Below are 55,370 nucleotides of genomic sequence, written 5' to 3'. Positions count from 1 at the left end.
ACCGACATCAAGTCGGCCAAGGGCAAGAAGCTCGGCTACGCCGACCCGGATTCGACCTCGGGCTACCTGATCCCGCTGACCCAGATCCCGAAGGATACAGGCGCGTCGAACGAAACCTTCTTCGCCTCGACCCAGTTCAATGGCGGCCATGAGAACAACATCCTGGCCGTGCGTGACGGCAAGGTCGACGTCGCGGTCGACGATTCCTCGGGCATCGGCGATTTCAAGAACGGCTTCACCTCCGGCACCTTCCACAAGGTCGTCGCCAAGGGTGCCGTCGACCCGAACGACTTCGTCGAAGTCTGGCGCTCGGGCCTGATCCCGAACGGCCCGCTGGTCGTGCGCACCGCGCTCGGCGACGACATGACCGCCAAGCTCACCGCTTTCTTCACCGACCTGCCCAACAAGGACAAGGCTTGCTTCGAAGGCGTCGAAGGCGGCGATTTTACCGGCTACGTTCCGGTGAAGCCGGACTTCTACAACGTCATCGTCGAAGCCCGTAAGGCTGCCATCGGCGGCTAACGGCGAAATCGAAAAGGGCGGCACCTCGGTTGCCGCCCTTTTTGCATCTCCGATCATGACCCTTTCCGTGACAGCCCCTTCCGGCGCCACCCACCAGATGGCCGATGCCTGGCGACGCCAGACCTCGCTGCGCCGGTTCTATACCGTGCTCGGCGTCGGTCTGCTGATCGCCGCCATGCTGGCCAGCATGTGGTTCGCCGACGAAGCCAATGCCGGGCATTTCTTCGACCGGCTGCCGCATATTCTGGATTTCCTGAGCTGGCTCATTCCCAAGGACTGGAACGACGTCTGGCGCGCGCTCTTCGACATCGCCTCGCCGCACGACATCGGCACCCAGGAATTCAACTTCCCGCTCGGACGTGTCTATGTCTGGGGCAGTTTCTACATCCCCGAATATTTCGAGCTGATGATCACCACGGTGAACATGGCGCTGGTCTCGACCTTCATCGGTTTCATGTTCGCGGTGCCCTTTTCCTTCATCGCGGCGCGCAATCTGACACCGCATCCGGTGCTGCGACTGGTCGTCAAGCGCTTCATGGAACTGCTGCGCGCTTTCCCCGAAATCGTCATCGCCGGCCTGTTCGCGGCAATCGTCTCGGCCGGCCCGATCGCCGCCATCATCGCCATCGGCCTGCATTCGATCGGCGCTCTCGGCAAGCTGTTCTACGAAATCAATGAGAACATCGACATGCGGGCCGAGGAAGGCCTGCGCGCGGTCGGCGCCAACTGGTTCGAGCGCGTTCGTTTTGCCGGCCTGCCGCAGGTGCTGCCCAATTTCATGTCGTACACGCTGCTGCGCGTCGAGATCAACGTCCGCGTCTCGACCATCATTGGCGCCGTCGGCGGCGGCGGCATCGGCGAAGAGCTGAAGCTGTCCATCTCGCGCGGCTTCGGCGCCAAGACGCTGGCGCTGGTGCTGCTGCTGTTCACGACAATCTTCATCATCGACCAGTTCTCCGCCTGGCTCCGTCGCAAGCTTGTCGGCGAACAAGCCTTCATGATGGGGGCCTAGACCATGGCGACCATGACCGCCGAGCAGATGCTGTCGATCGAGCAGCGCCATCCGCAGATATTTCGGCGGCCGCTGTACAAACGCTTCACGCCGCTGCTCCTGTTCGCCGGCATTCTGCTCTACCTCGTCTATGTCCTGTGGTTCTTCAGCCTGCCGCAGGTGCTGCGCGAATCGCACTGGGAACGCCTGCCGCTCTTCCTGACGCAATGGGTCAGCTACGACCTGCAGCCGGAATTCCGCCTCGACCAACCGGAGATCACACCCAAATATCCGCGCTTCTCGGCTCTTGGCGAGAATCCGAATCCGGACTGGGTGATCAAGAACGCGAACGGCACCTACACCATCCTGATCGATGGACCGGCCAAGTCGGTCACCTTCGACAAGACCCAGGCGACCATCGTCGCCAACGGCCAGACGGTCCCTGTGTCTCTGACTGGCGGCAAGCCGGTGGTATCAGGCCCGGTGCCGGACTGGGTCACCGTGCATGACGACGAGATCGTCGCCAAGATGGGTTTCGTCGGCGAGGTGCGCGTCACGGTCGACCGCGTCAAGGTGCGCAAGCGCTTTCTGGGCTGGGCGAATTTCGTCTTCGACACGCGCTCGCCCTTCTTCGGCAAACCGGCCGGCGAAGTCGTCTCGCTGATCATGTCCGGGCCGGAGCTGAAGCCCGGCACATCGAACCTCGCGCTCGCCGGCGACAATATCTGGAACAACGCCCAGTGGCAGCACGGCGACGTCTGGACGAAGTTGTTGCAGACCATCGTCATGGCGTTCCTTGGCACGCTGCTTGGCGGCATCGTCGCCTTCCCGCTGGCCTTCTTCGCGGCGCGCAACATCACGCCGAGCGGTGTGCTGAGCCAGGTGCTCAAGCGCTTCTTCGACTTCATGCGATCGGTCGACATGCTGATCTGGGCGCTGTTCTTCACCCGTGCCTTCGGCCCCGGGCCGCTGGCCGGAAGTGCCGCGATCTTCTTCACCGAGATCGGCACGCTCGGCAAAACCTATTCCGAGGCGCTGGAAAACATCGACGACAAGCCACGCGAGGGCGTGCTCTCGACCGGCGCCAACGGCCTCCTGGTCCAGCGCTATGGCGTCATGCCCGAGGTGATCCCGGTCTTCATCAGCCAGACGCTCTATCAGTGGGAATCCAACACCCGCGGCGCCACCATCATCGGCGCTGTCGGCGCCGGCGGCATCGGCCTGAAACTGTGGGAAGCCATGCGCACCAACTCCAACTGGGCCAACGTCTTCTACATGGTGCTGCTGATCCTCATGGTCGTCTTCATCTTCGACAACATCTCGAACTTCCTGCGCCGCCGGCTGAGCCGGACGATCCATGACTACAACCGGATCCAGGCTGAGCAGGGGTGATCAACGGTCGCTATGAGTGGCAGCGACCACCGCGCCTTCGTCATCCACATGCGAAGCAAGGAGCGACGCGACGCGGCGCAGAACGATCGCTCAGGTGCCCGCCGGGTCCGCTCCGCCCATGGATGACGAAGAGAAGGGCTCAAGCCGCCTTCTTCCACCCATTCCTGATATGCTTGTACCCGTCCCGGTACACAGCTTCCGGTGTCTCGGAAAAATCGCGCCACACTTTCGTCGCCGCCGCCAGATCCTTCAGCGAGCGGCCGAACGCTTCGATGGTCAGCCAGTCGTCATAGCCGCTCTTGCGGATGGCCGCGAATGTCTCCGGCCAAGGGATGTTGCCGCGTCCCGGCACGCCGCGATCGTTCTCCGATATGTGGATATGCACGACATTGCCCCGATGCTTCGTGTAAGCGCCGATCGGATCGGGCTCCTCGATATTGGCGTGGAACGTATCGTACATCGCCTTAATGTGCGGGCGGTCGATGGCGTCGATATGCTCCGACAGGTCGGCCATGGTGTTGAGAAGATAGCATTCGAAGCGGTTCAGTGCCTCGAGCCCGATGGTGACGTTACGCTTGCCGGCATGGTCACCGATGGCGCGCTGCGAGGCGACCGAGCGTTTCTTTTCGGCTGATGTCGGCCCGGAGCCTGAAAAGGCGCCGAGTGTCGAGTGCAGCGGTCCGCTCAGCGTCCTCGCGCCAAGCGCGTCGGCACAGTCGATGGCCCATTTCATGTAGTCGACTCCGGCCTTGCGCGTCGCCGCGTCGGCCGAGATCAGGTTCATCGCCGGATCGCCCATGGCTGAAACGGCCGTTCTCTCAAGGCCGATGCGGTCGAGCAGGTCGCCGAGCTTGCTGTAATCGTCCGGCGCGCCGGCGAAGATCGGGATCTCGACGCCGTCGAAGCCGGTTGCCTTGATGTCGCGTAGCAGCGGCTCGTGCTTCCTCGACACCGTCGTCGTCCACAAGAACATGCACATGCCAATTTTCATCGACACCCCTCCCCCTCTAGAAATGCGCCCAGGTTCAGGCGGGGCCCCACCCTCACATGACGACCGTGCCCTAGAGCTTTGTCCACGCCCCATTCTTTTTTGAAGATTTCACGCAGGCTTCGATAAAGGCCATGCCTTCGACGCCGTCCTGGATGGTTGGGAAGACGACATCCCTGGCCGGCTTGCCGCCCTTGCGACGCGCCGCGCGGATGGCGCGCGCCGCTTCCTGATAGATGTTTGCGAAGCCTTCGAGATAACCCTCGGGATGGCCCGACGGAACGCGGCTGACGCGGCCAGCCACCGGCAGCGCACCGGCACCGTTGCGGGTGATCAATTGTTTCGGCTGGCCGAACGGCGTGTACCAGAGGTAGTTGGGATCGGCCTGCACCCATTCCAGCCCGCCCTTGGAGCCGTAGATGCGCAGCTTCAAGCCGTTCTCGTGGCCGGGCGCCACCTGGCTGGCCCAGATCATGCCCTTGGCCGGATGCGTTTTTCCCGCCGGTTTGAAACGCAGCATGACGTTGACATTGTCGTCGAGCAGCCGCCCCGGGACGAAAGCATCGAGATCGGCCGAGAGCGAATCGAGCTCGAGTCCGGAAACGAAGCGGGCAAGATTATAGGCATGGGTTCCGATGTCGCCGAGCGCGCCACCCGCACCGGCCTGCTTGGGATCGCCGCGCCACGAGGCCTGCTTCTGGCCGGTAGCGGCGAGGTCCTCGGTCAGCCAGTCCTGCGGATATTCCGACTGCACGATGCGGATATCGCCCAGCGCCCCCTTGGCCACCATCTCGCGCGCCTGCCGAACCATCGGATAGGCGGTGTAATTGTGGGTGAGCACGAAGACCTTGCCGGTCCTCTCAACCACCGCCGCGAGCTTTTTTGCTTCGGCCAGCGTCGTTGCCAGGGGCTTGTCGCAGACCACGTGGATGCCTGCTTCGAGGAATGCCTTGGCCGCCGGCACATGCACATTGTTGGGGGTGACGATGGCCACGGCCTCGATGCCGTCCGGGCGCTTCGCTTCGGCCTTGGCCATTTCGGCATAGGACGCATAGCTGCGGTCGGGATCAAGCCCGAGTTCTGCGGCCGAGGCTTTCGCCCGCGCCGGGTCGGACGACAGCGCACCGGCGACCAGCACGAAATCATTGTCCAGCCGCGCCGCGATCCGGTGCACCGCGCCGATGAAGGCGCCTTGCCCGCCGCCGACCATGCCGTAGCGGATCGGGCCGCCCCCCGCTTCCGACTTCGATGCGCCAACCATGTCTTTACTCCCTCGTGCGAAATGCCCCTCCCCGAAGGGAGCCTTGTCAGATTCCCATCATGGCGCGCAGCAGCTTCTTGTCCGTGGTGCCGGCGGCGAAATCGTCGAATGCCTTCTCCGTCACCCGGATGATGTGGTGCTGGATGAAGGGCGCGCCCTCGGCGGCGCCATCCTCCGGATGCTTCAGGCAGCACTCCCATTCCAGCACCGCCCAGGAATCGTAGTTGTACTGGGTCAGCTTGGAGAAGATGCCGCCGAAATCCACTTGCCCGTCACCGAGCGAGCGGAAGCGGCCGGCGCGGTTGGTCCAGCTCTGGTAGCCGGAGTAGACGCCTTGCCGCCCGGTCGGATTGAACTCGGCGTCCTTGACGTGGAAAGCCTTGATCCGCTCGTGATAGATGTCGATGAATTCGAGATAGTCGAGCTGCTGCAGCAGGAAGTGCGACGGGTCGTAGTTGATGTTGCAGCGCTTGTGGCCGCCAAGCGCATCGAGGAACATCTCGAAGGTCGCGCCATCGAAGACGTCTTCCGAGGGATGGATTTCGTAGCCGATATCGACGCCATTGTCCTCGTAGACGTCCAGGATCGGCTTCCACCGCTTGGCCAGTTCGCCGAAGGCTTCCTCGATCAGCCCGGCCGGCCGCTGCGGGAAGGGATAGAGATAGGGGAACGCCAGCGAGCCGGTGAACGAGACCGAGACATCGAGCCCGAGATTGCGCGAAGCCTTGGCGCCGAATTTCATCTGCTCGACAGCCCATTTCTGCCGTGCCTTCGGGTTGTTGTGCACCGAGGGCGGCGCGAAGCCATCCATCTGCGCGTCATAGGCCGGATGCACCGCCACCAACTGCCCCTGAAGATGCGTCGACAGTTCGGTGATCTCGACGCCGGCGTCAGCGCAGATGCCCTTCACCTCGTCGCAATAGGCCTTGGACGACGCCGCCTTCTTGAGGTCGAACAGGCGCGCGTCCCAGGTTGGTATCTGCACGCCTTTGTAGCCGAGACCGGCCGCCCATTTGGTGATCGACGCCAGTGAATTGAACGGTGCGGCATCGCCCGCGAACTGCGCCAGGAACAATCCAGGGCCCTTCATTGTCGTCGGCATCGGCATCCTCCCTCATTTGTCTGGACCAAGCATAGCGCCTGATGAACGCAGGGCCAGCCACTTTGGTCTTTTCGCGTCGGGCGCTTTGCCCGCTCTGCTATTCTGGTATTACCAAATAAGGCAATTCGGTCAAGCCTCGGATTGCGCGCACAAGGCCAATCATCCCGACAAACCGGCGACACATATCGCAATATAATCAACAAACTAATGCAGCGCAGTGGCCGCAGCACCACGGTTCTTGCCGTCTCGAAGAATTTACTGTAGACCTCATTTCAGGCCCAATTGGTCGAACCAGTTTGCAAGAAAAGGCTGGGGATGCCTTGGGGAGGAACCCTTGCGTCGCCTTTTGGCGACGCATGTCGCAGGCAAACCATTCGGACGGATTTGGGAAGGACAGACCATGCATCTTTCGACGCACAACTGGATGCGCGCGGAACCCCTGGAGACGACGCTCAGGCGTATCAAGAAATTCGGCTACGAGTCGATCGAGATTTCCGGCGAGCCCGAGCAGTACAAGACCAAGGAGACGCGCGCGCTGCTGAAGGAGCATGGCATACGCTGCTGGGGCTCGGTGACGTTGATGCTGGGCGAACGCAACCTCGCCGCCAAGAACCAGGGCCAGCGCGAGCGCTCCGTGCAATATGTCAAGGATGTGCTGACCATGGTCAGCGAACTCGACGGCGAGATCATCACGCTGGTTCCGGCGACCGTCGGCAAGGTGGTGCCCGACGGCACCGAGGAAGAGGAGTGGAAGTGGGTCGTCGACGCCACCCGCGAATGCTTCACCCATGCCAAGAAGGTCGGCGTCAAGATCGCCGTCGAGCCGTTGAACCGCTTCGAGACCTATCTGTTCAATCGCGGCGCCCAGGCGCTGGCGCTGGCCGACGCTGTCAGCCCCGAATGCGGCGTCTGCCTGGATGCCTACCACATCCATATGGAGGAATTTAACGTCCATGACGCCATCCGGCAGGTCGGCAAGCGCCTCTTCGACTTCCACGTCGCCGACAACAACCGCTTTGCCGCCGGTCTCGGCCAGATCGATTGGCCTGCGATCGTCGCGACCTTGCGGGAAGTCGGCTACGACGGCGCGCTGACCAATGAGTTCGTCGCCCCCGTCGATCGCACGCCGGCCGCACCCTATCCCGAAATGGTCGAGCGCCACCCGGTCGATATCTCGCCCGAACAGCTGAAGTTCATCCAGGATCATGGCTCCAGCGTGCTCACCGAAAAATTCTACACCGACCAGATGCGCATCACCGCCGAAACGCTGCTGCCGCTGATCAAGTAGTCGACGTCTGTTGGGAGTTTGCCCTTCCGCCCTGACCGGCGGCGGGGCTGGGGAAAAATATGCGCATCAAGACAGTCCAGGCCTGGTGGGTCCGCGTCCCGATCGAAGCCGCGAAGCAGCACCGCAGCGACTTCGGCCAGGTGACGACTTTCGACGCCGCCATCCTGCGCATCGAAACCGATGACGGGCTGGTAGGCTGGGGCGAAGGCAAGAATGCCGCCGGCAGCGCCGGCAGCTACGGTGCACTCGTCCATATGCTGAACCACGAGGTCGGGCCGCAACTGATCGGCCGCGACCCCGCCGATATCGGCATCATCTGGGAGATGCTCTACAACGGCGTGCGCCACGAGAGTGCCGCCCGCGCCGGTCACGCCATGCCGCAGCTGGCGCGGCGCGGCATGAGCATTGCCGCCATCAGCGCCGTCGACATCGCGCTCTGGGATATATTGGGCAAGTCGCTCGGCCAGCCGGTCTGGCGGCTTCTCGGCGGTCGCAAGGTCGATCGCATGCAGGCCTATGCCTCGGGAGGCTGGGCATCGGCCGACGCCATAGGCGAGCAATTGAGATCCTATATCGCCAAAGGCGGCTTCAAGGCGCTGAAGATGCGGGTCGGCGCCATGGATGGTGCAGCCCATATTTCCGCCGCACGCGTGCGCGCCGCGCGCCAGGCACTCGGCCCCGACGTCGAATTGATGGTCGATGCCCACGGCACCTATGCGGTGGCGGAAGCCAAGCGCTTCATCCGTCTCGTCGGCGATCTCGATCTCGCCTGGTTCGAGGAGCCCGTCATCGCCGACGACAAGTCCGGCATGGCCGAGGTGCGCGCCTCGGGCGCGGTTCCGATCGCCACAGGCGAGAGCGAAGCCACGCGCTATGCCTTCCGCGACCTCGCCGTGCTCAAGGCGGCCGACATCTTCCAGCCCGATCCCGCCTTCTGCGGCGGCATCAGCGAGGCGATGAAGATCGGCACCATTGCCAGTGCCTTCAATCTGCGCTTTGCGCCGCATCTGTGGGCCGGCGCGCCCTGCTTCTTCGCCGGCCTGCATGTCTGCGCCGCCTCGCCGTCGAGTTTCACGGTCGAATATTCGCTCGGCGCCAACCCGATGATCCACGATTTGGTCGAAGAGACTGTCGAAGCCAAGGACGGTATGATAGCGATCCCGGAAAAGCCCGGATTGGGATTCACCATTTCGGAGCGGTTCCTGGAGGCGCACGCGCAACGAAGTTGACGATGAAAGAAAAGAACCTTCTTGCCGAACTCGCCGCCTATCTGTTCTCCCATTCGGACAAGGAGAGCGGGCGCACGCCTTCGGAACGCGAACTGGCGGAGCATTTCTCCGTCAGCCGCGGCCAGATCCGCGAGGCGCTCGCCATCCTCGAGGCGATGCGCATCGTCGAGCGCCGGGCCAAATCGGGCATCTACATCGACACCAAACAGGCGAGCGTGGAAGCGCTGGCGCTTTTCGCCCGCGCGGGCCTGCCACTCGATCCCCTGCAGATCTATGAGACGGTCGAGCTGCGCAAGATCCACGAGATCAAAGCGGCCGAGCTCGCCTGTTCGCGCGCCACCGAGGAGAATTTCGAACGGCTGCGCGAAATCCTGAAAGCCTCCGAGGAACGCATCGCCGCTGGCGAAGGCCTCGCCAAGGAGGACCGCGAATTCCATCTCGAAATCGTGCGCGCCACGAAGAACGGCGTTTTTCACAACATCTGCAGCGTCTACTATCTGATGGGCGAGCAGCGCCTGCCGATCTACTTCAACGATCCCGAACGCAGCGTGCGCTCGCATGCCGAGCATGTGCAGATCTATGAGGCGCTGCTGCGCCGCGACGGCAATCTCGCCCAGGCGCTGATGAGCGCTCATCTGCAGGGCGCGGAAAGCTATTGGAAAGGGCTGATCGAGGGCGGCAAGGCGGCTGCGCCCGCGAGCCCTGCGCTCGAAAAGGCCTGACCGTGGCCCAGAGCGTGCCGAAGATCCTGTCCACCCATGCGTTGCACCCGCGCGCATCGGCGAAACTTGCCGGCGTCGGTCAACTCGTCATTGCTTCGGCACTCGATGCCGCCACCTTGGCCAGGGAAGCGAAGGACGTCGACATCGTCATCGTGCGCGCGCCCTTGCCGCCGGCGCTGTTCGAAGGTGCCTGGAAGCTGAGGGCTGCGATCCGCCATGGCGCCGGGCTCGACATGATCCCGATGGAAGCAGCGACCGCGGCCGGTGTCCTGGTCGCCAACGTGCCGGCGGTCAATGCCCGTTCAGTGGCCGAACATGTCATGTTCGCCGCGCTTGCACTGCTGCGCCAGTTCCGCAGGGTCGACCGCGACCTGCGCGCGAAAGGCTGGCTGGCCGGGCGCGAGCACGCCAATGCCAACATCGAACTCGCCGGCAAGACCATCGGCATCGTCGGCCTTGGCGCCGTCGGGCAGGCGGTCGGCCATATCGCCGCGCACGGCTTCGACCTGAAAGTGGTGGCGACGACGCGCAGCATGCAACCGGCGCCCGACAAGGTTGGCTTCCTGTCGATCGACGCGCTGGTCGAGCAGAGCGACATCATCGTTCTGTGCTGCCCGCTGACGCCGGAGACACGCGGCCTGATCAGCCGCGAACGCATTGCCCGCATGAGGCCCAACGCGCTGCTGATCAACGTGTCGCGCGGGCCAGTAATCGACGACGACGCGCTGATCGACGCCTTGCGGGAGCGCCGCATCGGCGGAGCAGCGCTCGACGTTTTCTCGACGCAGCCGCTGCCGTCAAACCATCCCTATTTCGGCTTCGACAATGTCATCATCACCCCTCACATGGCCGGCATTACCGAGGAATCGATGATGCGCATGGGCGTCGGCGCGGCCGGCGAAGCCTTGCTGGTCCTAGCAGACAAGCTGCCTGTCAATCTGCGCAACCCCGAAGTGGTCGACCACTACAGGCGGCGGTTTCCAGGCCTGACATAGCAATCGCGTTTTTGCCCCATTTTTTCGCGACGTTGTGACCATGTCTGGTCTTCGCCTTGCATTTCTGGCTGCGGCTTGCTCGACCTGCGCCTTGCCATCTCTGGCGTTGGCCGAGAGCAGCTATGTCTATTGCGACAACGGACTGCGCTGCTTCAAGGCGCCCTGCCCGTCGAACAGCGCGCTCGATCTCGCCACCGACAGGATCATCAAGGGTGTGTCGATCGACACCAGCCGGTTGCCGCCGAAGGACAAGGCGATGACCGATGCGTCCGACGCGCTTTATGCCGGCAGGATCGTCGTCAGGGGATCGATCGAACATCGGACCCAGACCTTCACCGGCAAGGACTACAGCCTGCCCTGGCTGGTCGCGACGAGCATCGTGCGCGCTGCCCGGGACAGTGAGCGCAAGCACTGCTTCTCGTTCAAGCAATAATAGCCGGGAGCATGCTCCCGGCCTGAAGCGGTACAGCGCGTCAGGAAGCGAGCAAGGCCTCCACCGATGCGGCGATCCGCAACAGGTGGTGATCATGGCCGTTGCGTGCGACCAGCATCAGGCCCGCCGGCAGCGACGTCCCTGGCATAGGCAGCGAAATCGCGCAGAGGTCGAACTGATTGGCGACCTGAGTGTTGCGCAGCAGCAATCCCTCGGTGCGGTCACGCAGCTCGGCGTCTTCAGCCATGGAAACAATGGTCGGCGCCGCCACCGGCGTGGTTGGCAGGGCCAGGACATCCACCGACGAAAGCCGCTCGTCCATGGCGGCGACCAGTGCGGCGCGCCGGCGTAGCGCCCGGATATAGACCGGCGTCGGCAGCAGCGCCGCCCGTGACAAGGGTCCGCTGACATGCGGGTCGACAGCCACCGGCGCTCCTGTAGCCAGCCAGTCGGCATGCACCTCCGCGCCTTCCATGGCCGCGATCGAGCCGCGTTTGGTGGCGGCGCGCAAATCCGCGATCAGGTCGTCGACCGACAGCTCCGCAAGTCCTGCCCCGGCCTGGCCCATCGTGCCGAGGCACCGCTCGAATGCCGCGGCAATCTCGCTTTCGGTCTCCGTGAAAAGGACGCCGCGCGGAACGCCGACGCGAAGTCCCGAAAGGGAGAATGGCATCAGCTCGGCCGGTATCTCGCCTGCCATCACCGCGTCGGCGGCAGCACAGTGGGCGACGGTCCGGGCAAGAGGGCCAACCGAATCCAGCGTGCCCGAAAGCGGAAAGGCACCGAAGAGCGGGACGCGCCGCGCCGTCGGCTTGAAACCGACGACGCCGTTGAGCGCCGCCGGAATGCGGATCGAGCCCCCGGTATCGGACCCGATGGAGATTTCGCTGGTCCCCTCGCCCACGGATACGCCCGCGCCGGACGACGAACCGCCTGGAATGCGGCCGGGGTCGACGGCGTTGCCCGGTGTCCCGTAATGCATGTTGTCGCCGATCGCGGTGAAGGCGAATTCGGTCATGCCCGTTTTGCCGATGATGACCGCGCCGGCCTGGCGCAACCGGCCGACGATGGCGGCGTCGCGCGAAGCGGGCGCGGCGGTCTTGCGCATCAGCGAGCCCGCCGTCGTCGCTTCGCCGGCGACATCGAACAGATCCTTGATCGAGACGATGGTGCCGTCGAGCGGTCCGAGCATCACGCCGGTCCGTTTGCGGGCGTCGCTGGCATCGGCCGCCGCGCGCGCGGCTTCGTCATAGAGCTTCACGTAGACCTTCTCGTCGGCCGCGCGATTGGCAAGACGTGACAGGATGATTTCGAGATGGTCGCGGATTGATTGCATGTCGATGTCGGACTCCGCCAAGATGGAGCGTCTTTAAAGCAATTCCAGGAAAAGTGTGTCGCGGTTTTCTGTTCGGAATTGCGAAAACAAAGGCGCAAGCAGCCGGTTGGGCATGCCGAAGGGATAACCCGGACAGCGTGCCTTTGCACCTGCCAGCAATGGGAAGATACTGATGCTGTACAAGGGCAGCTGCCACTGCGGCAAGGTTGTGTTCGAAGTGGCAGGCGAACTGAGCGGCGTCGTGCGCTGCAATTGTTCGATCTGCGCCCGCAAGGGTGCGCTGCTGTGGGCCGTGCCGCACGACAAGCTCACAGTCGTCGCCTGGGGCGATGATCTCGGCCGCTACACATTCGGCAATGGGACGATCGCGCACCGCTTCTGCCGCAGTTGCGGCATCCATCCCTTCGCCGAGGATACGAGCGAAGGCACGGGGCGTAGCGCGTACATCAACATCAACTGTATCGATGATGTCGATCCGTCCACTTTGTCGATCTTCGATTTCGACGGGCGTTCGGCATGAAGCCTGCCGCCTTACCGGTAGCCTGTCGCATCGGCCGGCTTGCCGGCGTCCTGGACTTCCGGAACATAGCGCCAGGCATCGGGGCGCGACCCGTCTAGATCGGTAAAGCCGTAGATCTGCGCCAGTCCGCCGCTGGACAGCGACTGCCCGTTCCAGCGCGAACGATCGGGATCCGCAGCCAGGGCAGCCACGGCACGGCCGACAAAGCGCGGCGTTTCGGAAATGACGAAATGCGGCACTTTCTGCGTGGCATCGCGCCAGTTCTCTTCGGCGACGCCATAAATCTCCAGCATCATTTCCGAACGCATCCAGCCGGGCGTCAGCGAGACCGACGTGGCGCCGTGCCTTGCAAGGTCCTTGGCATGAGCCCAGGCCATGCGGTTCACCGCCACCTTGGCAAGGTCGTAGAAGGGCGACAGGCGATAATGCTCGGCATTGTATTCGGCGGTGCCGTCGGTGATCTCGACCAGCAGCCCGCCCGGCCGCTCGATCATCAGCGGCAGGGCATGGTGCGCTGTGATCAGATGCGTGTCGATGGCGAGCCGAAGCATGCGCAAGCCGTTCTCCAGATTGTGCTCCCAGACCGGCTTGTCCCATTCGAACAGCTTTTCGCCGCCCCAGATGTCGTTGACCAGAATGTCGAGACGACCCTGTTCCGCGCGGATGCGCCCGACCAGTCCGCGTACGTCATCTGCAATGAGATGATCGACCTTCACGGCGATGCCCTTGCCGCCATTCGCGCCGACCAATTCCGCCGTCTCCTCGATGGTCTCTGGCCGGGCATATTCGGATGGATGGCCGCGCATGCTCCGCCCGGTGACATAGACGGTGGCGCCGGCGGCGCCGAGTTCGACCGCTATGCCGCGCCCGGCGCCTCGTGTGCCGCCGGCAACCAGGGCAACTTTCCCTTGCAACGTCATTGAGCTCTCCCAAGACAGCACCATCGATGAAATACGGGCTGGCTCGCGCCGCTCCCATCATATATAAATGATCATTCGGTTATATTGGAATGTCAAGATGACCCGTCCCAAGACCCGGTCCAATGAGCAGGTGCTGGAAGCCGCATTGCGGCTGATCCACGAGTACGGCCCGGAGGCGCTCACCTTCGAGCGCCTGGCAAAAGCCTGCGGCCTGTCCGGCGCAACCTTGGTGCAGCGCTTCAGAAACAAGGCGCAATTGAAGCAGCGCACATTGCTGCATGCCTGGGATGGTCTCGACGACAGGACCGGGGCCTTGGCCGCCAGCATGCCCAAGACCCCGGTCGGCGCGGTGAAGTTGCTGGTGGCGCTGTCGCAAGGCTATGGCGGCATCCAAGCCTATGCCGAGGGCCTGCTCGTCTTGCGCGAGGATCTGCGCGATCCAGTGCTGAGGGCACGCGGCGCGGCCTGGAAGGCATTCCTGTGCGCCGCTCTTGCGGCTTGCTTCGCTGAAATCGACGACCCGCCGCAAGACGTCGGCCTGCTGATGGCGTCGCATTGGCAAGGCTCGCTCTTGTGGTGGAGCTTTGATCCGACCATCGAAGTGGCCGTCTATGTCGAGGACAGTCTCAACCGATTCATTGCCACCGTCACAACGCAAACGGCCCGAGAGCCATGATGGTTCTCGGGCCGTTGCCAGGGATCGCTACTGGCAGGGATTATCCGGCCTGCTTCGGGCCGCGCAGGAACACCACGATAGCCGCCAGCAGCGTGGCGAAGCCGCAATAGGCAAAGGCGCTGGCGACGCCGGCATGGTCGACCAGCAGGCCGCCAAAGACGGCGCCCATCGCAATCGCCACCTGGAAGGTTGCCACCATCAGGCCGCCGGCGCTTTCGGCTTGGTCGGGCGCTGCCCGCACCAGCCAGCTCTGCAGCCCGACCGGCACCGCACCGAACGCAAAACCCCACCCCGCGACGGCAACGGCGGCGATCGTCGGCGAGGCGCCAAGGATCAGCATCGAGGCGGCCGCCAGCGCAATCAGCAGGGGCGCCAGCGCCACCGCGGCCTTGAGGTTTCGTTCGGCCAGGAAGCCGCCGGCGATGTTGCCGAAGAATCCGCCAATGCCGTAGGCCAGCAGCACCAGCGAGATCGTCTCGATCTTGAGCACCGGCACCTTCTCGAGGAAGGGACGCACATAGGTGAAGCCGGCAAAGTGCCCGGACGCGACCAGCAACACGACCAGCAAGGCGACCCTGATCGACGGCCGCTCCAGCACTTCGAGCAAAGTGCGGAAGCTCGCGACACCCACCGGCGGCAGCTTCGGAATGGTGGCCAGTTGCACCAGCAACGCCAACGCCCCGACGATGGTCGCGATCATGAAGGCCGTGCGCCATCCCCAGACGTCGCCGACATAGGCGCCGACCGGAGCCGCGGTGACGGTAGCCAGCGACACGCCGGTGAGGATGATCGACATGGCGCGCGGCATCAGCCGCATCGGCACCAGCCGCAGCGCCATGGCCGCCGACATCGCCCAGAAGCCGCCAAGGGCCACGCCGAGCACGACGCGGGCGAGCATAAGCGTGGTGAGCGACGAGGCAAAGGTGGCCAGGAGGTTGGACAGGATCAGGAACACCGTCAGCATCCACATCACCAGCCTGCGGTCCATGCGCCTCGTGATGATCGCCATGGTGGGCGCGGCGATGGCGCCGACGATGGCGGTTGCCGTCACCGCCTGCCCGGCGACGCCTTCGCTGACGCCGAGATCGCGCGCCATCGGCGTCAGAAGGCTGGCGGGCAGGAATTCGGCGGTGACCAACCCGAAAACGCCAAGCGCCAGCGAGACCACGGCACCCCAGGCCGGCTCGGTTCGTTCATCGGATTCTGCGGGATTCAATAGGGCGGCATCGATGACGCCTGTCGCGGGTTCGGCCATGGTCAGTCTCCGGTCTGTTTGCAGCGCCACATAGAAAATGACCGGCTCGGGCTCCACCCGTTACATGCCTCCCCGTCGTGGTTTGGCTATTCGGCCGGCCTTCGGTTTGTTTGCAGTGCAGCATTTGGCTGCAATGCAACATGGGAGTGACGGATTGGAGTTTCCATGCTAAAAACACCGAAATGAATTACAATTCGTCCAAAATGACGTTGCCGACATCAGGCGATCCGCTGACCGACATGTTGCGTGGGTTGCGGCTCGATGGCGTCGACTACGGCCGCTGCGTGTTGGGCGAGCCCTGGGCCGTTTCCTTTCCCGCACAGAAGGCGGCGCGGTTTCATTTCATCGGCCAGCAGGGTTGCTGGCTGTTCTCACCGGCCAGGGAATGGGTCGAACTTTCGGTGGGCGACGCGCTCCTGATCCCGCGCGGTGATGAGCATGTCCTGGCCAGTGCGCCTGGTGTGCCACCGGTGTCGATCGGCCGCTACACGATCGAGCCGGTGTGCGAGAACATATACGACGTCTCCAACGAGTGCGCCGGTCCCAAGACCTTGCTGTTTTGCGGCAGCATGCATTTCAATCTCGACGGCTCGCATCCGCTGCTCGAGATGATGCCCAACCTGATGCAGGCGCATAAGCTGATGGCGAACGCGCCGGGCATCCAGCATCTGCTCGACGCGATGGCCGGCGAGGTGACGATGGACCGGGTCGGCTCCGGCGGGATCCTTGCCCGCCTTGCCGACGTGCTCGCCGCCACGATAATCCGCTCCTGGGTCGAGAATGGCTGCGGCGATGCCACCGGCTGGATCGCCGCCGTCCGCAATCCCGACATCGGCAAGGTGCTGGCAACCATCCATTTGCAACCAGATCGCGATTGGAGCGTCGAGGCGCTGGCGCGGATGATGGGAGCCTCGCGCTCCGCCTTTGCCCAGCGCTTCGCCACCGTCGTCGGTGAGACTCCGGCCAAATATGTGCTGCGCGTGCGCATGCACCAGGCCCGGCAATGGCTGGCCCGGGATGGCATGCGGGTATCGGTCGCCGCGGCGCGGCTGGGCTATGATTCGGAAGCCTCCTTCAGCCGCGCCTTCAAGCGGGTGATGGGTGTCGCGCCAAGCCATCTGCGCCACATGGGTGGTGGCGACGGTCCGGCCTGACGTCAGGCGGCCAGATTGCTTGCGAGCCTTGCCCTGGAGGAATTGCCAGGTCTTTTGGACGCAATGTCATTGCCGGCCGGGCTGCTGCGGATAATCTCGACCGCAGAGGAGGAAATCCATGGCCAGTCGTTTCGCACTGCTCGCGCTCGCCGTCCTGTCCGTCATTCCCATGAAGGCATTCGCTCTCGAGGACAGCTATCTTCCGGCAGGCAAGATCCCTTACGTTGCCGAGGCGCCGGACCAGCCGCAGCGCCTGGGACCGCTGTGGGGCGAAAGGGCCAGCGGTCCTGCCGGAACATTGCTGAAAGTCCCGGGCAATTGGCGCGCCCCTGTTCACGCGCACACCGCCGATTATCGCGCGGTGGTCATCCAGGGCCTATGGGCGCACTGGCAGATGGAAGGCGGCGAGGCGACCAAGGTCGAACTGCCGCCTGGATCCTACTGGACCCAGAAAGCCAACGAGATGCATGACGACGCCTGCCTCTCGCAGACGGAATGCGTGATCCTGCTGATCAACGACACGCCTTATCAGACCTACCTGCCGAAATAACTGCCCTATGAGGCGTGGCGCAGATTGACGCCACTGCCCTTGTCGAACATGACGACCTTGTCCGGATTCCAGGCAAAGCGCACCGGCTGCTCGATCGCGACATCCGTCCTTGCCGGCACGGTGGCACGCAAGGTGATGTCGCCGACCCGCAAGGTCAGGATCTTCTCCACGCCATGGTTCTCGACATCATGGACGCGTGCCTCGACCGGTGCGCCGCTCTCCAGATAGACGTCCTCGGGACGGATGCCGAAGACGAGCGGGCGCCCTTCCGTCGCCGCGCCCGTCTTGGCTCCCCCATAAGTCTTGGTTCCCCCTGAAAAGGGCAACTCGAAATTCAGCGGCGTCATCACCGCGCGGCCATTCACCAGCTTTCCGTCGATAAGGTTCATCGGCGGCGAGCCGACGAAGCTCGCCACATAGGTGTCGCGCGGATTGTTGTAGATCTCGTGCGGTGTGCCAGTCTGGATGATGCGGCCATGGTTGAGCACGCCCACCTTGTCGCCCATTGACATCGCCTCGATCTGGTCATGGGTGACGAACAGGAAGGTGGCGCCGAGCTGCATCTGAAGATTCTTCAACTCGGTACGCAACGCCTCGCGCAACTTGGCGTCGAGCGCCGACAGAGGCTCGTCCATCAGGAAGACGCGCGGCTTGCGCACGATGGCGCGGCCGATCGAGACGCGCTGCATCTCGCCGCCTGACAGCCGGTCGGTCTTGCGGTCGAGCAGGTGCTCGATCCTGAGTGTGCGGGCGGCGCGGTCGACACGGTCCTTGATCTCGGCGTCGGGCAACCGGCGGATCTTCGGCTTCAGCGGAAATTCGAGATTTTCGCGCACCGTATAGCGCGGATAGAGCGAGTATTGCTGCAACACCAGCGCCACGTCGCGCTCGGCCGCGCCCCAGTCGGCGACATCGACGCCGTCGATCAGGACCTGCCCCTCGCTCGGCTTCTCCAGTCCGGCGATCAGCCGCAGCGTTGTCGTCTTGCCGGCACCGGTCTCGCCGAGCAGGACGAAGAACTCGCCATCGGCAATGTCGAGATCGAGCCCGGTCAACGCGGTATGGTTGCCGAAGGTCTTCGAGATGTTCTTGAGCTGGATATGAGCCATCAGAGCCTGACCTCGAGCGACCTGCCGCTTGCCTTGTCGAAGAAATGCGCCTGGGTCGGATCGATCCTGGCGAAAACCTTCTCGCCCGGTCCCGAGACGAAGCCGCTCTTGGTGCGCGCCCGCAGCATCTTGGTGCCGACTTTCAGATCGACGATGTCGAAGGAGCCGAGCGGCTCGACGATCTGCGTCTCGACCGGTAGGAAGCCGTCGGCCGCGTCACGGCGGATGAGCACGCCTTCCGGCCGGATGCCCAGCGCCAGTTCGCTGCCGGCGTGTCCGTTGAGTTTCGACAGCAGCGCGCGCGGAAACTCGAAGCCCGACGCCGCTCCACCGACCGAGACGGACGCCGACGAAGTCGTCTCTGCCACCGCCGCGTCGGCGACATTCATCACGGGGCTGCCGACGAATTGCGCCACGAAAAGGTTGGCCGGGCGCGAATAGACCTCGTCGGGCGTGCCCACCTGCTGCAGCACGCCCTCATGCATGATGACGATGCGGTCGGCGAGGCTCATCGCCTCGATCTGGTCGTGCGTGACATAGATGGTGGTCGAGCCCTGCTTGATGTGCAGCCGCTTGATCTCGGCCCGCATCTCCTCGCGCAGCTTGGCGTCGAGTGCGCCGATCGGCTCGTCCATCAGCATCGCCTTCGGCCGCCGCACCAGCGCCCGCCCGATGGCCACGCGCTGCATGTCACCGCCCGACAGCGCCGACGGCTTCTTGGCCAAGAGGTCTGAAATCTGCAGCGTCTTGGCGACCGAGCGGACTTCCGCATCGATCTCGCTTTTGCTCTTGCGCGTGGCGCGGAGCGGAAAGGCGATGTTCTCATAGACGCTCATATGCGGGTAGAGCGAGAACGACTGGAACACCATGGCGATGTCGCGGTCGGCCGCCTTCAGATGCTGGACAGGCTTGCCGTCGATGAGGATGTCGCCCTCGTCGATCGTTTCCAGACCAGCGACCGCGCGCAGCGTCGTCGTCTTGCCGCAGCCCGACTGGCCGAGCAGCACGATGAACTCGTTGTCCGCGATCTTGAGGTTGAGGTCCTTGATAACCTGGACGGCGCCGAAGAATTTCTGGACGCCGCGAAGCTCGATCTGGGTCAATGCCGTGCTCCCGGATTTCGGCCGTCGATGGCATGACCGGTGCCGGCCTCCTGCTCGGGCGCGATCTTCGAAGTGATGTTGAAGCCGATCAGCCCGATCAGGATGATAGTCAGGCCGTAAGTGTGCAGCAGCATGTTCCAGGGCTGGCACAGTGCCACGATGCCGAGCACCATCAACACCTGGCTGCCCGGTTCAAGATATTTCTGGTTGATGGCGCGAAAGCTCATTTGCGGATCGCTCCGAAGGACATGCCGCGCAACAGATGGTTGCGGAGCAGGAAGGTGAAGATCGCGACCGGCAGCAGGAACAGGAAGGTTCCGGCGGCGATCACCGTCCAGTCCGGCAGGCCGGAGCCGACCTGGCTCGGGATGAAGGGCGGCGCGGTCTGGGCGCGGCGGTTGGTCATGATCAGCGCGAAGGCATATTCGTTCCACGCGGTTATGAAGCAGAACACCGCGGTGGCGGCGATGCCGGTGGCGGCCTCCGGCAGCACGATCTTGAAGAAGGCTTCCATGCGGGTATAGCCGTCGACCAGCGCCGCCTCCTCATACTCCTTCGGGATTTCGTCCATGAAACCCTTCATCAGCCAGACCGAGAAGGACAGGTTGAAGGCCGTGTAGAGGATGATCAGGCCGATATGGGAATCGTTGAGGCCGACGGCGCGATACATCAGGAACATCGGGATCGCCACCACCACGGGCGGCAGCATGCGTGTCGACAGGATGAAGAAGAGCAGGTCCGCCTCCCCCTTCACCTTAAAGCGCGAAAAGCCATAAGCCGTGAACGTGCCCATGCCGACCGCCAGCACCGTCGAGGTGATGGCGATGATGAGCGAGTTCATGAAGCGGTTCGGATAGCCGGACCACTGCACCTCGCCCTTACCATCGCGCACGATCTTTTCGCCGCCGTCGAAGACGACGCGTTCCCACCACGGCGCGGCCGCGTATTCCTCCGGCGTCGGCGGCGTGCGCAATTGCGAGCGCTTGGTGAACAGCTTCACGAACGGCGATATCTCCGGCTGGAAGACGATCGTCGGCGGGATGGTCGTCGCCAGATTGCGGGGCTTGAACGCCGTCGAGGCGATCCAGTAGATCGGCGCCAGGAAGATGATCGTCACCACCAGCACGGCAACGACGGCCGCGCGGTTGAAGCCGATTTCGGTGGAAGTGCGGACGGCGGCCATCTCAGCGCTCCTTCACCTTGTTGAGGTATTTGACGTAGATGTTGGTGATTGCCAGCACCATGATCAGCACGATGTAGGCAAGCGCACAGGAGCGTCCCGTCTGCCATTCCTGGAAGGCCATCTTGTAAAGCCGGATCGAGATCAGTTCCGTCGTCGGCTGACTGGTCAGGATGTAGGCAAGGTCGAAGGTCTTGAACGCCTCCATCGTGCGGAAGATGACGGCGATCATCAGGATCGGCGCAACCAGCGGCAGCGTGATGCGGAAGAACGTGTAGAACGGCCCGGCGCGGTCGATCGCGGCGGCTTCATAAAGATGCTTCGGCACCGCCGAGAGGCCGGCCAGCGACAACAGCATGACAAAGGGCGACCACATCCAGATATCGGTCAGCGCGACCGCATAAAGCGCCATCTTGGGATCGGCCAGCCATTCGAAAGTGCCGAGGCCGAGCGCGTAGTTGATGATGCCGAAGGACGGATCGTAGAGCAGCTTCCAGAACAGGCCGACGACGGCCATCGAGAGCATCATCGGCAACAGCAGCAGCGTGGTCAGCAGCCCCTTCAGGGGGATGTCGCGATTGAGCAGCATGGCGACGCCGAAGCCGACCAGCAATTGCCCGGCGACCGAGATGATCACGTATTTCGCCGTGATGGCGAAATTCGACCAGACATAGGGATCGTTGAGCAGGTCGCGATAGTTCTGCAGTCCGACAAAGTTCGCCGGCGCGTTGGTCGAGGCCCGGAAATCCGTGAAGGAATAGCCGAGCGAATAGATCAACGGAAAGATATTGAAGACGATCAGGAACAGAACCGTCGGAATGATGAAGAGATTGCGAATGGAAATATCGCTCAAGCCACGCGCGGCGGCGCGCGAGGACCTGTCGAGGGTGGTGATCATCGTGGTCGCCAAGACCCTGCTCCCGTTTAAAAAAAGAACGGAGGAGGCAGTCCTGCCCCCTCCGCGGGACATAAAGGATTATTGCACGCGGCCGTATTTCTTGAACGTCGCGTTCCAATCCGCGGCCAGTGCGTCCAGCGTCTCCTTGGCGGTGCCTTCGCCGCCGATCATGTAGGGATAGATACGCTGGTTAAGCTGCTGCAGCAGTTCGGCATATTCCGGCACCGCCCAGAAATCCTTGACCTTGAACATGGTCTCATAGAAGGCCTTGTTGTACGGCGTGGCGTTCTGGAACTCTTCCGACTTCAGCACTGCCTGGCTGCAGGTGTAGCCGCCAAGAGCCGCCCACTTCTTCTGGGTCTCGTCCTTGATGAACCATTCCAGGAACTTCATCGCCTCGTCCTGCTTTTGCGAGTAGGAAACGACGGAGATGCCCTGGCCGCCGAGGGCCGCGAACTGATCGCCATTGGGACCCGCCGGATTGGCGAAGAATCCAGTGTTCTTGGCGTTCGGGTTCGATGCCTCGTTGATCAGCGAGGGGAAGAAGGCGAAGTAGTTCATGCTCATCGCCGCCAGGTTCTCGGTGATCGCCTGGTTGTCTTCGACGAAGAACGTCTTGGCCCAGCCCGGAGGCGTGAACTTGTAGAGTTCCTTGTAGGCGTCGAGCGCCGCGACCGCCTTGTCGGAGTTGATGTGCCCATCGACCTTGTAGGTCGAATAGTCGCCAAGCTCGCCACCGTAGGAGAACAGCGCGTTCTCGAAGCCCATCGCCATCGCGTCATAGGAATTGTCGGTGTAGATGGCGATGCCGTACTTCTTCTGGTCCGGCCGGTAGAAGAATTCGGCGATGTCGCGCAGCGCCTTGAAATCCTTCGGCACGTCGAGGTCATAGCCATATTTGGCCTTGAAGGCTTCCTTCTCCTTCGGATCCTCGAACCAGTCCTTGCGGTAGGCCCAGCCGACGGCGTCGCCCTCGAGCGGGATCGCCCAGTACTTGCCGCTGTTGCCGGGATATTCGGCGTAGTATTTCACTGTCGCCGGCGCCATCACGTCGCTGAGCTTGTGCTTGTTGAAGAAGTCGGTGAGGTCGACATAGTGACCGCCGGTCGAGCCGGCGCCGAGCCACTGGGAGTCGCCCACGACCAGGTCATAGGCGTCGCCATGCGCGTTGAACTCGGTAAAGGCCTTGGTCTGGAAGTCGGCCCACGGCGTGGTTTCCACCGTGATCTTGACGCCGGTTTCCTTCTCGTACTCGTTGCCGAGTTCCTGCAGATAGTTGGCCGGATCCCACTCCGCCCAGAAGATGGTAAGCGACTTTTCCTGCGCGTAGACCGATGTGCCGCAGGCAAGCGTTAAGCCGATACCAGCAAGCATGCTGGTCACTAACTTGCGCATTTGATTTCCTCCCTTGTGCGCATTCTACCCTGTCATGCGAGCCGGCAACGGGGCCGGCTCCGGTAGTTCCTCCCGTGGTCGCACCTTTCCGGCTTCGGGCCTCCTCGCCCTGCCGGAAAATGGATCCGAACCTCTCTTCCGATCCACTTTTCTTTTCTGATCTGGTATTACCAATCTTGCATCGGCGTCAAGCCCTTTCTTGGGAGCCAGATCATGCCATTACTGTCGAATTTCTGCTTTATCTGCCTGTTTTTTCATGATTTTCCTACTCAATGATATAAACAGGCCTTGTCCGGCCTGTGAAACGACCGTTAGGATCGGCGATCGCTTCACAAATCTGGTCGAACCAGATTCAGCCTATTTCGTCACGATTGCCCGACTGGGCTCCATCTCCGTTACCGATCGATTCCGCCACCGCGGCACGTACCAGCGCGCCGGCCGCCCATTGCGCCACCGACCTCGTCCTGCGGCTGTCCAGTCCCCAGATGTCCTTGAGAACGATCAGCACCTCGACGCCGAACATGAGCGACAGCGCTTGCGCCAGCCGCGTGAAATCGCGCGGCGGCAGTTTGCCCTTGAGCGGCGCGATCGCCTGCTTCAGCAAATCGACACGGTGGCCGCGCGTGAAGGCCGGCTCGGCGCCCAGCGTACCCGCCTGTCGCCGCGCCCATTGATCGAGCGACAGCTTCAGCGCCGCCTTGAATGTCGCCTCGAACGCCTCGATGCGCGGCATGGCCGTATCGAACAGTTCGGCCACGCGGCGCTCGGCATCGGCGGTGGTGGACTTCCAGGTGAGGATCGGCCCGAGGCCCTCATCGACGACCGCCTGCACCAGTGCGGCCTGGCTTGGGAAATAGCGATAGGCGGTCGCGCGCGAGACTTGCGCGGCTTCCGCGACCTCGCTGACCGACGGCGTGACGCCCTCCTGCATCAGCCTTGTCGCCGTCTCCAGCATCAGCCGTTTGGTGCGCGCGCGGGCTCCGCGCTCGGGTCTTTCGCCGGCATCTTCGTTCGACGCGTCTTGTTGACGTGAGATATCCATATCAATATGATACGCGCGTCTCAAAAATTTGCAATGGCGCCGCAACGTGGCCCTGGCGTTGAGGCACACGCATCGCAGCCGCCGGGATCGGGGACCCCTCAATGAAGCGCGTCTATGTGGTGGGCACCGCGGATACGAAAGGTGAGGAACTCGGTTTCCTTGCCGATATGATCGCGGCGACGGGCGCCGCGGTTTGCCGCGTCGATGTCGGGACGCGAGAGGCAACAACATTTGTCGACATCGGCGCCGGCGATGTCGCCGCCCACCACCCGGACGGCAGCACGGCCGTGCTCGGCGGCAACGATCGCGGCGCGGCGGTCACCGCCATGGGTATCGCCTTCGCCCGCTTCATCCAGTCGAGAAGCGACGTTGCCGGCGTGATCGGCATTGGCGGCGGCGGCGGCACCTCGATCGTCACCGCGGGCATGCGCGCGCTGCCGCTCGGCCTGCCCAAGATCATGGTCTCGACGCTCGCCTCGGGCGACACGGCTCCTTACGTCGACGTCTCGGACATCGTCATGATGCCATCGGTGACCGACATGGCCGGGCTGAACCGGCTGTCCCGTGTCGTGCTGCACAACGCCGCCCAGGCGATGGCGGGCATGGCGGCCAATCCGGCGCCGGCAGCGGACGGCAAGGCGTCGATCGGCCTCACCATGTTCGGGGTCACCACGCCTTGCGTGACTGCAATCGCCGAGCAGTTGCGCGACGTCTACGACTGCATGGTCTTTCACGCCACCGGCACCGGCGGCCGCAGTATGGAGAAACTGGTCGACAGCGGCCTGCTCTGCGGGGTCGTCGACATCACCACGACCGAGGTCTGCGATCTCCTGTTCGGCGGCGTGCTGCCGGCGACGGAAGATCGTTTCGGCGCCATCGCCCGCACAAGGCTGCCTTATGTCGGCTCGGTCGGCGCGCTCGACATGGTCAATTTCTGGGCGCCTTCGACCGTTCCGGAACGCTATCGTGGCCGCCTGTTCTACGAGCACAACCCGAACGTCACGCTGATGCGCACAAGCATCGATGAATGCCGCGCCATCGGCGAATGGATCGGCGCCAGGCTCGCTTCGTGCCAAGGTCCGGTGCATTTCCTGATCCCCGAAAAAGGCGTCTCCGCGCTCGACATCGAAGGCGGCGCCTTCTTCGACCCGGAAGCCGACGCCGTCCTGTTCGACGCCATCGAACGCGCCATCGAGCCAAGCGCCACGCGCCGCGTCACGCGCTTGCCCCTGCATATCAACGACGCCGAATTCGCCAGGGCCGCTGTCGCGGCCTTCCTCGACATCGCCAGACAGTGAGAGACCAGACATGCCGGCAATACCGCGCAAGGACATACTGAACAAATTCCGGGGCATGATCGACAAGGGTGTGCCGATCGTCGGCGGCGGCGCCGGCACCGGCCTGTCGGCCAAGGCCGAGGAAGCCGGCGGCATCGACCTCATCATCATCTACAATTCCGGCCGCTATCGCATGGCCGGTCGCGGCTCGGCCGCCGGCCTGCTCGCCTATGGCAACGCCAACGAGATCGTCAAGGAAATGGCCTACGAGGTGTTGCCGGTCGTCAAGAAGACGCCGGTGCTGGCCGGCGTCAACGGCACCGACCCCTTCGTCATCATGCCGCTGCTCCTGGCCGAACTGAAGACGATGGGCTTTTCCGGCGTGCAGAATTTTCCGACCATCGGCCTGTTCGACGGCCAGATGCGGCAGAGCTTCGAGGAGACCGGCATGGGCTTCGGGCTCGAAGTCGACATGATCGCCGAGGCGCACAAGCTCGACCTGTTGACCACGCCCTACGTCTTCAACCCCGAAGAGGCGCGCGCCATGACAAAAGCCGGCGCCGACATCGTCGTCGCCCATATGGGCGTGACCACCGGCGGGTCGATCGGCGCCACCTCGGCCAAGTCGCTTGACGACTGCGTGGTCGAGATCGACGCCATCGCCAACGCCGCGCGTTCGGTGCGCAAGGATGTCATACTGCTTTGCCATGGCGGCCCGATCTCGATGCCGGACGACGCGCGCTACATCCTCTCTCGTGCCAAGGGCCTGCACGGTTTCTATGGCGCGAGCTCGATGGAACGGCTGCCGGCCGAAGCCGCGATTGCCAGGCAGACGGCGGATTTCAAGGCGGTGACGCTGGGTGGCGCCGCAAACAAGAAGGGATGATGCGAGATGACCGACAAGAGCAAGGTGTTTGTCTATCCGAAGGATGTCAGCGCCTTCGGTTTCGACTGGGGAAGACTGTCGCTGACCGTTGCTCCGGAAGTGAATGGCGCGAGCCGCTTTTCCGGAGGCGTCGTCGACCTCCCCTCCGGCAAGGGCCACACGCGCCACAACCACCCCGGCGCCGAAGAAATCATTTTCGTCATCTCGGGCAACGGCGAGCAGATGGTTGAGGACGAAGAGGGTAATCCGGTGGTGGCGAAGGTTGGGCCTGGTTGCACCATCTATGTGCCGGAAAGCCGGTTTCACTCGACGCTGAATACGGGAGATGGGCCGATGCAGCTGTTCGTCGTCTACTCGCCTGCCGGGCCGGAATTGGCGTTGAGAGAGCTACCGGATTTCAGGCTGATCCCGGCGGGGAAGTGACCAATTTATTCCAGGGTTGCGCCGCCCCTCATTGTCCTGCCGGACATTTCTCCCCGTATAGTGACGGGGAGAAAGACGCAGTCGTCGACGCTTTCGCCAATTTTCTACGCCGCGGAATATGTGCCGAGGGCGCGGCTGCCCTCTTCTCCCCGTTCTACGGGGAGAAGGTGCCGGCAGGCGGATGAGGGGCGGCGCCAGCCTTGGTCTATAAGGTCCCACCCCTGTTCCATCCGCGCCCGCGATCGCCGAACATCACGTAGCCGCTCTCCGTCACCGCCAGCGTGTCCTCCAGCTTGATAAACCCCCGCGTCGGGTGAAGCATCGTCGTTTCGACCGACAGCACCATGTTCTTCTCCAGCGGCTTGGCCGCGTAGGTGCCTTCATAGGTCACCGGATGATTGGTCATCAGGAACGGCGCCTCATGCGTGATCAGCCCCATGCCATGGGCGAAGAAATCCGTGTAGGGCGCGACCTTCGACGCCTTCAGCACGCCCTCGGCATGCGAAATCATGTCGCCGCCCAGAATGCCCGCCTTCACCTTCGAGAAGGCCGCCTGCTGCACAGTCTCGACCTCGGCCAGCAGATCCTCCAGTTCGGCGTCCGGCTCGCCCAGAATGCCCATTCGGCAGAGGTCGCCGATATAGCCGTGATAATTGCCGCCGGAATCGATCGACAGCACCTCGCCCTTGTTCCACGCTTGCGATGAGGCAGCACGGTTGTGGCTCGAGCCAAGCGTCAGCAGGCAATATTCGAAATGCGCGCCGCGATTGGTCTCCTCACGCCGCAGCTGTTCGATCATCTCGGCTTTGGTCGTGCCTTCGCGCGCCCAGGCGATCGTCGCCAGCATGGAATCGGTGATCAGTTCGGAGGCCGTGCGCAGCTTCTCCAGTTCCGCATCGGTCTTGATAGCGCGCATGTTTTCCAGCATGTCGGTCGCATCGATCAGCTTGGCGTCGGGCAGCGCCTTGCGGATCAGCGCATAGGCGTCCGACGGCAGGAAGCCCGGTTCGATGCCGATGCGCGCCCCATCCTTGCCGATCTTTCTGACATGCTCGACCGCCAGATTGGCGGCATCGAGCGTACCCCAGCAGGCGGCATGCAGCGTCGGCGTCCAGAACGGATGGTTCTGGTGCTCGCCGCCCTCCATGCGGTTACCGATATAGGCGGCGTGATCGGGCCCACCCTTCTCGTAGACGACAATGGGCAGGTAGCGGCTGTGGCCGATCGCATCCATGGCGGCGAAGAAGATGAATTTGTAGCCGCCCAGCAGATATTGCGTGTTGTGCTTGGAGGTCGCCAGCAGCACATCGATGCCGGCCTCCTCCATCAGCCGGTCGACCCGTGCCTGGTCGAACGGGATATTGCTGACGGCAGCCTTGCCCGGCGCAATGTTCATCACTCTCTCCCTGAATTGCCTGGCATCGGCACGGTCTCGCGCAGATTCCCAGCTTCTTGCTAAATCTGCACCATCCTGCCCACTCTGGTCTAGCCAGAAATAAGAGAACTAGGCTTTCTGGCTGGTGACCAAGTCGTCACTCGCTGCCAATCGCTTAATCTGGTCCTACCAGACAGGATCCATAGTCCGCTCTCCTAAACTGGTCCAGCGAACAAAAATTTCAAAGCCAAGCCAGGATGCGCCAATTCCATCTCTAGCGAAACCCTCAGCAAGGCTCATAATCGCCCACAGGATGCCGGCGGCCCGGCGGCATCGAGGGGTGTTGGCACGCCGACAAGAGGTCCGCGCGCAGGAGGGAGTTCGATCATGTCAGGTTTCACCATTTCCAGGCGCACCATGCTTGCCGGTTCGGCGATGCTGCTGGCCTCAACGGCCATGCCGACCTTGGGCCGGGCACAGACACCGAAAAAGGGTGGGCGGCTGGTGCTGGCCGCCGATTCCGAGCCGCGCAATCTCAATCCCGCGATCGTCGCGTCCAACGGCGTCTTCTTCATCTCCAGCAAGATCGTCGAGACGCTGGCCGAAGCCTCCTTCGACGGCAAGGACGGGCTCGCGCCACGACTGGCGGTGAGCTGGGAAGGTGCCGCCGATGGGCTGTCGGCGACCTTCAAGTTGCGCGAAGGCGTCAAATGGCATGACGGCAAGCCGTTCACGTCAGCCGACGTCGCCTTCTCGGCGCTGCAGATCTGGAAACCGTTGCAGAATCTCGGCCGCACCGTGTTCAAGGACCTGAGCGCGGTCGACACCCCGGACGATCTGACCGCCGTGTTCAAATTCGCCAAGCCGACGCCTTTCCAGCTGATCCGCAACGCGCTGCCGGCGCTGTCGAGCGTGGTGCCCAAGCACATCTACGAAGTCGGCAAGATCGAGGACAACCCGGCCAACACAGCGCCCATCGGCACCGGCCCGTTCAAGTTCGGCGAATACAAGGCCGGTCAGTATTACCGGCTGACGAAGAACACCGATTATTGGGGCAAGGACGAGCCCAACCTCGACGAGATCATCTATCAGGTGCTGCCCGACCGCACCTCGGCGGCGAGCGCGCTGGAAGCGGAAGAAATCCAGCTCGCGGCTTTCTCCGCCGTGCCGCTGGCGGACCTCGACCGCATCTCCAAGGTGCCTGGCCTGAAAGTGATCTCCAAGGGCTATGAGGGGCTGACCTATCAGCTCGTGGTCGAGATCAACCATCGCCGCAAGGAACTGGCCGATGTGAAAGTACGCCAGGCGATCGCGCACGCCATCGACAAGGATTTCGTCGTCAAGACCGTGTTCCTCGGCTATGCCGCGACGGCCACCGGCCCGGTGCCGAAGAACGATCCGCAATTCTACACCTCCGATGTGCCGACCTATGCCTTCGACGTCGCCAAGGCAAACGCGCTGCTCGACGAGGCCGGCTATAATAAAGGCGCTGACGGCAACCGCTTTTCGCTGAAGCTCCTGCCGGCGCCCTATTTCAACGAGACCAAGCAGTTCGGCGATTATCTGCGCCAGGCGCTCGCCGCCATCGGCATCGACGCGCAACTGGTCAACAACGACTCCGCAGCCCACATCAAGGCCGTCTACACCGATCACGCCTTCGACCTCGCCGTGGGCCCGCCGGTGTTCCGTGGCGACCCGGCGATCTCGACCACCATCCTGGTACAGAGCGGCATTCCCGACGGCGTGCCCTTCTCAAACCAGGGCGGCTACAAGAACGGTGCCCTCGACGCGCTGATCGCCAAGGCTTCCGAGACGCTCGATACATCGGCACGTACCGACCTCTACAAGGAGTTCCAGAAGCAAGTCGCCACGGACCTGCCGCTGATCAATGTCGCCGAATGGAGTTTCATTTCCGTCGCCAGCGACAAGGTCGGCAACATCGCCAACAACCCGCGCTGGGCGGTCTCGAACTGGGCGGACACGTATCTGGAATCATGACACATTCACGCGGATGAAAGTTCGCGAAGAAATCGTAGGGGTTGAGTTCTACGAGGCCCCCCTCTGTCCGGCAGGACAGAGAGGGGGGCCTCGGCACGATCTTAACCCGCGCATCGTCGCCTCGCCGAATCCCGCATGACCCGCGCCCTCACCCTCATTCGCCGTCGTCTCGTCGGCAGCATCTTCGTGCTTCTGATCGTGGTCGTCGGCACCTTCCTCCTCCTCGAAGCCGCTCCCGGCGACGCCGTCGACGCCTATATCGTCTCCACCGGCGGCGACGCCGGCATGATCGAGTTGCTGCGCCATCGCTGGGGCCTCGACCAGTCGGAGCTGACGCGGCTCGCCAACTATCTCTGGGCGCTGCTGCATCTCGATCTCGGCCAGTCCGTGACCTTCTCGCGACCGATCCGCGAGATCATCCTCGAGCGCCTGCCCAACACGCTGCTTCTGATGGTCAGCGCCACCGCGCTGTCCTTCGGGCTGGGCTCGGCGCTCGGCATCTATGCCGGCGCCAGGCCAGGCAGCTTTCGCGACCGTTTCCTGTCGATCGGCTCGCTGGCGCTCTATGCCGTGCCGGGCTTCTGGCTGGGATTGGTGCTGATCGTCATCTTCGCCGTCGACCTGCGCTGGCTGCCGATCGGCGGCATCGAAACTCTGGCCTCGGACAAGACCGGCCTCGCCCGCGCCGCCGACATCGGAGTCCACCTCGCCCTGCCGGTTGCCGCCCTCGGTTTCATCTACCTGGCCCTCTATCTGCGCATGATGCGCGCCGGCATGGCCGAGGCCTGGCGGCAGGACTTTATCCTCGCTGCTCGCGCCCGGGGTTTGTCGCGCCGGCGCATCGTGCTTGCCCATGTCGCCCGCAACGCGCTGTTGCCGCTAGTCACCATGCTCGGCCTGCAGTCGGCGCAGATGCTTGGCGGCAGCGTCGTCATCGAGAGCGTCTTTTCCGTGCCAGGCCTTGGCCGGCTGGCGCAGGAAGCGGTGGCCGCGCGCGACACGCCCTTGCTGCTTGGCATCATCCTCGTCAGCGCCGTCCTCGTCATCCTCATCAACCTTGTCGTCGACATCGCCTATGCCTTCCTCGACCCGCGCGTCGGCGCCAGCGAGGAGCGCGCATGAGCGGGCTTCGTCGTTTCCTGCACACACCGGAAGCGGTTGCCGGCGTCGTGATCCTGGCCGCGCTGTTCGCTATGGCGCTGTCGGCGTCGCTGCTGTTTCCCGGCGACCCGCAATCGATCGCCGGGCCGGCGCTGCTGCCGCCCTTCCAGGATTGGTCGCTGCCGCTTGGCACCGACCGGCTCGGCCGCAACGTGCTTGCTGAACTGTTCCATGGCGCCCGCACCTCGCTGGCCGTCGGTCTGGCGGCGGCGGCGGCGGCACTCGCCGTCGGTGCGGTGATCGGCACGCTCGCCGGTTTCGCCGGTGGCCTGATCGACGAGGTGCTGATGCGCATCACCGATGCGTTCCAGACCGTGCCGGGGTTCCTGCTGGCGCTGGCTTTCGTCAGCGTGGTTGGTCCCTCGCTCGGCGTCGTCGTGGTAGCGATAGCGCTCAGCACCTGGACCGGCCCGGCACGCGTGGCCCGCGCCGAAGTCCTTTCCATCCGCGAACGCGACTATGTCGCCGGCGCCCGCGTCATCGGCATGCACCCTCTGGCGATCGCCTTTCGCGAAGTGCTACCCAATGCCTTGCCGCCGGTGCTGGCGCTGTCGTCGGTCATCGTCGCCGCAGCGATCCTTACCGAAGCAGCACTCTCCTTCCTCGGGCTTGGCGACCCCAACAGGGTCACCTGGGGCGGCATGATCGCCGAAGGCCGCACCGTCCTGCGCACCGCGCCCTTCCTGTCGATCGTCCCGGGCATCGCCCTGGTGCTGACGGTGCTCGGCGTTTATCTCGCCGGCGAAGGCATCGTCGAAACCACGGCCGTGAAAAGAGGCCTGTCGTGAGCGTCCTGGCGTCGATCAGCGACCTGACGGTGACCTACCGCCGCGACGGCAACGAAGTGGCGGCGCTGAAGAGTTTCAGCCTCGACATTGCCAGTGGCGAGCGGCTGGCCATCATCGGCGAGAGCGGCTCGGGAAAAAGCACGCTGGCGCTGGCGATTGCTGGGCTGTTGCCGAGGGGCGCCCGGATTGGCGGGCACATCGATTGGTTGTTGCCGGCAAGTGCTAGCGCCAAGGCCCACCTCTCTGTCCTGCCGGACATCTCCCCCTCAAAGGGGGAGATCGCGCCCTCATCTCCGCTTTCGCCAATTACCAACGGTGCTGCAGGAGATGACGCGACAGCGACGCTGCCAATCTCCTCCCAAGTGGGGGAGATGTCCGGCAGGACAGAGGGGAGCGCCGTAGAGCGCCAACTTCGTCATCTTCGCGATGGAGTGCCCCTCCTAGGCAGCGACATCGGCTTCATCTTCCAGGATCCCTCGGCCAGCCTCGACCCGGTCATGACCATCGGCAAGCAGATCGCCGAAGTCACTCGCACCCATCTCGGCCTCACCTGGTCGCAGGCCTACGCCAAGGCCAAAACCCTGCTCGAACGCGTCCGCCTGCCCGACCCGGACTCGGCCCTGCACGCTTTCCCGCACCAGCTTTCCGGCGGCCAGAAGCAGCGCGTGGCGATTGCCGCCGCGATTGCCGCCGGCCCGAAACTGCTCATTGCCGACGAAGCGACCAGCGCGCTCGACACAATCGTGCAGGCCGAGATCGTCGCGCTGATCCGGCGGCTGGTGGCCGAGGACGGCATGACGCTGCTGTTCATCAGCCATGACATTGCGCTCGCGGCCGAACTTGCCGAACGCATCGCCGTCTTCCGCCATGGTCAACTGGTTGAGCTCGGCGCGACGGCGCAGATCATCAACGCCCCGGCCCAAGCCTACACACGCGCGCTGCTCGACGCCCATATCGGCCTTGATGCCGAACCGCTGCTGAACCGGAGCGGGGGGCGCGCATGAGCCTGCTCACAGCGTCCAATCTCACCAAACGTTACAGTCGCGGCGGCAAGACTGTTGCTGCCGTCGACGATGTCTCCTTCGCCATCGCGCCTGGGGAAACGCTGGCGCTGGCAGGCCCCTCCGGCAGCGGAAAATCGACGGTCGCGCGGCTTGTGCTGCGGCTGATCGAACCCGATGGCGGAGGCATCGTGTTCGAGGGTGACGATTTCCTGGCCTTGGGTGGCACCGCACTGCGCACGCGCCGCGCTCGTCTGCAGATGGTGTTCCAGGATCCGCTCGCCGCCTTCAACCCACGCGCCACGGTGGCGCGCGTGCTGGACGATCCCTTGCGCATCCACGGCATCGCCCCACGCACCGAACGCCCGCGTCGCATCGCGCAATTGCTGGAGCGTGTCGGCCTTGCGGCCGCCCTCGCGCAGCGCGCCATCCACGAAATCTCCGGCGGCCAGCGCCAGCGCGTGGCGATCGCGCGCGCCATCGCGACGAAACCATCCCTGATCGTGCTCGATGAAGCGGTGTCGGCGCTCGACGTCTCGGTGCGCGGACAGATTCTCGAACTTCTGCTCGACCTGCAACGCGAGCAGAAGATCGCTTATCTCTTCATCTCGCATGATCTCGGCGTCGTCAGGGCCATCGCCCACCGCATCGTCCTTCTCGACGCGGGACGGATCGCCGAAAGCGGCGATGCCCGCGCCGTCATCGATGCGCCGCGATCGGCCATCGGCAAGGCGCTGGTGGCGGCCGCGCCGAGACTGGATCGGAACATCCGACAGGACGGATCGTCAACGGCTCGCCAGAGCTAGCCGCCGACCATCAGCTTGACGACCTCATCATGGTTGGTCTCGGAAATCTTGCGCTCGCCGGCCTGGACACCGCGCCTGAGCACGACGATGCGGTCCGAGACCGCGAAAATGTCCTGCAAATTGTGCGAGATGAAGATTACGCCGCGTCCTTGCGCCTTGAGCTGGTGGATCAGCGAAATCACCTTGCGCTGCTCCGGCACGCCGAGTGCCGCGGTCGGCTCGTCCATGATCAGGATCTGCGCGTCCCAATAGACGGCGCGACCGATGGCGACGGCCTGGCGTTGGCCGCCGGAGAAATTGCTGACCGGGGCGTTCAGTCGGCTGACGTGGAAGTCCAGCCGCTTCATCGTTTCCCGAGCCGCCTCGGCCATCGCCTTGCGATCGAGCACCGGCAGGAAGCCGAACGCCTTGCGCATCGGTTCGCGGCCAAGGAAGATGTTGGCGCCGATCGACAGATTGTCGGCCAGCGCCAGATCCTGGTAGATCGTCTCGATGCCCTTTTCGCGCGCCTCCTGGGGTGTCGCGAAAGCTACCGGTTGGCCCCTGAGCAGGATTTCTCCGCCCGTCGGCTGGAAGACGCCCGAAATTGCCTTGATCAGCGTCGTCTTGCCCGCGCCATTGTCGCCGGCAAGCGCCACCACTTCGCCAGGCCGCACGGTCATGGAGAAATCGTTGAGCGCGCGCACGGCGCCGAAGTGCTTGGACAGGTTGCGGACTTCGAGCAGAGGCGTGGTCTGGTCGGTGTTATTCATCCTGGCGGCCTCCACTGAACCGGCGCTGCGCCTGGTCTATGAGCACGGAAATGATGATGACGACGCCGACGGCCATGAACTGCCAGAACGGCTCGACATTGACGAAGACCAGCCCGTACTGGATGACCGCGATCACCAGCGCGCCGGCGACCGTGCCCAGGATCGTGCCGGAGCCGCCGAACAGGCTGGCACCGCCGATGACGACGGCCGCGACGCTGTCGAGCAGCAGCGGCTCGCCGGCTTGCGCCGCGCCGGCGGTGAAGCGCGCGGCATAGAGCGCGCCGCCCAGCCCCGCGCACATCGCCGACAACACATAGAGCCGCAAAATGTGGCCCTTGATGTCGATGCCTGACCGGCGCGCCGCCTGCACATTGGCGCCGATGGCGTAGTTGTGCTGACCGAACCGCGTCTGGCTGAGCAGATAGTGCATGACGATGACGAAGACGGCGGTGATGAGCACCAGATAGGGAATGCCGTAGAACTTGCCGTTGCCGAGCAGCGCGAACCAGGAATTCTGCACCGGCACCGTGGTGCCGCCGGCAAGCAGGAAGGCGGCGCCCCGCGCCACGCCGAACATGCCGAGCGTGCCGATGAAGGGCGGCACTTTGAGGCGCGAGATCAGCAGACCGTTGATGATGCCGGGCACGCCGGCGACGATCACCGCCGCAAGAATGCCGGCCAGCATGGCCAGCGGCAGCGGAATGGCGGCGCCCGCCATATTGGTCGCATGCGCGGCGATGACGGCGGCGAGCCCCATGATGAAGCCGAGCGACAGGTCGATGCCGCCTGAAATGATGACGAAAGTCTGCCCTGTCGCCAAGAGCAGCGGCGCCACGGCGAAGATCGCGATGGACTGCAGGTTGAACGGGTTGAGCACGAAGGTCGCGCCGAAGGCGAGCCTCGACCAGATCTCGAAACAGACAAGGAGGCCGGCGAGGAACAGCCAGGCGCGCCCTTCGGCGATGCGGGCGATCAGGCCCTTGGCCGGGTCGCCATGATCTGCCTGAGGCGCGACATGCTGCTCGGCCGGATTTGCTGGGGATGTCGAGGTCATGAATACTCCGCGGCGCGGCTCATTCGAACAAGGCCCCGGTCAAGCCGGGCTTGGCGCAGGCCTCCTCCCGGCGGACCGGGAGGAGGTAAACGCGTTGGACTTATTCGGAGTAGAGGTACTTGGAGATGTTCGGATCCGAGATGTTGGACTTGTCCATGATCGTGAAGCCGGTGCCGATGGTGACCGGGATCGAATGGCCGGTGAGATGGGCATAGGCCGAAACGACGCCGTAATAGCCGATCTCGGCCGGATGCTGGGCAATCGCCACATCGACCAGGCCGGTATTGATGTTGTCGACGATGCTGGTCGGAGCATCGAAGGCAACGACCTTGACGGTACCCGTCTGTCCGGCCTGCTTGACGCCGTTGGCGGCACCCAGCGCCGAGAACAGATTGGCGCCGAACACGCCGACCAGGTCGGGGTTGCGTGCGAACACGGCCTGAAGCTGCGAGGCCGCCTTGTTGGCGTCGTCATCGTTGAACTGGGTTTCCAGAACGGTGATGCCTGGATGCTTGGCCATCTCCTTCTTGAAGCCTTCTTCACGCTGGTCGGTGGTCGAGATGCCCGGCTTGACGTTCGAAACGTAGACCTTGCCCTTGTCGCCGATGGACGTGGCCAGCGCGCGCGCGGCGATCTCGCCACCCAGCACATTGTCCGAGGCGATGTAGGCAAGCGGGAAATCGGCGTCGCCGGCACCCGTCTGGTAGACGCCGCTGCCGATGAAGGTGTCGACGGTGATGACCGGGATGCCGGCATCATTGGCCTTGCGCAGCGGCTCGACCAACTGAACCTTGTCGGTCGGCGCGATCAGGATCGCATCCGGCTTCTTGGCGATGACGGCGTCGAGCACCGGGACCTGCGTGACCGGGTTGAAGTCCGGCGCACCCTGGAAGACCAGGTTCACGCCAAGCGCGTCGGCCGCCGCCTGGGCGCCCTTGCGCATGGTGATGTAGAAACCGTCGGTGGTCAGGCCAGGAATGAGCGCAATGGTGTATTTCTTGTCCTGCGCCTGCGCGGGCGCAATCAGCACCGAAGCGCCGACGGCAAGCGCCGCGAACGCGGCAACGATCTTCTTCATGACATCCTCCTCATTGTTGGCAGTTCTGCCGTTGCAGTGACATTGGATGGCCGTGACCCGCTCACAAGCGGAATGCCGACGGCCGGAACGCCTGTTTGCCTTCGCGGGCAGCTCCTCCCAAGCGCCCTGCAGTCGATATGTCAGCCGGTCCAGCCGACCGGCACAATGGCCGTGGTCGCTTTCCTCGCCTCAGCGAGGTCAGAACCAGCGTGTCCGGCATGCCTCCACGCCGGACCCATAAACTTGTAACACTTTGCAGAAATAAATTGCAACTCGGTTTTTCCGAGGCCGCAATGCCGCTTTCCCAGACACCATCTGACTGCTCCTCGGAGCCCCGGCGAAACTATTGCCCCGTCTCCTCGGCGACACAACCGATTTCGCCAGTCGAACGGCACAGCGCCCCGAGAGCGAGGTCGGGGCTAGGACGGCGTGACAAGCTCCGATGACGCTGATCGGGTCATCCGCCGCCGTCGGGCGACGTGGGCGATGATCAATCCATGAATGACCAGCCCGACGGCAACTCCCAGGACATGAAAGCGCGTTCCCGAGCCGGAAAGCGCCCAAATCGACCAGATCGACACGGGAACGAATAGGATGATCGCAGTGACGAGTCCCGGATTGTAGCTGCGCATCCTGATGGCCTGCCCGATGTGAACCAGGGCGTTGATCAAGGTGGTGTAGGCGGCGATCAGCCCGATCCCGGCCTGGATCGTGACAGCGAGCGTGAACACCAACGCGTAGATGCCCCACACGCCCGGCACGTTGATCACAAAGACATCCAGGCGGGTAAGGAGCGGCGCGCCTGCGCCGAGCATCTTGTTGACAAAAAGCCGGAACCGGTCCCCGGCATGCTCCTCGTACTGGTGGAGCATGTAGACCGGGATCAGGACGAAGACGGCGAGTTCGGCGGTTTCCAACCGGGCGGCCAGCCCGATCGCCACGATGCACAGAACAAGGCCGGCGAGCACGCCGCCATAGACCCAATCTTCCACCAGGCGCTTCATCGTCGCTCCGTGCCGAAAATTCAGCGCCCTATCTTGCATCAAGGGTTTCGAGGATCGCCTGCGCCGTCTTGGTGTCGGTCACCAGCGTGTTGATGAGCCCGGCGCGGACGGCGCCGATGATCGCCCTCGCTTTTTCCGGCGAGGCGGCAACGCCGATCACAAGCGGCACGGCGCGAAGCTGCGCCGGCGACATGGCGATCATGCGGCCCTCGCCTTCCCAGGCGATCAGCGCACCATCGGCATCGAAATAGTGCCGAAGCACGTCGCCGGCGGCATGAACCAGCGCCTGCTCGCTTGGCGTGGCGGCACTTGCCTCGGGTGCGTTGATGGCGTGCGGCAGTCCGATGCCGACAATCGCCACATCGGTCCTCTCCCACAGTGCGACGGCATCGCGGATAGCCGCATCGCGCAGGAACACCTCGCGCAGTTCGCTGGAGGGCAGATAGGGCGCGTGGATGAAATGCGGCGTACCACCGAATTCCTCCGCCGCGAGCCGCACGAATTCATTGACCTGGAAATGCGCCGCGTGCTGCTGCATGCCGCCGGTCGCAGCCACCGTCAGCACGCCGGGCATGCGCGGCAGACCGGCTCGGATGACCTCGCGCACGGCGCGTCCCCAGCCGATGGCGACCACGGAGCCGGCGACCAGTTGCGCCTGCCTGAGCAAGGCGCCAAGCGGCGCGGAAAGCGCCGTCAGGGCACCTGCCACCGGCGTCTCGACGACCGCTGCATCGCGCAGTTTCAACCCGTCGACCAATTGCCGGGTGATATCCTCGGGCGTCGCCAGGTCGATGACCTCGATGCGCACGATGCCTTCGGCCCGTGCACGCTGCAGCAGGCGTGAAATCGTCGCGGTGGAGACGCCGAGCTGCCGCGCTATGTCGACCTGCGACATCTCCTCCACATAGTGCAGCTTGGCAACCGTGTGCAGCATCGTGCGCGATGCGGTCGCGTCCTGGACGGAGGGAACAGACAGCTTGCAATTCCTTTCAGCAACGTGTTACACACGTATACGCCGATGGGAGTTATCGCGCAAATCCGGCGAACTCGCAACTTGATGACCATACCGGGTCACGCACCGCAAGGCTGCCTGTCCAGGCAACCGGCGAAGCATCAGGGCGGCAAAATCTTCCTGCCGGCAGGCGGGCGAACTGACCATGTTTCCAAGGGATCAGCGCTCGGTGAGAGAGCGCCAACAGCGGACCGAAGCTCATGACCAAGATGACCACCGCGGAACTGCGCGGCTACCAGCAGATATGCGGCGAGGATGGGGCCATGGTGGCGATCGCCTGCGACCAGCGCGGCGGCATGCGCACCTTGCTGGCGTCGGACCCTGCCGATCAGGCCAGAATCACCAACGACATGCTTGGCGACACCAAGGCCGACATCACGCGCTACCTGGCTAGCGCGGCGTCCTGCGTGCTGCTCGACCCGCTCTGCGCGGTGCCGCGAATTGTCGATGAAGGCGTGCTGAATCGCGATACCGCGCTCCTTATCGGCCTCGACGCATCCGGTTTCGACGTTTCGCCGGAAGGCTATCGCCTGTCGCGGCTGGTTCCCGGCATCGATGCGCGCCGCGTGCGCGCGCTCGGCGGCACCGGCGGCAAGATCATGGTCTATCTCAGGGCCGACAAGCCGCAGGCCAACGAGCACAACATCGCCATCCTGCGCCAATGCATCACCGACTTCGGCCAGGAGGACCTGTTGCTGGTGGTCGAGTTCCTGACCTATCAGCTTGAGGGGGAAAGCGCCGAAGACTACGCGGCCAAGACGCCATCGCTGGTCGAGGAAGGCACCAGGATTTCGCTGGAATGCGGCGCCAAGGTGCTGAAGCTTCCCTATCCCGGGACGCCGCAAGCCTGCGCCAACATCACAAAAATGGCCGGCGAAGTGCCATGGGCGGTGCTGTCGGCCGGGGTCAACCACGCCACCTTCCTCGGCCAGGTCGAGATCGCCATGCAGAACGGCGCCTCCGGTGTCATCGCCGGCCGGTCGCTGTGGAAGGACTGCATCTCGCTCGACCGTGACATTCAGCGCGAAAGGCTTAAGACCATAGCAGTGCCGCGGTTGCGCGAAATCCAGGCGGTGATCGGACACTACCGGCAGAAAGCCGCATAGACTTTCCGATTGCTCTGATTACTGGCACGTGCAGGACGTCATGCCTCTCAGCATAGGAATCGATATCGGCGGCACCAATCTGCGTGCCGCCCGCATTTCCGGCGCCGGTGAAATCCTCAAGCGCGTTTCCGAAAAGAGCGCGTCCGACCCGGAGCTGGTCCTCGGCCGCGTCGCCGACATGGTGCGCCTTCTCGACACGCCGGATGTGAAAGCCATCGGCGTCGGGGTCCCCGGACGCGTCGACGCGCGGCGGGGCGCGGTGCTGTCGGGCGGCTATGTCGACCTCGCTTCGATTGCGCTGGCGCGGCGGCTGGAGGACATGACGGGCAAGCCCGTCATCATCGACAATGACTGCAACATGGCGCTGGCCGCCGAGATGGCGCTCGGCGCCGGCCGGGCCGACAGCGATATCGCCATGTTCACCATCGGCACCGGCATTGGCGGCGCCATCGCCCAGGACCGCCGCATCATGCGCGGCCGCGCAACGGCCGGCCAGCTCGGCCACATCACGGTCGACGTCGATGGCGAGCTCTGCGCCTGCGGCCGGCGCGGCTGCGTCGAAACCATCAGTTCCGGCACCGCGCTCGGCCGCCACATTGCGCGGGCCGGGCTCGGTCCCGATGTTTCGGTCGACCAGCTTTTCGCCCGCGACGCCGCCGGCGACATCCAGGCGCGCGCCATACTGGACGCCTGGGCCGTCCCGCTGCGCGCGGCGATAGACACCGCCGTTGCCGTGCTCGATCCCAATCTCATTCTGCTTGGCGGCGGCCTTGGCCGGGCAGCCCATGCCGCGCTCGGCCGCGCCCCGGCTTTGGCGCCCTGGTATCAGTGCCGGGTCGAGCCGGCCCAACTTGGCGACGATGCCGGCGTCATCGGCGCCGGCCTGCAAGCCCTAGAACAGGGCAGGTTGCGGTCGATTTCACGATCCGCCCAACCGAGGCGCGCGGTGCTCGTCAACGGCATCCCGGCCAGCGGCAAGAGCACCGTCTCGCACGGCATCGCCGACCGTATGGGCTGGCCGTTGCTGACGCTCGATACAGTCAAGAACCCGTTCCTCGAAGTGCTCGATGGGGTTGATCGTGAGTTCAACCGCACGCTCGGCCGCGCCAGCTACAAGGCGATCTGGTCGCTGGTCGGCGAAGCTCCCGCCGGCAGCACCTTTGTCGTAGACGCCTGGTTCGGCTTTCAGCCGCGTGAGGTTCTCGAAGATCATCTCAGAAACGCAGGCGTCGAGCAGACCGTCGAAATCTGGTGCCACGCGCCCGGCGAGGTTCTGGCCGAACGCTATGGCGCCCGACTTGGTCAGCGCCTGCCCGGTCATCCCGGCGCCGCCTACATTCCTGAGCTGATGGAACTCGCCAAGCGGGCGGAACCCCTGCGGCGCGGGCCGCTGTTTGACGTCGACACGACACAGCCGATCGACTTCGATGCCATCACCGCATGGCTGCGCGCCACGTGGGCCGCCGGCGCCTGAACCGTCGCCGATGCCGGCTATGCCGGAGGCAGCCGAAGCGCCGCGCGGGCGATCTGCCACGCGGATTCGACATGCCGACGCGCCGCCGCTTCCGCCTCGTCCGGCTTGCGCGATCTGATGGCATCCATGATCTCGTTCATCTCGGCAATTGCCGGTCCGCGACGGTTGGCCGAGAGGATGGTCATGGAACGCAGCTGGTTGATGCGCACATTGAGCCCGGTCACGATCTCCCAGGCGACGCGCTTGTCGGCCGCCTCGAAAAGCGCCTCGTAGAATTTCGTCGTCGCCCGCATCACCTCGGCCGGCTTGCCGGATGCCCAGGCTTCGAAGAGGTTGGCGAGCGCGCTCTCGAGCAGGGTCAGTTGCGCACTCGTCGCGGACAGAGCGCAGGCACGCGCGGCGATACCTTCGAGCAGGGCCCTGAGCTCATAGATCTCGTCGGTGCGGCCAAGATCCGGCTTGGCCACAGCCGGCCCGTGCCCCGGTATCATCTGCACCAGGCCCTCGGCCTCCAGCTGCCGCAAAACTTCGCGCACCACCGAACGGCTGACGCCGAGCTGGTCGCAAAGCGGCCGCTCGACCAGCCTTTCGCCGGGCTGGAAATGAAAATCCATGATTGCTTCGCGCATGCGCTCCAGCGCCAGCGTTCTCAAAGTCTTGGCGCTGCGGTCGATGCGAAGCGTGTCGTCTGACATGGGCGGTCTCCTGCCTCGCCACGAAAACAGATTCCATGGCCGGTTGACAAGGTTCTTGGCGCTCCATACCATGGTATACCATAAGATGATACAGCTTAGACGCCCGAGGAATCCATGCAGCCCGTCATTCGCAAGATCGTCACCTACACCGAGAACACGCTGATCGAAGGCGGCAAGGCAGCGCCCCGCCCGCTGCGGCTGATCGGAGTCGCGGCGGTGCTGACCAATCCATGGGCTGGACGTGGCTTCACCGAAGATCTGTCGCCCGGGATCCGCGCCTGCGCGCCCGTGCTGGGGGAAACACTGACCCGTGAAATCATCGCCATCGCCGGTTCGGGCGAGACGATCGAAGGTTACGGCAAGGCCGCCATCTGCGGCACGTCGGGCGAGATCGAACACGCTTCGGCGCTGATACACACGCTGCATTTCGGCAACCATTATCGTCGCGCGGTCGCCGCCAAGACCTATCTTGCCTTCACCAATCTGCGCGGCGGCCCCAACACGCCGATCGTGATCCCGCTGATGGACAAGAATGACGAGGGTCGGCGTTCGCACTACCTGACCGTGCATTTCCAGATCGGCGACGCGCCGGCGCCCGACGAACTGGTCGTGGCGCTTGGCGCTTCGATCGGTGGCCGGCCGCATCATCGTATCGGCGACCGCTACCAGGACCTCAAGGAAGTGGGCGATCTGCATGGCTGAAATTCCCGCAGCGGCCTGGGCGAGACAAGGCACCGCCCCCGATGGTACCGGCTTCATCAGGGCCGGCTCGGGGGCGCCGGTGCTGTTCATCCACGGCGTCGGCATGAATGCCGCGATCTGGCAGCCGCAGATCGAACGGATGTCCGGCAATTGGGATGTGATCGCGATCGACATGCTCGGCCATGGCCAATCGCCGCTGCCGCCGCCTGAGCCGGAGTTGGCGGACTACGCCGAGCAGGCCATTCGCCTGCTCGATCATCTCGGTCTCGACACGGTGTCGGTCGTCGGCCACTCGATGGGCGCGCTCGTCGCCCAGGAGCTGGCGTTGCGAGCACCCCGGCGTGTGCGCGGCATCGTTTCGCTGAATGCCGTCTTCCGGCGCCCTCCCGGCCTGGCCGATGCGGTGCGCGGGCGCGCGGCCGCCCTCACCGGCCGGGGCGACGTTGCCGGCAACGCGCAGACCATCGCCCGCTGGTTCGGAGAACCTGTGCCCGCCGAACTTCAACCGGCGGCGGGCAAGACCGCATCCGCGCTGAACGCTGTCGATCCGGAAGGTTACGCCCGCACCTATCGCCTGTTCGCGCGTGCCGATGGCGATCACGCCGAGCGCCTGCAAACGCTTGCCGCGCCGGCCTTGTTCATCACCGGATCCGAGGACAGGAACTCCTCGCCCGCAATGTCGGCCGCCATGGCGCGTCTCGCGCCGCATGGCCGCTGCACCGTGCTTGCCGGCGAACGGCACATGATGGCGGTGGCGGCACCCGACCTCGCCACGCGCCATATCGTCGACTTTCTCGAAGCGGTCGAGCAAGGGGACGCAACGGCGACCTCCGGTTTCGACAGCGGCGAGTTCCGCCGCGCGCTGGGCTCCTTTCTCACCGGCGTCACCATCGTCACCACGATCGGTCCCGAAGGCGAGCCGCGCGGCTTCACCGCCAATTCCTTCACCTCGGTGTCGCTCGATCCGCCTCTGGTACTCGTCTGCATCGCGCACAAGGCCTTGGGCCATCCTGTCTTCGCCACCTCGAAGAGCTTCGCCATCAATATCCTCAACGAGGACCAGAAGGCGGCGTCCGGCATCTTCGCCTCGAAAGCCGCCGACAAATTCGTCGCCGTGGCCTGGCGTCCAGGACAGACGGGCAGCCCGTTGCTGGACGGCTCGGTCGCGTCCTTCGACTGCGACATGGAACGGCTGGTCGACGCCGGCGATCATTCCATCCTCATCGGCCGCGTCCGCGATTTCGACCACAACTCCTCGCAGCCTCTCGGCTACTGCCGCGGCGCCTATATCGCGCCCGGCCTCAGCCAGGAGGCGCTCGCCGCCGCCCAGCCCGGCACCGACGTCGGCGCCATCCTCGAAAATGGCGGCCGGATCCTGTTCCTGGAAACGGCCGACGGCTTCGAACTGCCGCGCGGCCGGGGACTGGGCTCGGCCGGCGATGGCAAAAGCCTCCGTGGCCTGCTTGCCGCCAGATCCATCGAGGCCCAGCTCGGCTTCCTCTTCGCGGTCTGGGACGACGCCGGCAATTCGTCGCGCACGCATGTCTATTATCGCGGCACGTTCGATGTGCCTGCCTCCAGCGATCGCGGCATCCGGCTGGTCGACATCGACGCGATCGGCGACCTGAAGATCGCCGATCCGGCAATCCGCTCCATGCTTGCCCGCTATGTCAGGGAATGCACACAGGATGCCTTCGGCGTCTATGTCGGCAATGAGGTCGAGGGCGAGGTCCGGCCGCTTGCCGGAACCGCGGCTGCCAATGCCTTCAACACAGGTGACCAGGGATGAAGTTCTCGCTCTTCGTGCATATGGAACGCTCGGATCTCGCCAAGCCGCATTCCGAGCTCGTCGGCGAGCTCGAGGACCTCGTCCTGCTGGCTGAACAGGCCGGCTTCGAGACCGCCTGGATCGGCGAGCATCACGGCATGGAATTCACCATCTCGCCGAACCCGTTCATCAACATCGCCTATCTCGCCGCCAAGACCAGCCGCATCCGTCTCGGCACCGGAACCGTGATCGCGCCCTTCTGGCATCCGATCAAGCTGGCCGGCGAAGCGGCGATGGCCGACGTCATCAGCGGCGGCCGCCTCGACATCGGCATCGCTCGCGGCGCCTACAGCTACGAATACCAGCGCGTCTTCCCGGGGCTCGACGCCTGGGGCGCCGGCCAGCGCATGCGCGAGATGGTGCCGGCGATCCGTGGCCTGTGGGATGGCGATTTCGAGCTTTCCGGCGAATTCTGGTCCTTCCCGCCGACCACCTCCTCGCCCAAGCCGCTGCAAAAACCCTATCCGCCGATCTGGGTGGCGGCGCGCGACCCGAACTCGCATGACTTTGCCGTCGCCAATCATTGCAAGGTCCAGGTGACTCCGCTGGCTTCCGGCGATGAAGAGGTGACCAGCCTGATGCAGCGCTTCAACACCGCCTGCGCCGCGCATCCCGAGATCGAGCGGCCGGAGATCATGCTTTTGATGCACACATTCGTCGCCGAGGATGCGGCCGATGCCGATCGGCTCACCCGGGATCTGTCGACGTTCTACTGTCAGTTCGGCGCCTGGTTCCAGAACAAGAAGCCGGTACATCAGGGCATGTTGGAAGCGCTCACGGCCGACGAGATCGCCGCGATGCCGCAATACGCGCCGGACAAGATCCGCCAGAATCTGGTGATCGGCGAAGCCGACGAGGTGATTGCCCGGCTGAAGGCCTATGAGGCGCTCGGCTACGACCAGTATTCGATCTGGATCGACAGCGGGCTCCCGCACGAACGCAAGAAGAAGTCGCTGCAACTGTTCATCGACCGGGTGATGCCGGCCTTCCTCTGATCGCGAGCCCAAACGCCGAGCCATGACCGACGCTCTTTTCAGGAACTTCATCGACGGCCGTTTCGACGAGCCGTCCGCGACCTTCGACAGCATCGACCCGTCGACAGGCGCGCCATGGGCCAAGATGCCGGCGGCAAGCGAGGCCGATGTCGACCGTGCCGTCGAGGCGGCGCAGCGCGCGCTGAACTCCGGCCCGTGGCGCACGATGACCGCCACCGCGCGCGGCAAGCTGCTGGTCAAGCTCGGCGACCTCGTCATAGCCAATGCTCCGCGCCTGGCAGAACTGGAGACCCGCGATACCGGCAAGATCATCCGCGAGACCCGCGCCCAGATCGCCTATGTCGGCGACTACTACCGCTATTATGGCGGGCTCGCCGACAAACACGAAGGCGCCCATGTGCCGATCGACAAGCCGGACCTCGACGTCACCATCCGTCGCGAGCCGATCGGCGTCGTTGCCGCCGTCGTGCCATGGAATTCGCAGCTCTTCCTCTCCGCCGTCAAACTCGGCCCGGCACTCGCCGCCGGCTGCACCGTTGTGCTCAAGGCCTCCGAGGATGGCCCGGCGCCGCTGCTTGCCTTTGCCGAACTCGTCCATGAGGCCGGCTTTCCCGCCGGCACCGTCAACATCCTCACCGGCTTCGGCCAGGATTGCGGTCGGCGCCTGACCAGCCATCCCCTGGTGTCGCGCGTCGCCTTCACCGGCGGCCCGTCGACGGCGCGCGCCATCGTCAGGAACACGGCGGAGAACCTTGCCTATACGACGCTGGAACTCGGCGGCAAAAGCCCGGTCGTCGTCTTCGCCGACGCCGATCTCGACAGCGCCGCCAATGCGGTCGTCGCCGGTATCTTCGCCGCGACCGGCCAGAGCTGCGTCGCCGGCTCGCGGTTGCTGGTCGAGCGTTCGGTGAAGGACGAATTCCTCGACCGGCTGAGGCGCAAGGCCGAAGCGATACGCATCGGCGATCCGCAGGACGCAGCCACCGAAATGGGTCCGCTCGCCACGCAGCGTCAGCGCGACTGGATCGAGAAGGTGGTAGCCGAAAGCCTGGCCAAGGGCGGCAGGCTGGTCACCGGCGGCGCGCGTCTCGGTGGCCCCGGCTTCTACTACACGCCGACCATCATCGACGCAGGCAGCGCCGACCTGCCCTGTGTGCGTGAAGAACTGTTCGGCCCGGTGCTCAGCGTGCTCGCCTTCGATACCGAGGCGCAGGCGCTGACGCTCGCCAACGACACGCCTTTCGGCCTGGCGTCCGGCGTCTTCACCTCCAATCTCGGCAAGGCGCACCGCATGGCGCGCGACATCCATGCCGGCGTGGTCTGGGTCAACACCTACCGCGCCGTATCGCCGCTCGTTCCCTTCGGCGGCTACGGACTGTCAGGCCTCGGCCGCGAGGGCGGGCTTGACGCCATCAGAGACTACACGCGCTCGAAATCCGTCTGGATCAAGATCTCGGACGAGCCGATCCCCGATCCCTTCGTCATGCGCTGAGGAGCGCATGACGAAGGTGCACTGAGAAAAACAAGAACGGACCAACAGAGGAGAATGACATGAAACTGATTTTGACCGGCATTCTGGCCGGGCTTCTGGCGGCAAGCGCCGCGCATGCCGATGAAATGGCGTTTACCAGTTGGGGCGGCACCACGCAGGAAGCGCAGACCAAGTCCTGGGCAGCGCCCTTCGAAGCCAGCTCCGGCATCAAGGTGCTGCAGGACGGGCCGACCGACTACGGCAAGCTCAAGGCCATGGTCGACGCCAAGAACGTCACCTGGGATGTCGTCGACGTCGAGATGGATTTCGCCATCAAGGCCGCCAAGGATGGCCTGCTGGAACCGATCGACTTCACGGTCGTGCCCAAGGCCGATCTCGACCCGCGCTTCAGCAACGACCACGCGGTCGGCAGCTTCTACTATTCCTTCGTGCTCGCCTGGAACAAGGGCTCCGTTTCCGGCGAACCCGCGAGCTGGGCCGACATGTTCGACACCAAGAAATATCCCGGCAAGCGGACCTTCTACAAATGGTCGGCGCCGGGCGTGATCGAGATCGCGCTGCTCGCTGACGGGGTGCCGGCCGACAAGCTCTATCCGCTCGATCTCGACCGCGCCTTCAAGAAGCTCGACACGATCAAGTCCGATATCGTCTGGTGGGGCGGCGGCGCTGAATCGCAGCAGCTGATCGCATCCGGCGAGGCGGCGTTCGGCCAGCTCTGGAACGGCCGGGTCTTCGCCCTGCAGCAGGACGGCACCGATGTCGGCGTTTCCTGGAACCAGAACCTCACCGCCGCCGACGTGCTCGTCGTGCCGAAGGGCGCCAAGAACAAGGACAGCGCCATGAAATTCCTGGCCGCAGCCACCAGCCCGACCGGCCAGGCGAAATTCGCCGAGGCGAGCGGCTACGCACCGATCAACGTCAAGGCCAAGGCCGAGATGCCAGCCGAAGTGGTCAAGGGCCTGCCCGACGCCCATGTCGACGGCCAGATCAATCTCGACATGAACTACTGGGCCGAGCATCGCGACGAGATCGCGACGCGCTGGTACGCTTGGCAGACCAAGTAGCCTCAGAACCGGCGGGGCGCGCAACCGCGCCCCGCTCGGACAACGGGAACCGGCCGATGCATGGAAACTCTCTCAGACGCGGCTCGATCGCCGGCCTGCCGGCCGGCAGCGGCGGCGCCTTGCCGGCCCTGGTTCTGGTCGGCCTGTTCTTCGTCGTGCCGGTCGTCGCCCTTTTGCTGCGCTCCGTCACCGACCCCGAGCCTGGCCTGCAGAATTATGCCGCCCTGTTCGGCAGCGGCACCTATGTGCGGGTCTTCCTGAACACCTTCCTGGTTGCCGCCGTCGTCACCGCCGTCACCATCGTGGTGGCGTTTCCCGTCGCCTGGATGCTGGCGATCATGCCGCCGGCCTTCGGCTCCATCGTCTTCGGCATCATCATCCTGTCGATGTGGACCAACCTCCTCACCCGCACCTATGCCTGGATGGTGCTCTTGCAACGCACCGGGGTGATCAACAGGACGCTGATGGGGATGGGCATCACCCAGGAGCCCCTGCCGCTGATCAACAATCTCACCGGCGTCACCATCGGCATGGTCTACATCATGCTGCCCTTCATGATCCTGCCGCTGGTCGGCACGCTGCGCGCCATCGACCCGATGACGTTGCGTGCCGCCGCCCTTTGCGGGGCAACCCCTTTCCAGGCCTTCCGCCGCATCCTGTTGCCGCTGTCGCTGCCCGGCATCGCCGCCGGCGGGCTGATGGTCTTCGTCATGTCGCTCGGTTATTTCGTGACACCGGCGCTGCTCGGCGGCACGTCCAACATGATGCTCGCCGAAATGATCGCCCAGACGGTGCAGTCTCTGCTCAACTGGGGGCTGGGCAGTGCCGCCGCCTTCGTGCTGCTCGTCGTCACCATGGCGCTCTACGTGCTCCAGCTTCGCCTGGTCGGTGGCAAGCGCCCCGCCGGAGGGCTCTGACATGCTGCTCGACTATAACAGGCTCGGATGGCTGCGCGTGGCGCTTGCCGGCTTCACCATGCTGGTCGCGGCCTTCCTGCTGCTGCCGGTGGTCTTCATCGTGCTCCTGTCCTTCGGCTCCTCGCGCTGGCTGGCCTTTCCGCCGCCGGGCTGGACGCTGAAATGGTACCAGCAATTGTTTGCCGATCCGGCCTGGATCGACGCCGCGCTGACCAGTGCCAAGATCGCCGCCATGTCGGCAATCCTCGCCGTCGTCATCGGCCTGTTCGCCTCCTTCGCCCTGGTCCGCGGTGAGTTTCGCGGACGCCAGGTTCTGCGCGGATTGCTGCTGACGCCGATGGTGCTGCCGGTCGTGGTTTTCGCCATCGCCGCCTACGCTTTCTTCCTGCGCATCGGCCTGGCCGGCACCACGGTCGGCTTCGTCATCGCGCACACCGTCCTGGCGCTGCCCTTTGCCATCATCCCAATCACCGCGGCGCTCGAGGGCTTCGACAAATCCATCGAGGACGCGGCGATCGTTTGCGGCGCGAGCCCTTTGCAGGCGCGGCTCAGGATCACGCTGCCGTCGATCCGGATCGGCATCTTCTCGGCCGCGATCTTCTCCTTCCTCGCCTCCTGGGACGAGGTTGTGGTGGCGATCTTCATGGCAAGCCCGACACTGCAGACCTTGCCGGTGAAGATCTGGGGCAGCCTGCGCGCCGATTTGAGCCCGGTCGTCGCCGCCGCTTCCAGCCTGCTCGTCGGCCTGACCCTGTGCCTGATGATCGTGACCGCACTCCTTCGCAGAAAACTATCCAGATGACCAAGCCATTCCTGTCCATACGCGCGGTGAGAAAGACGTTCGGCGCCTTCGTCGCCGTCCACGACGTCACCATCGATGTGCCCAAGGGCGAGTTCCTCACCTTCCTCGGGCCATCGGGCTCCGGCAAGTCGACCACGCTCTACGCCATCGCCGGCTTCCAGGACCCGAGTTCCGGCGACGTGCTGCTGGAAGACAAATCGCTTTTGTCGGTGCCGTCGCACAAGCGCAATATCGGCATGGTCTTCCAGCGTTACACGCTGTTTCCGCATCTGAGCGTCGCCGAGAACGTCGCCTTTCCGCTGCGCGTGCGCCACCGGCCGGACGCCGAGGTGAAGCGCAAGGTCGCCGACATGCTGTCGCTGGTGCGCCTCGAAAACTTCGCCGACCGCTTCCCCGGCGCGCTGTCGGGCGGCCAGCAGCAACGCGTGGCGCTGGCTCGGGCGCTCGCCTACGATCCGCCGATCCTCTTGATGGACGAGCCGCTGTCGGCGCTCGACAAGAAGCTGCGCCAGGAAATCCAGGCCGAAATCCGTCGCATCCACCGCGAGACCGGCGTCACCATCCTCTATGTAACCCACGATCAGGAGGAGGCGCTGCATCTGTCCGACCGTATCGCCCTGTTCAAGGAAGGGCGCATCGAACAGATCGGCACCGGCGAGGACCTTTATGTCCGGCCGGCCAGCGAGTTCGTTGCCGGTTTCATCGGCAACTCGAATTTCCTCCCAGCCGAGCATCTGGAAACCGCCGCTGGCGCAGCGACCGTGCGCCTGGCTGACGGCTCTATCGTCACCGGTTTGACGGCGGCGGAACCGTTCAGCAAGGGCCAGAAGGTAAGGCTGATGGTGCGTCCGGAAGCGTTGAGCCTTACCCCCGGACCGGCGAGCGCCGCCCTTGCCGTCGACATCGTCGACACCGCTTTCTTCGGCGACCGCCGCCGCGTCGTGGCGCGCACGCCCGGCGGCGACGAGATCGACGTCAGGCCGACCTCGGATACGATAGATCCCGCCGGCGCGACTGCCGGCTCGGGTCAACGCATCTTTTTCGATCCCGCCGCGGCGTTCCTGTTTCCAGCCTGAGGACTGGATGACGAGCGGCCGCCCTGCGGCGCTCGATCAATAACCGACGGTGAAACGCTGCCGGACATGCGCCGGCTTCTCGATCTCGTCGACCATCACGATGGCATAGTCCTCGAAGGAGATGCTGCTGCCCTTGTCCGAGGCGATGAGTGTGTCCTTGCCGAGACGGAATTTGCCGGTGCGCTCACCTGGAACGAACATCGCCGACGGCGAAAGGAAGGTCCAGTCGAGATCGCTGACGGTCTTCAGCTTGTCGAGGAAGTCGCCGCCCTTCTGCGCCTCGGCCTTGTAAATGGCCGGGAATTCCGGCGTGTCGACCAGCCGCTTGCCGGGCGCAACTTCAAGGCTGCCGGCGCCGCCGACGACGAGGTAGCGCTTCACGCCGGCAGCGCGTACTGCCGCGATCAGCGTCTCGGGGTCGCTGTCGAGGAAATGCACCGCGCTGATCACCACGTCATGGCCGCGGATCAGGTCGGCAAGGCCTTGCCTGTCGAAGGCATCGCCCTTCCTGGCGGTCACGCCGGGCAGCGCCGCGATCTTTTCCGGGCTGCGGGCAATGCCGGTGACCGTGTGGCCGCGATCGGAAAGTTCCTTGAGCAGACGCGAACCGACGGCGCCCGAGGCGCCAATGAGAGCAACTTTAGCCATGTCTTCTTCCGTTTCCTGTTGGGGGCTATGGGAGGTGGGGATCAGGCCGCCGCGATATGGGCGACGAGATTGTCGAAGCTGCCGAACAGCGCGTTCGACCCGATAAGCCGGGGCGCATCGTTGCGGATCACCGCCAGCGCAGGCACGCCATTGGCATGGAGGCGCTGGAACAGCGCACGGCCTCGACCGACCAGCTCGCGGTGAGCCGTCATCAGCCCTTCCGTCGGCGCCTTCAGCATTGTCGCGACATGCGTCATGCCGCTGTCGGCAAGCACCGCGGCCACCCCTTCGACGGTTACGATATCGCGGCCATCGACATAGCGCGCCCGCTGGATGGCCTTCAGCGCGGCAAGCCGGTCGTTGGGGTCTTCCAGGCTGGCGGCGCTGATGGCGAGCGTGGCGGCATGCGAATCCAGAAGCGTGCCCCGAACATCGAGGACGTTGCGCCGATAGGCCTGCGTGAAGGGCTGGCCGGTCAGGCGCTCGATGCGCTGGTCGTTGGCCCAGGCGTGGGCGGCAAACCCTTCATCCATCGGCCGCGCGCCGGTGCCGGAAAACAGGCCGGTCGGCAACAGTTCGACATGCACGCCGCTAGCCGACAATTTCTCCAGCATCGGGGTGGCGCCATAGCACCAGCCGCAGAGCGGATCGAAAAGATAGGTCACGTCAGAACTGCTCATGATGGCCACTGTCCCTTGGCGCGGTGTGCCCGCGAATATGTCGGGTGGTATGTGGCAGTCGACGAACTTGCGATAAATAGCTTCCAATAATACAAACTGTCTGATCAGATCAGACAAAGGCGATCACCTTGACCGACCTGTTGAATCTCAATCGGCTCGTCTACTTCACGACAGTGATGGAGACCGGCTCCTTCACATCGGCGGCCGACCGGCTTGGCGTCGCCAAGGCCGTGGTTAGCCATCAGGTCGGCAAACTCGAGGAGGAGTTGGGAGCGACACTCATGCGGCGCACGACGCGGCGCGTCACATCTACCGAAGAAGGACGCCTCTTCTACGACCGTGCGATGATCATCCTGCGCGAGGCCGAGGCGGCTTATGGCGAAATCTCGCGCGGGGCCGTCGAGCCGACGGGAATGCTTCGGCTGACCGCGCCGCTCGACTACGGCACCAAGATGGTTGCGCCGGTCATCGCCGCCTATCTCAGGACCTATCCGCACATGCGCGTCGAGGCGATTTTCGACGATGCTGTGAGCAATCTGGTCGACGAACAGATCGACCTCGGCATTCGCGTCGGCTGGCTCACCGATTCCTCCAACCAGGCGCGGCGCCTCGGCACGATACGCCAGATCGTGGTGGCGAGCCCGGCCTTCGCCGCCAGCCTGCCGCGCGACGTAGATCCTGGCCAGGCGCGATCGCTGGCCTGGGTCGGCAACGCGCAGCTTCGCGGCATCGGCCAATGGCTGTTTTCCAAAAATGGGGACAAGGTGCTGACCGAGCTCAATCCGGTCGTCACATGCGACAAGAGCCCGGCCGCGCATGCCTGCGTGCTTGCCGGCATAGGACTGGGCGTGTTTCCCGATTACAGCGTCAGCGACGACATCGCCGAGGGACGGCTGGTGCCGGTCTTTGCCGACTGGGCCTTGCCCACCGGCGGTATCCATGCCGTCTTTCCGCCGGCAAGGTTCCGGCCGGCCAAGGTGCGCGTTTTCGTTGAGCTGCTGGCGGCGGCCGAGAAGAGACGATCGCGCAGCCTCGAAACGGCGTAGGCGGGCTGTCCTGGTGAAACAGGCGCTGAGTCACCCCGCACGCGAGAGCTTTGCGGCAATACCATCGAGGATCAGGTTCAATCCCGCTGCAAAACCCTGATCTTGCAATGTGCTCCCATTGAGCCTCCGGCTCTCCTCAAACAGCCCGATCGTCCGCGGATAAGCGCCGGAACTTACGATGGAAGCGATATACGCCTCCTGATCGGCCCGCCACTGCTCCGCCGACAGGCCAGACGCCTCGATGGCAATGTCGTCGGCGATCTCGGAAGCGACGAAGCCGCGCACGTAGGAGATCAACGTATCTATGAGGACGAGCCGTTCTCTCGCCGAGAGGCCATGCTCTTCCAGCAGCCCCAGTGTCGATTCCAGTCTCTTCAGCCGGTTCGGCCCCAGTGTCGGGCGACCGGCCAGCGCCGTTACCATCCATCGGTGAGCAAGGAAGGTTTCCCGCGTGGCCGCGGCGATCGTGCCGAGATCAGCGCGCCAGTCACCGGACGGGCTGAAATCTCCCGAGCCCAACGCGCCGTCGACCATCAAATTGAGCAAATCATCCTTGCGGGCGAAGTAGCGATAAAGGGAGCTGGTGCCGCTGCCGATCGCCGTGGCGATGCGGCGCATCGAAACGGCGTCAATCCCCTCGCGATCAGCGATTTCGATTGCCACGCGGGCAATCCCCTGGCGGTCATGCGAAGGCTGCGGTCCCCGCGCTCCCCTGGCCGATCGCATCCAGATCACCGACGGCGCCACGTTGTCCCCTGCCATGTGCTTCCTATTGCGAACATCGTTCTCATATTCTACAAAGCCAATACCGCGAACACTGTATCTGAGTTGATACGTCCAACCAATCGGGCTGACTGCCGGAATGCAGGATTGCCGACCCGCCTGGAGCATCCCTTTTGAATGTCGTGAAAGCGAAAAACTACTCGACCGGGTCCGTGACGTCCCGCGACGGCACCGTGATCGGCTATCGGCGCATGGGCAGCGGTCCAGGCCTCATCCTTCTTCATGGCGGCATGCAGGCCGCCCAGAACCTGATGAAGCTCGCGGCTGCTCTTTCAGATGCCTTTGCCGTCTATGTCCCTGATCGACGCGGGCGCGGGCTGAGCAGACCCTTCGGCGACAATCATGGGGTGGAGAAAGAGGTACAGGACCTTGAAGCGCTGATGGCCGGCACCGGGGCCAGGGACGTCTTCGGCCTCAGCGCCGGCGCGCTGATCGCGCTGCGTGCGACGCTGGAACTGGCCACCCTGCGCAAGGTGGCGCTCTATGAACCGCCACTCGCAATCGACGGTGCGCCGTCACCAATGGCATGGGTACCGCGCTACGAAAAAGAACTCGCAAAGGGTGATCTCGCCGCCGCCATGGTGTCCTGCATGCGCGGCACGGGCGATCCCTCGATCATCAGGATGCCGCGCTTCGTCCTCGTCCCGCTGATGCGGCTGGCCATCAGGACCGACGCGGCAAGCGAGGCAAGAAGCGAGGCAAGAGATGACGTGCCGCTGGATGTCCTGATCCGCTCCGTTCACTTCGATGCACGCCTGGCGGCGCAGATGGAAGGCACCGTCGAAAACTTCAAAGCCGTCGGAGCCGAAATATTGCTGATCGGAGGTGACCGCAGCACGGCCTATCTGCGCGCAGCCCTGAATGCCCTCGCCGGCATATTGCCCAATGCGACACGTATCGAATTGCCTGGCCTCGGCCATATCGCGGCGGACGATGCCGGCCAGCCCGAGCGTGTTGCCGGCGTCCTGCGGCCGTTCTTCTCAGGCGATGTGCCTTTCAGGGCGTGACTGTGGCTTTGCGTGTCACGAAATGGCGAGACAGGACCCCCCTGGTCCGCCTGCATCAGAACGTTAGTTCAGACTTACAAAGGACTTCAACGCGACCCGCGGGCCCTCAGGCTGACGGCCACGGCCGGTATTCTGGCTGGGCTGCTTGTCGGCTTTGGATGCGGGTTAGGATCGGTCGCCCAGTAGGATGCGATACAAATACGCCCGCACGAGGCGGGCGCATTTGTATGCGGTTGCCGGGACAGGATTGCGTTTGTCCCTGGCGTGGGAAGGTGGTTTTGCAGGTTTTGGTTGGCTTGAATCGTTGATTGACTGGGATTTTGACACAAAAACGCCCGCGCGAGGCGGGCGTATTTGTATTTGGTTGCGGGGACAGGAT

55 protein-coding genes (1 of these 55 running past the window's edge) are annotated in these 55,370 nt (G+C 64.1%); 32 read left to right on the top strand and 23 right to left on the bottom strand.

Annotated features, from left to right (window positions below):
- The 3 genes in view from phnD to phnE (FJ967_RS24050) are tightly spaced (at most 55 nt apart) and all read left to right on the top strand, a layout consistent with a single transcriptional unit that may run on beyond the window.
- Positions 1-522, top strand: the 3' portion of a protein-coding gene (gene phnD / locus FJ967_RS24060) for a phosphonate ABC transporter substrate-binding protein (protein WP_140734454.1). The gene continues 387 nt to the left of window position 1, outside the view; 522 of the gene's 909 nt are visible here — the last part of the coding sequence; its start codon lies off the left edge, out of view; its stop codon occupies positions 520-522.
- 55 nt (positions 523-577) lie between these two features.
- Positions 578-1,534: a phosphonate ABC transporter, permease protein PhnE gene (gene phnE / locus FJ967_RS24055; RefSeq protein WP_140734452.1), complete on the top strand. Its 957-nt coding sequence runs from the start codon at positions 578-580 to the stop codon at positions 1,532-1,534.
- A gap of 3 nt (positions 1,535-1,537) precedes the next feature.
- The gene (phnE, locus tag FJ967_RS24050) at positions 1,538-2,905 is read left to right on the top strand and encodes a phosphonate ABC transporter, permease protein PhnE (protein WP_140734450.1); all 1,368 of its coding nucleotides are present in this window, start codon (positions 1,538-1,540) and stop codon (positions 2,903-2,905) included.
- A gap of 139 nt (positions 2,906-3,044) precedes the next feature.
- Here the strand turns inward: phnE (FJ967_RS24050) and FJ967_RS24045 are convergent, their stop codons facing one another.
- The 3 genes from FJ967_RS24045 to FJ967_RS24035 all read right to left on the bottom strand — a co-directional run bounded on the left by FJ967_RS24045 (position 3,045) and on the right by FJ967_RS24035 (position 6,256).
- A complete protein-coding gene (locus FJ967_RS24045; RefSeq protein ID WP_140734448.1) occupies positions 3,045-3,896 on the bottom strand; it encodes a sugar phosphate isomerase/epimerase in 852 nt (283 codons plus the stop codon).
- A 70-nt stretch (positions 3,897-3,966) separates the two neighbouring features.
- Positions 3,967-5,154: a Gfo/Idh/MocA family oxidoreductase gene (locus tag FJ967_RS24040; RefSeq protein ID WP_140734446.1), complete on the bottom strand. Its 1,188-nt coding sequence runs from the start codon at positions 5,152-5,154 to the stop codon at positions 3,967-3,969.
- A 46-nt stretch (positions 5,155-5,200) separates the two neighbouring features.
- Complete coding sequence (locus FJ967_RS24035) at positions 5,201-6,256, bottom strand: sugar phosphate isomerase/epimerase (RefSeq protein ID WP_140734444.1); 1,056 nt, start codon at positions 6,254-6,256, stop codon at positions 5,201-5,203.
- A gap of 400 nt (positions 6,257-6,656) precedes the next feature.
- Between FJ967_RS24035 and FJ967_RS24030 the strand changes: the two genes are divergently transcribed.
- From FJ967_RS24030 to FJ967_RS24010, 5 genes are read left to right on the top strand one after another with little or no spacing between them, the layout of a single operon-like run.
- On the top strand, positions 6,657-7,544 hold the full coding sequence (locus FJ967_RS24030; RefSeq protein ID WP_140734442.1) for a sugar phosphate isomerase/epimerase: 888 nt from the start codon (positions 6,657-6,659) through the stop codon (positions 7,542-7,544).
- 59 nt (positions 7,545-7,603) lie between these two features.
- The gene (locus tag FJ967_RS24025; protein WP_140734440.1) at positions 7,604-8,773 is read left to right on the top strand and encodes a mandelate racemase/muconate lactonizing enzyme family protein; all 1,170 of its coding nucleotides are present in this window, start codon (positions 7,604-7,606) and stop codon (positions 8,771-8,773) included.
- 2 nt (positions 8,774-8,775) lie between these two features.
- Positions 8,776-9,495 (top strand): FadR/GntR family transcriptional regulator, encoded by a 720-nt coding sequence (locus FJ967_RS24020; RefSeq protein WP_140734438.1) that lies wholly within the window; start codon positions 8,776-8,778, stop codon positions 9,493-9,495.
- A gap of 14 nt (positions 9,496-9,509) precedes the next feature.
- Positions 9,510-10,490 carry a hydroxyacid dehydrogenase gene (locus tag FJ967_RS24015; RefSeq protein WP_140734667.1) on the top strand — a complete coding sequence of 327 codons (981 nt, stop codon included), beginning with the start codon at positions 9,510-9,512 and terminating at the stop codon, positions 10,488-10,490.
- A 40-nt stretch (positions 10,491-10,530) separates the two neighbouring features.
- Positions 10,531-10,923 carry a hypothetical protein gene (locus FJ967_RS24010; protein ID WP_140734436.1) on the top strand — a complete coding sequence of 131 codons (393 nt, stop codon included), beginning with the start codon at positions 10,531-10,533 and terminating at the stop codon, positions 10,921-10,923.
- A 40-nt stretch (positions 10,924-10,963) separates the two neighbouring features.
- On the opposite strand, the gene FJ967_RS24005 is transcribed toward FJ967_RS24010, so the two are convergent.
- A complete protein-coding gene (locus tag FJ967_RS24005; protein ID WP_140734434.1) occupies positions 10,964-12,259 on the bottom strand; it encodes an amidase in 1,296 nt (431 codons plus the stop codon).
- Between the two features lie 172 nt (positions 12,260-12,431).
- Here FJ967_RS24005 and FJ967_RS24000 point away from each other — a divergent pair, with 172 nt between their 5' ends.
- Complete coding sequence (locus FJ967_RS24000) at positions 12,432-12,779, top strand: GFA family protein (RefSeq protein WP_140734432.1); 348 nt, start codon at positions 12,432-12,434, stop codon at positions 12,777-12,779.
- 11 nt (positions 12,780-12,790) lie between these two features.
- Here the strand turns inward: FJ967_RS24000 and FJ967_RS23995 are convergent, their stop codons facing one another.
- Positions 12,791-13,699, bottom strand: a complete 909-nt coding sequence (locus FJ967_RS23995; RefSeq protein WP_140734430.1) for an SDR family oxidoreductase — start codon at positions 13,697-13,699, stop codon at positions 12,791-12,793.
- A gap of 97 nt (positions 13,700-13,796) precedes the next feature.
- On the opposite strand from FJ967_RS23995, the gene FJ967_RS23990 reads away from it, so the two are divergent.
- Positions 13,797-14,375, top strand: a complete 579-nt coding sequence (locus tag FJ967_RS23990; RefSeq protein ID WP_181176126.1) for a TetR/AcrR family transcriptional regulator — start codon at positions 13,797-13,799, stop codon at positions 14,373-14,375.
- Positions 14,376-14,415: 40 nt separating this feature from the next.
- Here FJ967_RS23990 and FJ967_RS23985 read toward each other — a convergent pair whose 3' ends face one another.
- On the bottom strand, positions 14,416-15,630 hold the full coding sequence (locus tag FJ967_RS23985) for an MFS transporter (RefSeq protein WP_140734426.1): 1,215 nt from the start codon (positions 15,628-15,630) through the stop codon (positions 14,416-14,418).
- A gap of 182 nt (positions 15,631-15,812) precedes the next feature.
- Between FJ967_RS23985 and FJ967_RS23980 the strand changes: the two genes are divergently transcribed.
- Both FJ967_RS23980 and FJ967_RS23975 read left to right on the top strand, forming a co-directional pair.
- Positions 15,813-16,784 (top strand): AraC family transcriptional regulator, encoded by a 972-nt coding sequence (locus FJ967_RS23980; protein ID WP_140734424.1) that lies wholly within the window; start codon positions 15,813-15,815, stop codon positions 16,782-16,784.
- Between the two features lie 118 nt (positions 16,785-16,902).
- Positions 16,903-17,334 carry a DUF4437 domain-containing protein gene (locus FJ967_RS23975; protein ID WP_140734422.1) on the top strand — a complete coding sequence of 144 codons (432 nt, stop codon included), beginning with the start codon at positions 16,903-16,905 and terminating at the stop codon, positions 17,332-17,334.
- Between the two features lie 5 nt (positions 17,335-17,339).
- Here FJ967_RS23975 and FJ967_RS23970 read toward each other — a convergent pair whose 3' ends face one another.
- The 7 genes from FJ967_RS23970 to FJ967_RS23940 form a co-directional block, all read right to left on the bottom strand.
- Positions 17,340-18,443, bottom strand: coding sequence for an ABC transporter ATP-binding protein (locus FJ967_RS23970; RefSeq protein WP_140734420.1), 1,104 nt, complete (start codon positions 18,441-18,443; stop codon positions 17,340-17,342).
- Positions 18,443-19,546: an ABC transporter ATP-binding protein gene (locus FJ967_RS23965; RefSeq protein ID WP_140734418.1), complete on the bottom strand. Its 1,104-nt coding sequence runs from the start codon at positions 19,544-19,546 to the stop codon at positions 18,443-18,445. The genes FJ967_RS23970 and FJ967_RS23965 overlap by 1 nt, the downstream gene beginning before the upstream one ends.
- Complete coding sequence (locus tag FJ967_RS23960; protein ID WP_140734416.1) at positions 19,543-19,773, bottom strand: hypothetical protein; 231 nt, start codon at positions 19,771-19,773, stop codon at positions 19,543-19,545. Before FJ967_RS23960 ends, FJ967_RS23965 begins: the two co-directional genes overlap by 4 nt.
- On the bottom strand, positions 19,770-20,729 hold the full coding sequence (locus FJ967_RS23955) for a carbohydrate ABC transporter permease (protein WP_140734404.1): 960 nt from the start codon (positions 20,727-20,729) through the stop codon (positions 19,770-19,772). The genes FJ967_RS23960 and FJ967_RS23955 overlap by 4 nt, the downstream gene beginning before the upstream one ends.
- Before the next feature lies 1 nt (position 20,730).
- The gene (locus FJ967_RS23950) at positions 20,731-21,636 is read right to left on the bottom strand and encodes a sugar ABC transporter permease (RefSeq protein ID WP_140734402.1); all 906 of its coding nucleotides are present in this window, start codon (positions 21,634-21,636) and stop codon (positions 20,731-20,733) included.
- 66 nt (positions 21,637-21,702) lie between these two features.
- Positions 21,703-23,019: an extracellular solute-binding protein gene (locus FJ967_RS23945; RefSeq protein ID WP_140734400.1), complete on the bottom strand. Its 1,317-nt coding sequence runs from the start codon at positions 23,017-23,019 to the stop codon at positions 21,703-21,705.
- A 352-nt stretch (positions 23,020-23,371) separates the two neighbouring features.
- Positions 23,372-24,061, bottom strand: a complete 690-nt coding sequence (locus FJ967_RS23940) for a TetR/AcrR family transcriptional regulator (RefSeq protein ID WP_140734398.1) — start codon at positions 24,059-24,061, stop codon at positions 23,372-23,374.
- Between the two features lie 101 nt (positions 24,062-24,162).
- On the opposite strand from FJ967_RS23940, the gene FJ967_RS23935 reads away from it, so the two are divergent.
- The 3 genes from FJ967_RS23935 to FJ967_RS23925 are packed head-to-tail and all read left to right on the top strand — an operon-like array spanning position 24,163 to position 26,647.
- Positions 24,163-25,359, top strand: coding sequence for a Tm-1-like ATP-binding domain-containing protein (locus FJ967_RS23935; RefSeq protein WP_140734396.1), 1,197 nt, complete (start codon positions 24,163-24,165; stop codon positions 25,357-25,359).
- A 10-nt stretch (positions 25,360-25,369) separates the two neighbouring features.
- Positions 25,370-26,224 carry a phosphoenolpyruvate hydrolase family protein gene (locus tag FJ967_RS23930; protein ID WP_140734394.1) on the top strand — a complete coding sequence of 285 codons (855 nt, stop codon included), beginning with the start codon at positions 25,370-25,372 and terminating at the stop codon, positions 26,222-26,224.
- Positions 26,225-26,230: 6 nt separating this feature from the next.
- Positions 26,231-26,647, top strand: coding sequence for a cupin domain-containing protein (locus tag FJ967_RS23925; RefSeq protein WP_140734392.1), 417 nt, complete (start codon positions 26,231-26,233; stop codon positions 26,645-26,647).
- A 205-nt stretch (positions 26,648-26,852) separates the two neighbouring features.
- Here the strand turns inward: FJ967_RS23925 and FJ967_RS23915 are convergent, their stop codons facing one another.
- The gene (locus FJ967_RS23915; RefSeq protein ID WP_140734390.1) at positions 26,853-28,043 is read right to left on the bottom strand and encodes a Xaa-Pro peptidase family protein; all 1,191 of its coding nucleotides are present in this window, start codon (positions 28,041-28,043) and stop codon (positions 26,853-26,855) included.
- Between the two features lie 366 nt (positions 28,044-28,409).
- Here FJ967_RS23915 and FJ967_RS23910 point away from each other — a divergent pair, with 366 nt between their 5' ends.
- The 5 genes from FJ967_RS23910 (at position 28,410) to FJ967_RS23890 (ending at position 33,776) form a co-directional block, all read left to right on the top strand.
- Positions 28,410-30,020 carry an ABC transporter substrate-binding protein gene (locus tag FJ967_RS23910; RefSeq protein ID WP_140734388.1) on the top strand — a complete coding sequence of 537 codons (1,611 nt, stop codon included), beginning with the start codon at positions 28,410-28,412 and terminating at the stop codon, positions 30,018-30,020.
- Positions 30,021-30,155: 135 nt separating this feature from the next.
- Positions 30,156-31,142: an ABC transporter permease gene (locus tag FJ967_RS23905; RefSeq protein ID WP_140734386.1), complete on the top strand. Its 987-nt coding sequence runs from the start codon at positions 30,156-30,158 to the stop codon at positions 31,140-31,142.
- The gene (locus FJ967_RS23900; RefSeq protein WP_140734384.1) at positions 31,139-31,969 is read left to right on the top strand and encodes an ABC transporter permease; all 831 of its coding nucleotides are present in this window, start codon (positions 31,139-31,141) and stop codon (positions 31,967-31,969) included. Before FJ967_RS23905 ends, FJ967_RS23900 begins: the two co-directional genes overlap by 4 nt.
- Positions 31,966-32,973 carry an ABC transporter ATP-binding protein gene (locus tag FJ967_RS23895; protein ID WP_246675367.1) on the top strand — a complete coding sequence of 336 codons (1,008 nt, stop codon included), beginning with the start codon at positions 31,966-31,968 and terminating at the stop codon, positions 32,971-32,973. The genes FJ967_RS23900 and FJ967_RS23895 overlap by 4 nt, the downstream gene beginning before the upstream one ends.
- Positions 32,970-33,776 carry an ATP-binding cassette domain-containing protein gene (locus FJ967_RS23890; RefSeq protein WP_140734382.1) on the top strand — a complete coding sequence of 269 codons (807 nt, stop codon included), beginning with the start codon at positions 32,970-32,972 and terminating at the stop codon, positions 33,774-33,776. The genes FJ967_RS23895 and FJ967_RS23890 overlap by 4 nt, the downstream gene beginning before the upstream one ends.
- On the opposite strand, the gene FJ967_RS23885 is transcribed toward FJ967_RS23890, so the two are convergent.
- From FJ967_RS23885 to FJ967_RS23865, 5 genes are all read right to left on the bottom strand, one after another.
- On the bottom strand, positions 33,773-34,528 hold the full coding sequence (locus FJ967_RS23885) for an ATP-binding cassette domain-containing protein (RefSeq protein ID WP_140734380.1): 756 nt from the start codon (positions 34,526-34,528) through the stop codon (positions 33,773-33,775). The two genes, FJ967_RS23890 and FJ967_RS23885, sit on opposite strands and share 4 nt — an antisense overlap.
- Positions 34,521-35,582, bottom strand: coding sequence for a ribose ABC transporter (locus tag FJ967_RS23880; protein ID WP_140734378.1), 1,062 nt, complete (start codon positions 35,580-35,582; stop codon positions 34,521-34,523). Before FJ967_RS23880 ends, FJ967_RS23885 begins: the two co-directional genes overlap by 8 nt.
- Positions 35,583-35,682: 100 nt before the next feature.
- Positions 35,683-36,660: an ABC transporter substrate-binding protein gene (locus tag FJ967_RS23875; protein WP_140734376.1), complete on the bottom strand. Its 978-nt coding sequence runs from the start codon at positions 36,658-36,660 to the stop codon at positions 35,683-35,685.
- Positions 36,661-37,079: 419 nt separating this feature from the next.
- Positions 37,080-37,664, bottom strand: coding sequence for an HXXEE domain-containing protein (locus FJ967_RS23870; RefSeq protein ID WP_140734373.1), 585 nt, complete (start codon positions 37,662-37,664; stop codon positions 37,080-37,082).
- Positions 37,665-37,692: 28 nt separating this feature from the next.
- Positions 37,693-38,598 (bottom strand): sugar-binding transcriptional regulator, encoded by a 906-nt coding sequence (locus tag FJ967_RS23865; protein ID WP_140734371.1) that lies wholly within the window; start codon positions 38,596-38,598, stop codon positions 37,693-37,695.
- Between the two features lie 278 nt (positions 38,599-38,876).
- Here FJ967_RS23865 and FJ967_RS23860 point away from each other — a divergent pair, with 278 nt between their 5' ends.
- Positions 38,877-39,782: a tagatose-bisphosphate aldolase gene (locus FJ967_RS23860; protein ID WP_140734369.1), complete on the top strand. Its 906-nt coding sequence runs from the start codon at positions 38,877-38,879 to the stop codon at positions 39,780-39,782.
- Between the two features lie 40 nt (positions 39,783-39,822).
- Positions 39,823-41,256, top strand: coding sequence for an ROK family protein (locus tag FJ967_RS23855; RefSeq protein ID WP_140734367.1), 1,434 nt, complete (start codon positions 39,823-39,825; stop codon positions 41,254-41,256).
- 17 nt (positions 41,257-41,273) lie between these two features.
- Here the strand turns inward: FJ967_RS23855 and FJ967_RS23850 are convergent, their stop codons facing one another.
- A complete protein-coding gene (locus tag FJ967_RS23850) occupies positions 41,274-41,951 on the bottom strand; it encodes a GntR family transcriptional regulator (RefSeq protein ID WP_140734365.1) in 678 nt (225 codons plus the stop codon).
- A 114-nt stretch (positions 41,952-42,065) separates the two neighbouring features.
- Here FJ967_RS23850 and FJ967_RS23845 point away from each other — a divergent pair, with 114 nt between their 5' ends.
- The 8 genes from FJ967_RS23845 to FJ967_RS23810 are packed head-to-tail and all read left to right on the top strand — an operon-like array spanning position 42,066 to position 50,827.
- On the top strand, positions 42,066-42,653 hold the full coding sequence (locus FJ967_RS23845; protein ID WP_140734363.1) for an amino acid synthesis family protein: 588 nt from the start codon (positions 42,066-42,068) through the stop codon (positions 42,651-42,653).
- Positions 42,646-44,442 (top strand): alpha/beta fold hydrolase, encoded by a 1,797-nt coding sequence (locus FJ967_RS23840; RefSeq protein WP_140734361.1) that lies wholly within the window; start codon positions 42,646-42,648, stop codon positions 44,440-44,442. Before FJ967_RS23845 ends, FJ967_RS23840 begins: the two co-directional genes overlap by 8 nt.
- Positions 44,439-45,476 carry an LLM class flavin-dependent oxidoreductase gene (locus tag FJ967_RS23835; RefSeq protein WP_140734359.1) on the top strand — a complete coding sequence of 346 codons (1,038 nt, stop codon included), beginning with the start codon at positions 44,439-44,441 and terminating at the stop codon, positions 45,474-45,476. The genes FJ967_RS23840 and FJ967_RS23835 overlap by 4 nt, the downstream gene beginning before the upstream one ends.
- A 22-nt stretch (positions 45,477-45,498) precedes the next feature.
- The gene (locus FJ967_RS23830) at positions 45,499-46,968 is read left to right on the top strand and encodes an aldehyde dehydrogenase (protein ID WP_140734357.1); all 1,470 of its coding nucleotides are present in this window, start codon (positions 45,499-45,501) and stop codon (positions 46,966-46,968) included.
- 59 nt (positions 46,969-47,027) lie between these two features.
- Entirely contained in the window at positions 47,028-48,032 is a 1,005-nt protein-coding gene (locus FJ967_RS23825) for an ABC transporter substrate-binding protein (protein ID WP_140734355.1), read from the top strand.
- 56 nt (positions 48,033-48,088) lie between these two features.
- On the top strand, positions 48,089-48,949 hold the full coding sequence (locus FJ967_RS23820; RefSeq protein ID WP_140734352.1) for an ABC transporter permease: 861 nt from the start codon (positions 48,089-48,091) through the stop codon (positions 48,947-48,949).
- Between the two features lies 1 nt (position 48,950).
- Complete coding sequence (locus FJ967_RS23815) at positions 48,951-49,751, top strand: ABC transporter permease (protein ID WP_140734351.1); 801 nt, start codon at positions 48,951-48,953, stop codon at positions 49,749-49,751.
- The gene (locus FJ967_RS23810; protein WP_140734349.1) at positions 49,748-50,827 is read left to right on the top strand and encodes an ABC transporter ATP-binding protein; all 1,080 of its coding nucleotides are present in this window, start codon (positions 49,748-49,750) and stop codon (positions 50,825-50,827) included. The genes FJ967_RS23815 and FJ967_RS23810 overlap by 4 nt, the downstream gene beginning before the upstream one ends.
- A 36-nt stretch (positions 50,828-50,863) precedes the next feature.
- On the opposite strand, the gene FJ967_RS23805 is transcribed toward FJ967_RS23810, so the two are convergent.
- A complete protein-coding gene (locus tag FJ967_RS23805) occupies positions 50,864-51,475 on the bottom strand; it encodes an NAD(P)-dependent oxidoreductase (RefSeq protein WP_140734346.1) in 612 nt (203 codons plus the stop codon).
- Positions 51,476-51,516: 41 nt separating this feature from the next.
- Positions 51,517-52,155, bottom strand: a complete 639-nt coding sequence (locus FJ967_RS23800; RefSeq protein ID WP_140734344.1) for a DsbA family protein — start codon at positions 52,153-52,155, stop codon at positions 51,517-51,519.
- A 128-nt stretch (positions 52,156-52,283) separates the two neighbouring features.
- On the opposite strand from FJ967_RS23800, the gene FJ967_RS23795 reads away from it, so the two are divergent.
- Entirely contained in the window at positions 52,284-53,201 is a 918-nt protein-coding gene (locus FJ967_RS23795) for a LysR family transcriptional regulator (protein WP_140734342.1), read from the top strand.
- A gap of 30 nt (positions 53,202-53,231) precedes the next feature.
- On the opposite strand, the gene FJ967_RS23790 is transcribed toward FJ967_RS23795, so the two are convergent.
- Entirely contained in the window at positions 53,232-53,864 is a 633-nt protein-coding gene (locus FJ967_RS23790) for a TetR/AcrR family transcriptional regulator (RefSeq protein ID WP_181176125.1), read from the bottom strand.
- A gap of 242 nt (positions 53,865-54,106) precedes the next feature.
- Here FJ967_RS23790 and FJ967_RS23785 point away from each other — a divergent pair, with 242 nt between their 5' ends.
- The gene (locus FJ967_RS23785) at positions 54,107-54,991 is read left to right on the top strand and encodes an alpha/beta hydrolase (protein WP_246675372.1); all 885 of its coding nucleotides are present in this window, start codon (positions 54,107-54,109) and stop codon (positions 54,989-54,991) included.
- Positions 54,992-55,370: the final 379 nt, after the last annotated feature.

Origin of the sequence: Mesorhizobium sp. B2-3-4 (assembly GCF_006442315.1) — a bacterium.
In the GTDB taxonomy this organism is placed as follows: domain Bacteria; phylum Pseudomonadota; class Alphaproteobacteria; order Rhizobiales; family Rhizobiaceae; genus Mesorhizobium.
This window is presented reverse-complemented; position numbering and strand designations above follow the sequence as displayed.

Excerpts from the sequence above, each read along its gene's own strand:
- phnE (WP_140734452.1), top strand. The coding sequence starts at position 578 with ATGACCCTTTCCGTGACAGCCCCTTCCGGCGCCACCCACCAGATGGCC.
- phnE (WP_140734450.1), top strand. The coding sequence starts at position 1,538 with ATGGCGACCATGACCGCCGAGCAGATGCTGTCGATCGAGCAGCGCCAT.
- FJ967_RS24045 (WP_140734448.1), bottom strand. The coding sequence starts at position 3,896 with ATGAAAATTGGCATGTGCATGTTCTTGTGGACGACGACGGTGTCGAGG.
- FJ967_RS24040 (WP_140734446.1), bottom strand. The coding sequence starts at position 5,154 with ATGGTTGGCGCATCGAAGTCGGAAGCGGGGGGCGGCCCGATCCGCTAC.
- FJ967_RS24035 (WP_140734444.1), bottom strand. The coding sequence starts at position 6,256 with ATGCCGACGACAATGAAGGGCCCTGGATTGTTCCTGGCGCAGTTCGCG.
- FJ967_RS24030 (WP_140734442.1), top strand. The coding sequence starts at position 6,657 with ATGCATCTTTCGACGCACAACTGGATGCGCGCGGAACCCCTGGAGACG.
- FJ967_RS24025 (WP_140734440.1), top strand. The coding sequence starts at position 7,604 with ATGCGCATCAAGACAGTCCAGGCCTGGTGGGTCCGCGTCCCGATCGAA.
- FJ967_RS24020 (WP_140734438.1), top strand. The coding sequence starts at position 8,776 with ATGAAAGAAAAGAACCTTCTTGCCGAACTCGCCGCCTATCTGTTCTCC.
- FJ967_RS24010 (WP_140734436.1), top strand. The coding sequence starts at position 10,531 with ATGTCTGGTCTTCGCCTTGCATTTCTGGCTGCGGCTTGCTCGACCTGC.
- FJ967_RS24005 (WP_140734434.1), bottom strand. The coding sequence starts at position 12,259 with ATGCAATCAATCCGCGACCATCTCGAAATCATCCTGTCACGTCTTGCC.
- FJ967_RS24000 (WP_140734432.1), top strand. The coding sequence starts at position 12,432 with ATGCTGTACAAGGGCAGCTGCCACTGCGGCAAGGTTGTGTTCGAAGTG.
- FJ967_RS23995 (WP_140734430.1), bottom strand. The coding sequence starts at position 13,699 with ATGACGTTGCAAGGGAAAGTTGCCCTGGTTGCCGGCGGCACACGAGGC.
- FJ967_RS23990 (WP_181176126.1), top strand. The coding sequence starts at position 13,797 with ATGACCCGTCCCAAGACCCGGTCCAATGAGCAGGTGCTGGAAGCCGCA.
- FJ967_RS23985 (WP_140734426.1), bottom strand. The coding sequence starts at position 15,630 with ATGGCCGAACCCGCGACAGGCGTCATCGATGCCGCCCTATTGAATCCC.
- FJ967_RS23980 (WP_140734424.1), top strand. The coding sequence starts at position 15,813 with ATGAATTACAATTCGTCCAAAATGACGTTGCCGACATCAGGCGATCCG.
- FJ967_RS23975 (WP_140734422.1), top strand. The coding sequence starts at position 16,903 with ATGGCCAGTCGTTTCGCACTGCTCGCGCTCGCCGTCCTGTCCGTCATT.
- FJ967_RS23970 (WP_140734420.1), bottom strand. The coding sequence starts at position 18,443 with ATGGCTCATATCCAGCTCAAGAACATCTCGAAGACCTTCGGCAACCAT.
- FJ967_RS23960 (WP_140734416.1), bottom strand. The coding sequence starts at position 19,773 with ATGAGCTTTCGCGCCATCAACCAGAAATATCTTGAACCGGGCAGCCAG.
- FJ967_RS23955 (WP_140734404.1), bottom strand. The coding sequence starts at position 20,729 with ATGGCCGCCGTCCGCACTTCCACCGAAATCGGCTTCAACCGCGCGGCC.
- FJ967_RS23945 (WP_140734400.1), bottom strand. The coding sequence starts at position 23,019 with ATGCGCAAGTTAGTGACCAGCATGCTTGCTGGTATCGGCTTAACGCTT.
- FJ967_RS23940 (WP_140734398.1), bottom strand. The coding sequence starts at position 24,061 with ATGGATATCTCACGTCAACAAGACGCGTCGAACGAAGATGCCGGCGAA.
- FJ967_RS23935 (WP_140734396.1), top strand. The coding sequence starts at position 24,163 with ATGAAGCGCGTCTATGTGGTGGGCACCGCGGATACGAAAGGTGAGGAA.
- FJ967_RS23930 (WP_140734394.1), top strand. The coding sequence starts at position 25,370 with ATGCCGGCAATACCGCGCAAGGACATACTGAACAAATTCCGGGGCATG.
- FJ967_RS23925 (WP_140734392.1), top strand. The coding sequence starts at position 26,231 with ATGACCGACAAGAGCAAGGTGTTTGTCTATCCGAAGGATGTCAGCGCC.
- FJ967_RS23915 (WP_140734390.1), bottom strand. The coding sequence starts at position 28,043 with ATGAACATTGCGCCGGGCAAGGCTGCCGTCAGCAATATCCCGTTCGAC.
- FJ967_RS23910 (WP_140734388.1), top strand. The coding sequence starts at position 28,410 with ATGTCAGGTTTCACCATTTCCAGGCGCACCATGCTTGCCGGTTCGGCG.
- FJ967_RS23905 (WP_140734386.1), top strand. The coding sequence starts at position 30,156 with ATGACCCGCGCCCTCACCCTCATTCGCCGTCGTCTCGTCGGCAGCATC.
- FJ967_RS23900 (WP_140734384.1), top strand. The coding sequence starts at position 31,139 with ATGAGCGGGCTTCGTCGTTTCCTGCACACACCGGAAGCGGTTGCCGGC.
- FJ967_RS23890 (WP_140734382.1), top strand. The coding sequence starts at position 32,970 with ATGAGCCTGCTCACAGCGTCCAATCTCACCAAACGTTACAGTCGCGGC.
- FJ967_RS23885 (WP_140734380.1), bottom strand. The coding sequence starts at position 34,528 with ATGAATAACACCGACCAGACCACGCCTCTGCTCGAAGTCCGCAACCTG.
- FJ967_RS23880 (WP_140734378.1), bottom strand. The coding sequence starts at position 35,582 with ATGACCTCGACATCCCCAGCAAATCCGGCCGAGCAGCATGTCGCGCCT.
- FJ967_RS23875 (WP_140734376.1), bottom strand. The coding sequence starts at position 36,660 with ATGAAGAAGATCGTTGCCGCGTTCGCGGCGCTTGCCGTCGGCGCTTCG.
- FJ967_RS23870 (WP_140734373.1), bottom strand. The coding sequence starts at position 37,664 with ATGAAGCGCCTGGTGGAAGATTGGGTCTATGGCGGCGTGCTCGCCGGC.
- FJ967_RS23865 (WP_140734371.1), bottom strand. The coding sequence starts at position 38,598 with ATGCTGCACACGGTTGCCAAGCTGCACTATGTGGAGGAGATGTCGCAG.
- FJ967_RS23860 (WP_140734369.1), top strand. The coding sequence starts at position 38,877 with ATGACCAAGATGACCACCGCGGAACTGCGCGGCTACCAGCAGATATGC.
- FJ967_RS23855 (WP_140734367.1), top strand. The coding sequence starts at position 39,823 with ATGCCTCTCAGCATAGGAATCGATATCGGCGGCACCAATCTGCGTGCC.
- FJ967_RS23850 (WP_140734365.1), bottom strand. The coding sequence starts at position 41,951 with ATGTCAGACGACACGCTTCGCATCGACCGCAGCGCCAAGACTTTGAGA.
- FJ967_RS23845 (WP_140734363.1), top strand. The coding sequence starts at position 42,066 with ATGCAGCCCGTCATTCGCAAGATCGTCACCTACACCGAGAACACGCTG.
- FJ967_RS23840 (WP_140734361.1), top strand. The coding sequence starts at position 42,646 with ATGGCTGAAATTCCCGCAGCGGCCTGGGCGAGACAAGGCACCGCCCCC.
- FJ967_RS23835 (WP_140734359.1), top strand. The coding sequence starts at position 44,439 with ATGAAGTTCTCGCTCTTCGTGCATATGGAACGCTCGGATCTCGCCAAG.
- FJ967_RS23830 (WP_140734357.1), top strand. The coding sequence starts at position 45,499 with ATGACCGACGCTCTTTTCAGGAACTTCATCGACGGCCGTTTCGACGAG.
- FJ967_RS23825 (WP_140734355.1), top strand. The coding sequence starts at position 47,028 with ATGAAACTGATTTTGACCGGCATTCTGGCCGGGCTTCTGGCGGCAAGC.
- FJ967_RS23820 (WP_140734352.1), top strand. The coding sequence starts at position 48,089 with ATGCATGGAAACTCTCTCAGACGCGGCTCGATCGCCGGCCTGCCGGCC.
- FJ967_RS23815 (WP_140734351.1), top strand. The coding sequence starts at position 48,951 with ATGCTGCTCGACTATAACAGGCTCGGATGGCTGCGCGTGGCGCTTGCC.
- FJ967_RS23810 (WP_140734349.1), top strand. The coding sequence starts at position 49,748 with ATGACCAAGCCATTCCTGTCCATACGCGCGGTGAGAAAGACGTTCGGC.
- FJ967_RS23805 (WP_140734346.1), bottom strand. The coding sequence starts at position 51,475 with ATGGCTAAAGTTGCTCTCATTGGCGCCTCGGGCGCCGTCGGTTCGCGT.
- FJ967_RS23800 (WP_140734344.1), bottom strand. The coding sequence starts at position 52,155 with ATGAGCAGTTCTGACGTGACCTATCTTTTCGATCCGCTCTGCGGCTGG.